General features: G+C 72.4%; 58 protein-coding genes and 1 other RNA gene (2 of these 59 only partly in view). 29 read left to right on the forward strand and 30 right to left on the reverse strand.

From position 1 onward, the window contains the following. Together GWK16_RS08070 and ccmI are read left to right on the forward strand one after the other, a co-directional pair. Window positions 1–221: the 3' portion of a cytochrome c-type biogenesis protein gene (locus GWK16_RS08070; RefSeq protein ID WP_248291215.1), read on the forward strand. 283 nt of this gene lie to the left of the window's left edge; only the last 221 of its 504 coding nucleotides appear in the window; its start codon lies off the left edge, out of view; it ends in the stop codon at window positions 219–221. A gap of 5 nt (window positions 222–226) precedes the next feature. Then, window positions 227–1,036, forward strand: coding sequence for a c-type cytochrome biogenesis protein CcmI (gene ccmI / locus GWK16_RS08075; protein WP_170053423.1), 810 nt, complete (start codon window positions 227–229; stop codon window positions 1,034–1,036). Here the strand turns inward: ccmI and GWK16_RS08080 are convergent. The 5 genes from GWK16_RS08080 to GWK16_RS08100 all read right to left on the reverse strand — a co-directional run bounded on the left by GWK16_RS08080 (window position 1,023) and on the right by GWK16_RS08100 (window position 4,943). Then, on the reverse strand, window positions 1,023–1,736 hold the full coding sequence (locus GWK16_RS08080) for a hypothetical protein (RefSeq protein WP_170053424.1): 714 nt from the start codon (window positions 1,734–1,736) through the stop codon (window positions 1,023–1,025). The two genes, ccmI and GWK16_RS08080, sit on opposite strands and share 14 nt — an antisense overlap. A gap of 64 nt (window positions 1,737–1,800) precedes the next feature. Next, complete coding sequence (locus GWK16_RS08085) at window positions 1,801–2,457, reverse strand: alpha/beta fold hydrolase family protein (RefSeq protein ID WP_170053425.1); 657 nt, start codon at window positions 2,455–2,457, stop codon at window positions 1,801–1,803. Between the two features lie 11 nt (window positions 2,458–2,468). Continuing rightward, entirely contained in the window at window positions 2,469–3,065 is a 597-nt protein-coding gene (locus GWK16_RS08090) for a protein-S-isoprenylcysteine O-methyltransferase (protein ID WP_170053426.1), read from the reverse strand. Beyond that, on the reverse strand, window positions 3,062–4,258 hold the full coding sequence (locus GWK16_RS08095) for a hypothetical protein (RefSeq protein ID WP_170053427.1): 1,197 nt from the start codon (window positions 4,256–4,258) through the stop codon (window positions 3,062–3,064). The genes GWK16_RS08090 and GWK16_RS08095 overlap by 4 nt, the downstream gene beginning before the upstream one ends. Window positions 4,259–4,358: 100 nt before the next feature. After that, a complete protein-coding gene (locus tag GWK16_RS08100; protein WP_338144430.1) occupies window positions 4,359–4,943 on the reverse strand; it encodes a TlpA family protein disulfide reductase in 585 nt (194 codons plus the stop codon). A 31-nt stretch (window positions 4,944–4,974) separates the two neighbouring features. On the opposite strand from GWK16_RS08100, the gene argH reads away from it, so the two are divergent. Together argH and GWK16_RS08110 are read left to right on the forward strand one after the other, a co-directional pair. Beyond that, complete coding sequence (gene argH, locus GWK16_RS08105; protein ID WP_338144431.1) at window positions 4,975–6,363, forward strand: argininosuccinate lyase; 1,389 nt, start codon at window positions 4,975–4,977, stop codon at window positions 6,361–6,363. Beyond that, window positions 6,360–6,572: a hypothetical protein gene (locus tag GWK16_RS08110; RefSeq protein ID WP_170052915.1), complete on the forward strand. Its 213-nt coding sequence runs from the start codon at window positions 6,360–6,362 to the stop codon at window positions 6,570–6,572. The genes argH and GWK16_RS08110 overlap by 4 nt, the downstream gene beginning before the upstream one ends. Window positions 6,573–6,591: 19 nt before the next feature. Here GWK16_RS08110 and GWK16_RS08115 read toward each other — a convergent pair whose 3' ends face one another. The 8 genes from GWK16_RS08115 to ffs all read right to left on the reverse strand — a co-directional run bounded on the left by GWK16_RS08115 (window position 6,592) and on the right by ffs (window position 15,536). Then, the gene (locus GWK16_RS08115; RefSeq protein WP_170053430.1) at window positions 6,592–7,818 is read right to left on the reverse strand and encodes a S8 family serine peptidase; all 1,227 of its coding nucleotides are present in this window, start codon (window positions 7,816–7,818) and stop codon (window positions 6,592–6,594) included. A 263-nt stretch (window positions 7,819–8,081) separates the two neighbouring features. Further along, window positions 8,082–8,987: a protein-L-isoaspartate O-methyltransferase family protein gene (locus tag GWK16_RS08120; RefSeq protein WP_170053431.1), complete on the reverse strand. Its 906-nt coding sequence runs from the start codon at window positions 8,985–8,987 to the stop codon at window positions 8,082–8,084. Further along, window positions 8,984–11,359: a spermidine synthase family protein gene (locus GWK16_RS08125; RefSeq protein WP_170053432.1), complete on the reverse strand. Its 2,376-nt coding sequence runs from the start codon at window positions 11,357–11,359 to the stop codon at window positions 8,984–8,986. Before GWK16_RS08125 ends, GWK16_RS08120 begins: the two co-directional genes overlap by 4 nt. Beyond that, window positions 11,359–12,234, reverse strand: coding sequence for an alpha/beta fold hydrolase (locus tag GWK16_RS08130; protein ID WP_170053433.1), 876 nt, complete (start codon window positions 12,232–12,234; stop codon window positions 11,359–11,361). Before GWK16_RS08130 ends, GWK16_RS08125 begins: the two co-directional genes overlap by 1 nt. A gap of 221 nt (window positions 12,235–12,455) precedes the next feature. After that, window positions 12,456–13,052: a recombination mediator RecR gene (gene recR, locus GWK16_RS08135; protein ID WP_170053434.1), complete on the reverse strand. Its 597-nt coding sequence runs from the start codon at window positions 13,050–13,052 to the stop codon at window positions 12,456–12,458. 64 nt (window positions 13,053–13,116) lie between these two features. Then, the gene (locus GWK16_RS08140; RefSeq protein ID WP_170053435.1) at window positions 13,117–13,440 is read right to left on the reverse strand and encodes a YbaB/EbfC family nucleoid-associated protein; all 324 of its coding nucleotides are present in this window, start codon (window positions 13,438–13,440) and stop codon (window positions 13,117–13,119) included. Window positions 13,441–13,459: 19 nt separating this feature from the next. Further along, a complete protein-coding gene (locus tag GWK16_RS08145) occupies window positions 13,460–15,394 on the reverse strand; it encodes a DNA polymerase III subunit gamma/tau (RefSeq protein ID WP_170053436.1) in 1,935 nt (644 codons plus the stop codon). Between the two features lie 49 nt (window positions 15,395–15,443). Then, an RNA gene (gene ffs, locus GWK16_RS08150) (signal recognition particle sRNA small type) lies at window positions 15,444–15,536 on the reverse strand. 97 nt (window positions 15,537–15,633) lie between these two features. Between ffs and GWK16_RS08155 the strand changes: the two genes are divergently transcribed. After that, window positions 15,634–16,101, forward strand: a complete 468-nt coding sequence (locus GWK16_RS08155; protein ID WP_170053437.1) for a YHS domain-containing (seleno)protein — start codon at window positions 15,634–15,636, stop codon at window positions 16,099–16,101. A gap of 3 nt (window positions 16,102–16,104) precedes the next feature. Here GWK16_RS08155 and GWK16_RS08160 read toward each other — a convergent pair whose 3' ends face one another. After that, on the reverse strand, window positions 16,105–16,551 hold the full coding sequence (locus tag GWK16_RS08160) for a MarR family winged helix-turn-helix transcriptional regulator (RefSeq protein WP_170053438.1): 447 nt from the start codon (window positions 16,549–16,551) through the stop codon (window positions 16,105–16,107). 54 nt (window positions 16,552–16,605) lie between these two features. Here GWK16_RS08160 and GWK16_RS08165 point away from each other — a divergent pair, with 54 nt between their 5' ends. After that, window positions 16,606–17,541, forward strand: coding sequence for a PLP-dependent cysteine synthase family protein (locus GWK16_RS08165; RefSeq protein WP_211187192.1), 936 nt, complete (start codon window positions 16,606–16,608; stop codon window positions 17,539–17,541). A gap of 9 nt (window positions 17,542–17,550) precedes the next feature. Here GWK16_RS08165 and GWK16_RS08170 read toward each other — a convergent pair whose 3' ends face one another. Next, window positions 17,551–18,120 (reverse strand): hypothetical protein, encoded by a 570-nt coding sequence (locus tag GWK16_RS08170; protein WP_170053439.1) that lies wholly within the window; start codon window positions 18,118–18,120, stop codon window positions 17,551–17,553. Between the two features lie 169 nt (window positions 18,121–18,289). Between GWK16_RS08170 and GWK16_RS08175 the strand changes: the two genes are divergently transcribed. Beyond that, window positions 18,290–19,246 carry a Bug family tripartite tricarboxylate transporter substrate binding protein gene (locus GWK16_RS08175; protein WP_170053440.1) on the forward strand — a complete coding sequence of 319 codons (957 nt, stop codon included), beginning with the start codon at window positions 18,290–18,292 and terminating at the stop codon, window positions 19,244–19,246. A 69-nt stretch (window positions 19,247–19,315) separates the two neighbouring features. On the opposite strand, the gene GWK16_RS08180 is transcribed toward GWK16_RS08175, so the two are convergent. Continuing rightward, the gene (locus tag GWK16_RS08180; protein WP_170053441.1) at window positions 19,316–20,551 is read right to left on the reverse strand and encodes an argininosuccinate synthase; all 1,236 of its coding nucleotides are present in this window, start codon (window positions 20,549–20,551) and stop codon (window positions 19,316–19,318) included. Window positions 20,552–20,661: 110 nt separating this feature from the next. Here GWK16_RS08180 and GWK16_RS08185 point away from each other — a divergent pair, with 110 nt between their 5' ends. Further along, on the forward strand, window positions 20,662–21,216 hold the full coding sequence (locus tag GWK16_RS08185) for an AAA family ATPase (RefSeq protein WP_170053442.1): 555 nt from the start codon (window positions 20,662–20,664) through the stop codon (window positions 21,214–21,216). 15 nt (window positions 21,217–21,231) lie between these two features. On the opposite strand, the gene GWK16_RS08190 is transcribed toward GWK16_RS08185, so the two are convergent. Together GWK16_RS08190 and GWK16_RS08195 are read right to left on the reverse strand one after the other, a co-directional pair. After that, window positions 21,232–21,954 (reverse strand): superoxide dismutase, encoded by a 723-nt coding sequence (locus GWK16_RS08190; RefSeq protein WP_170053443.1) that lies wholly within the window; start codon window positions 21,952–21,954, stop codon window positions 21,232–21,234. A 193-nt stretch (window positions 21,955–22,147) separates the two neighbouring features. Continuing rightward, on the reverse strand, window positions 22,148–22,474 hold the full coding sequence (locus tag GWK16_RS08195; RefSeq protein WP_170053444.1) for a TIGR02300 family protein: 327 nt from the start codon (window positions 22,472–22,474) through the stop codon (window positions 22,148–22,150). A 107-nt stretch (window positions 22,475–22,581) separates the two neighbouring features. Between GWK16_RS08195 and aroA the strand changes: the two genes are divergently transcribed. After that, a complete protein-coding gene (aroA, locus tag GWK16_RS08200) occupies window positions 22,582–23,928 on the forward strand; it encodes a 3-phosphoshikimate 1-carboxyvinyltransferase (RefSeq protein ID WP_170053445.1) in 1,347 nt (448 codons plus the stop codon). Then, window positions 23,925–24,554 carry a (d)CMP kinase gene (gene cmk, locus GWK16_RS08205; protein WP_170053446.1) on the forward strand — a complete coding sequence of 210 codons (630 nt, stop codon included), beginning with the start codon at window positions 23,925–23,927 and terminating at the stop codon, window positions 24,552–24,554. Before aroA ends, cmk begins: the two co-directional genes overlap by 4 nt. Window positions 24,555–24,680: 126 nt before the next feature. On the opposite strand, the gene GWK16_RS08210 is transcribed toward cmk, so the two are convergent. Beyond that, complete coding sequence (locus GWK16_RS08210; RefSeq protein ID WP_170053447.1) at window positions 24,681–25,922, reverse strand: class I SAM-dependent methyltransferase; 1,242 nt, start codon at window positions 25,920–25,922, stop codon at window positions 24,681–24,683. Window positions 25,923–26,008: 86 nt separating this feature from the next. Between GWK16_RS08210 and GWK16_RS08215 the strand changes: the two genes are divergently transcribed. Next, a complete protein-coding gene (locus tag GWK16_RS08215; RefSeq protein ID WP_170053448.1) occupies window positions 26,009–26,518 on the forward strand; it encodes an invasion associated locus B family protein in 510 nt (169 codons plus the stop codon). Continuing rightward, window positions 26,515–27,696 (forward strand): 23S rRNA (adenine(2503)-C(2))-methyltransferase RlmN, encoded by a 1,182-nt coding sequence (rlmN, locus tag GWK16_RS08220; protein WP_170053449.1) that lies wholly within the window; start codon window positions 26,515–26,517, stop codon window positions 27,694–27,696. The genes GWK16_RS08215 and rlmN overlap by 4 nt, the downstream gene beginning before the upstream one ends. Before the next feature lie 13 nt (window positions 27,697–27,709). On the opposite strand, the gene GWK16_RS08225 is transcribed toward rlmN, so the two are convergent. Next, window positions 27,710–28,729 (reverse strand): alpha/beta fold hydrolase, encoded by a 1,020-nt coding sequence (locus GWK16_RS08225; protein WP_170053450.1) that lies wholly within the window; start codon window positions 28,727–28,729, stop codon window positions 27,710–27,712. 118 nt (window positions 28,730–28,847) lie between these two features. After that, on the reverse strand, window positions 28,848–30,242 hold the full coding sequence (gene ahcY / locus GWK16_RS08230; RefSeq protein ID WP_170053451.1) for an adenosylhomocysteinase: 1,395 nt from the start codon (window positions 30,240–30,242) through the stop codon (window positions 28,848–28,850). Between the two features lie 152 nt (window positions 30,243–30,394). Here ahcY and addA point away from each other — a divergent pair, with 152 nt between their 5' ends. Beyond that, complete coding sequence (gene addA / locus GWK16_RS08235) at window positions 30,395–33,859, forward strand: double-strand break repair helicase AddA (protein WP_170053452.1); 3,465 nt, start codon at window positions 30,395–30,397, stop codon at window positions 33,857–33,859. Window positions 33,860–33,889: 30 nt separating this feature from the next. On the opposite strand, the gene GWK16_RS08240 is transcribed toward addA, so the two are convergent. After that, window positions 33,890–34,090, reverse strand: a complete 201-nt coding sequence (locus GWK16_RS08240) for a succinate dehydrogenase assembly factor 4 (RefSeq protein WP_408903906.1) — start codon at window positions 34,088–34,090, stop codon at window positions 33,890–33,892. Here GWK16_RS08240 and htpX point away from each other — a divergent pair. Continuing rightward, window positions 34,089–35,015, forward strand: a complete 927-nt coding sequence (gene htpX / locus GWK16_RS08245; RefSeq protein WP_170053453.1) for a zinc metalloprotease HtpX — start codon at window positions 34,089–34,091, stop codon at window positions 35,013–35,015. The two genes, GWK16_RS08240 and htpX, sit on opposite strands and share 2 nt — an antisense overlap. Window positions 35,016–35,084: 69 nt before the next feature. Here htpX and GWK16_RS08250 read toward each other — a convergent pair whose 3' ends face one another. Next, the gene (locus tag GWK16_RS08250; protein WP_170053454.1) at window positions 35,085–35,642 is read right to left on the reverse strand and encodes a histidine phosphatase family protein; all 558 of its coding nucleotides are present in this window, start codon (window positions 35,640–35,642) and stop codon (window positions 35,085–35,087) included. A 123-nt stretch (window positions 35,643–35,765) separates the two neighbouring features. Between GWK16_RS08250 and GWK16_RS08255 the strand changes: the two genes are divergently transcribed. From GWK16_RS08255 to GWK16_RS08300, 10 genes are all read left to right on the forward strand, one after another. After that, the gene (locus GWK16_RS08255) at window positions 35,766–36,422 is read left to right on the forward strand and encodes a Tim44/TimA family putative adaptor protein (RefSeq protein ID WP_170053455.1); all 657 of its coding nucleotides are present in this window, start codon (window positions 35,766–35,768) and stop codon (window positions 36,420–36,422) included. Window positions 36,423–36,501: 79 nt separating this feature from the next. Next, window positions 36,502–37,827 (forward strand): murein transglycosylase A, encoded by a 1,326-nt coding sequence (gene mltA, locus GWK16_RS08260; RefSeq protein ID WP_170053456.1) that lies wholly within the window; start codon window positions 36,502–36,504, stop codon window positions 37,825–37,827. A 61-nt stretch (window positions 37,828–37,888) separates the two neighbouring features. Continuing rightward, window positions 37,889–38,914, forward strand: a complete 1,026-nt coding sequence (locus GWK16_RS08265; protein WP_338144432.1) for an NAD-dependent epimerase/dehydratase family protein — start codon at window positions 37,889–37,891, stop codon at window positions 38,912–38,914. After that, the gene (locus GWK16_RS08270; protein WP_170053457.1) at window positions 38,914–39,549 is read left to right on the forward strand and encodes a TetR/AcrR family transcriptional regulator; all 636 of its coding nucleotides are present in this window, start codon (window positions 38,914–38,916) and stop codon (window positions 39,547–39,549) included. The genes GWK16_RS08265 and GWK16_RS08270 overlap by 1 nt, the downstream gene beginning before the upstream one ends. Before the next feature lie 54 nt (window positions 39,550–39,603). Then, window positions 39,604–40,662, forward strand: a complete 1,059-nt coding sequence (locus GWK16_RS08275) for a dihydrodipicolinate synthase family protein (RefSeq protein WP_170053458.1) — start codon at window positions 39,604–39,606, stop codon at window positions 40,660–40,662. 13 nt (window positions 40,663–40,675) lie between these two features. After that, window positions 40,676–41,830 carry a Gfo/Idh/MocA family protein gene (locus GWK16_RS08280; protein WP_170053459.1) on the forward strand — a complete coding sequence of 385 codons (1,155 nt, stop codon included), beginning with the start codon at window positions 40,676–40,678 and terminating at the stop codon, window positions 41,828–41,830. A gap of 5 nt (window positions 41,831–41,835) precedes the next feature. Next, window positions 41,836–42,993: a dihydrodipicolinate synthase family protein gene (locus tag GWK16_RS08285; RefSeq protein WP_170053460.1), complete on the forward strand. Its 1,158-nt coding sequence runs from the start codon at window positions 41,836–41,838 to the stop codon at window positions 42,991–42,993. After that, window positions 42,990–43,445: an SRPBCC domain-containing protein gene (locus GWK16_RS08290; protein WP_170053461.1), complete on the forward strand. Its 456-nt coding sequence runs from the start codon at window positions 42,990–42,992 to the stop codon at window positions 43,443–43,445. Before GWK16_RS08285 ends, GWK16_RS08290 begins: the two co-directional genes overlap by 4 nt. 7 nt (window positions 43,446–43,452) lie before the next feature. Continuing rightward, on the forward strand, window positions 43,453–44,259 hold the full coding sequence (locus GWK16_RS08295; RefSeq protein ID WP_170053462.1) for a sugar phosphate isomerase/epimerase family protein: 807 nt from the start codon (window positions 43,453–43,455) through the stop codon (window positions 44,257–44,259). A gap of 28 nt (window positions 44,260–44,287) precedes the next feature. Next, window positions 44,288–45,259, forward strand: a complete 972-nt coding sequence (locus GWK16_RS08300; RefSeq protein WP_170053463.1) for a Bug family tripartite tricarboxylate transporter substrate binding protein — start codon at window positions 44,288–44,290, stop codon at window positions 45,257–45,259. A 136-nt stretch (window positions 45,260–45,395) separates the two neighbouring features. On the opposite strand, the gene GWK16_RS08305 is transcribed toward GWK16_RS08300, so the two are convergent. From GWK16_RS08305 to GWK16_RS08320, 4 genes are all read right to left on the reverse strand, one after another. Beyond that, window positions 45,396–46,310, reverse strand: a complete 915-nt coding sequence (locus GWK16_RS08305) for an AEC family transporter (RefSeq protein WP_170053464.1) — start codon at window positions 46,308–46,310, stop codon at window positions 45,396–45,398. A gap of 62 nt (window positions 46,311–46,372) precedes the next feature. Beyond that, window positions 46,373–46,870 (reverse strand): hypothetical protein, encoded by a 498-nt coding sequence (locus GWK16_RS08310; protein ID WP_170053465.1) that lies wholly within the window; start codon window positions 46,868–46,870, stop codon window positions 46,373–46,375. Between the two features lie 39 nt (window positions 46,871–46,909). After that, window positions 46,910–47,569, reverse strand: a complete 660-nt coding sequence (locus GWK16_RS08315) for a bactofilin family protein (RefSeq protein ID WP_170053466.1) — start codon at window positions 47,567–47,569, stop codon at window positions 46,910–46,912. A gap of 107 nt (window positions 47,570–47,676) precedes the next feature. Then, on the reverse strand, window positions 47,677–48,333 hold the full coding sequence (locus GWK16_RS08320) for an EI24 domain-containing protein (protein ID WP_170053467.1): 657 nt from the start codon (window positions 48,331–48,333) through the stop codon (window positions 47,677–47,679). Between the two features lie 107 nt (window positions 48,334–48,440). Here GWK16_RS08320 and GWK16_RS08325 point away from each other — a divergent pair, with 107 nt between their 5' ends. The 5 genes from GWK16_RS08325 to GWK16_RS08345 all read left to right on the forward strand — a co-directional run bounded on the left by GWK16_RS08325 (window position 48,441) and on the right by GWK16_RS08345 (window position 50,881). Further along, window positions 48,441–49,418: a Bug family tripartite tricarboxylate transporter substrate binding protein gene (locus GWK16_RS08325; RefSeq protein WP_170053468.1), complete on the forward strand. Its 978-nt coding sequence runs from the start codon at window positions 48,441–48,443 to the stop codon at window positions 49,416–49,418. Between the two features lie 31 nt (window positions 49,419–49,449). Continuing rightward, on the forward strand, window positions 49,450–49,680 hold the full coding sequence (locus GWK16_RS08330) for a hypothetical protein (protein WP_170053469.1): 231 nt from the start codon (window positions 49,450–49,452) through the stop codon (window positions 49,678–49,680). Window positions 49,681–49,757: 77 nt separating this feature from the next. Next, window positions 49,758–50,129, forward strand: a complete 372-nt coding sequence (locus GWK16_RS08335; protein WP_170053470.1) for a hypothetical protein — start codon at window positions 49,758–49,760, stop codon at window positions 50,127–50,129. Window positions 50,130–50,225: 96 nt separating this feature from the next. Further along, window positions 50,226–50,489: a hypothetical protein gene (locus tag GWK16_RS08340; protein ID WP_170053471.1), complete on the forward strand. Its 264-nt coding sequence runs from the start codon at window positions 50,226–50,228 to the stop codon at window positions 50,487–50,489. Between the two features lie 71 nt (window positions 50,490–50,560). Then, window positions 50,561–50,881, forward strand: coding sequence for a hypothetical protein (locus GWK16_RS08345; protein WP_170053472.1), 321 nt, complete (start codon window positions 50,561–50,563; stop codon window positions 50,879–50,881). Window positions 50,882–50,925: 44 nt separating this feature from the next. Here the strand turns inward: GWK16_RS08345 and GWK16_RS08350 are convergent, their stop codons facing one another. From GWK16_RS08350 to GWK16_RS08360, 3 genes are all read right to left on the reverse strand, one after another. After that, window positions 50,926–51,366: a DUF488 domain-containing protein gene (locus GWK16_RS08350; RefSeq protein ID WP_211187195.1), complete on the reverse strand. Its 441-nt coding sequence runs from the start codon at window positions 51,364–51,366 to the stop codon at window positions 50,926–50,928. Next, a complete protein-coding gene (locus tag GWK16_RS08355) occupies window positions 51,363–53,663 on the reverse strand; it encodes an NADP-dependent malic enzyme (RefSeq protein ID WP_170053473.1) in 2,301 nt (766 codons plus the stop codon). The genes GWK16_RS08350 and GWK16_RS08355 overlap by 4 nt, the downstream gene beginning before the upstream one ends. Before the next feature lie 170 nt (window positions 53,664–53,833). Continuing rightward, a protein-coding gene (locus tag GWK16_RS08360; protein WP_170053474.1) for an ABC transporter substrate-binding protein crosses the window boundary here: on the reverse strand, window positions 53,834–53,840 show its 3' portion. The gene runs 1,571 nt beyond the window's last position; only the last 7 of its 1,578 coding nucleotides appear in the window; its start codon lies off the right edge, out of view; the stop codon is at window positions 53,834–53,836.

Consider the following 53,840-nt stretch of genomic DNA (forward strand, 5'->3'; position numbering starts at 1 on the left):
CGGTGATGCGCTTCGTCCATGACCGCTACGGCGACTTCGTGTTGTTGCGTCCGCCCTTCAATCCGGTGACGGCGTTGTTGTGGGCGATGCCGGTGATCGCCTTCGGGGGTGGGCTGGCGGTGATCCTGACGCGCCGGCGGCGGGCCGGTGCGGTGGAGCCGCCGCCGCTGACCGAGGCGGAGCGGCGGCGTCTCGCGGACCTGGATGGCGGCGGCGCCTGAGGCTCATGGAAGATTTCATCATCTGGATTCCGCTGGTCCTGCTCGCGCTCGCGGCCCTGCTGCCGCTGGCGGTCGCGTTGCTGCGTCCCCGGGCCGCGCGCGGCCGGCGGGAGGCCGACATCGCGCTTTATCGCGCCCAGCTGGCCGAACTCGACCGCGAGAATGAGGTCGGGCGCCTGGACGAGGCCGGGCATCGGGCAGCGACGCTGGAGGTGCAGCGCCGGCTGATCGCGGCCGCCGAGCAGACGGAAGGCGAGACCCGGTCGGCGCGCGGCGCGATGGCCGCGCTGGTGCTGCTGCCGCTGATCGTGGCGTCGGGGGTGGGGCTCTACCTGCTGCGCGGCGCGCCGGGGATGCCGTCCGCGACCTATGCGATGCGGGCCGAGGCGCAGCAGCGCGACGAACGGTTGCTCGCGACGCTGCGGGAGCGCCTCGCCGCGCTCGACCCGCGCAGCGAGCAGGCCTGGCAGGGCTATGTGCTGCTCGGCAATGCGGAGCGGGCGCGCGGGCGGCCGGATGCCGCCATCGCCGCCTGGCGCCGCGCCCTGGACGCGCGCTTCGACCCGGGCCTCGCCGGAGAGGTCGCGGAGACCGAGATCGAACGCAACGCGCCGGCTGCCGCGATGCCGTGGATCGAACGCGGGCTGCGCGAGGCGCCGAACGACCCGCGGCTGCGCTTCCTGTTCGGGTTGGCGGAACTGCAGGCCGGCCGGCCCGAGGCCGCGCGCACGGCCTGGCAGGCGCTGCTGGCCGATACGCCGGCGGATGCGCCCTGGCGGGCGATGCTGACGCAGCGGCTGTCTAGCTTGCCCTGACGCGGCCTGCCGGGGGGCGCGGCGGCAGGGGCAGGCGCGCCGGCCGCGCGAGCGGCGGCGGCGGGGCGGTGATCAGCGGCGTCACGACGGGGGGCGGCGCGGGTGCGGGGCGGATGCCCTCGATCATCGTCAGCACTTCCACATGCAGGCGCTGCGCCTTCTCGATCGACAGGTGGGATTCGCCTTCCACGAGCCGGTTCTCGATCACGCCGTCGAAGCCGGGGGCCGGTTCGACCCTCCGGCTCAGCGGGTCGCGTTCCTGGTAGAAGTTCACCACGCGCTTCGGTCCGGGCGGCGCGGTGCCGACCACCGTGGGATCGAAGGTGACGACGAGGTCGACGGGCACGGTCGCGGCGCCGAGCATCCCGCCCATGCGCAGCACTTCGTCCGCGCCGAAGGAATGCCCGATCAGCACCAGCGGCCGCGGCAGCGTGCCGGCATTGACCGCGGCCACCGTCTCCTCGACCAGGCGCCGTCCCTCGACGTGGTTGTGCACGCTGGCGTCGTAGTTCGCCTGGCGGAGCTCCGCCGTCATGGTGTTGAGCCCGGTCGAGAACATGTTCGCCAGCCCGCGGAGCAGGATCACCCGGCCCTTGGCCGGCCCGGCGAGCGGGGCGAGCCGCGTCGGTCCGCAGGCACCGAGGAGGAGCAATCCCGCCAGGACGGCCCGGCGGGGAGGGATCGGACAATCGTTGGTCATACGGATCGTAAAGCGGGCCAGGCCCATTGGTTGCCTGTCCGAGATGGCGGCATCGTGGCGGAATTCAGGAGATGGGGCGCCGCCGGCGCGCCGGTGCCAGGCCCATGCGGGCCCGCTGCGCCTCGAGCAGCGCCAGGACCTCGCGATGCAGGGTCGGGTCCTTGTCGATCGTGAAGTGGTTGTCGCCGGAGACGGCGCGGTTCTCGAGGACGCCGGTGAAGCCGGGTTCGGCCGTCAGGCCGCGGCCCCAGGCGCCGGACGTCTGGTAGTAGTTCCGCACGAAGCCCGGACCGGGCGGGACGGTCCCGACGAGGACCGGATCGAAGGTGACCAGCAGATCCGCCAGCCGCGCCGCCTGTCCCACCCGGGCGGCGAGGCGGATGCCGTCGTCGGCGCCGAGCGAATGGCCGACCACCGCGAAGGGCCGCGGGAGATCGCCGGCCTGGGCGCGGACCAGCGTCTCCTCCGCCGCATCCCGCCAATCGAGGTGATTGTGCACCGAGGCGTCGTAGCCGGCGGCGCGCAACTGTTCCCCGAGCGAGTCCATCCCGGTCGAGAAGACGTTGGCGAGACCCCGCAGCAACACCACGCGGCCGCGGGCCTGGCCCGCGAGGGGTTCGTCCTCGTCCCCCAGGGAGCACCCGCCGGCCGCGAGGCCTGCCAGGCCCGAGAGCAGGAGGCGCCGCGAGACAGGCCGGCGCTTGCCCATGACATGCCGCATGCCGGCGTCCTTCAGCCCCGTCCCGGTCGGGTAAGCGGCACGACGCGGGGTGTCCGTGCGGCATAGGCGTCCCAATCGGCACCGAAGGTGGCCCGCATCAACGCCTCCTCCCGCCCGACGCGGAACAGATAGAGCGTGCCGAAGCCGATGATCCCGGCGAAGCCCGCCAGCCAGTTCTGCAACGTCAGCGCCTGTGCGATCGCCCACATCCAGAAGGCCGTGTACATGGGGTGGCGCACGAAGCGGTAGACGCCCTGCGTCACCAGCGCGTGCTCCTCCCGCACCTTCAGCGTCACCGACCAGTTGCGCCCGAGCGCCTTGTGCGTCGCGTAGAACAGCGCGAGCGCGGCGACGAAGAGCGCCAGGCCGAACACAGCGCGGAGCGGCGAGAAATCCTGGTTCAGCGAACGCGGGAAGCCGGTCGCGATGTAGATGAACGGGATCACGCCAAGCCCGGCGAAGGAGACGGCGAGCAGCAGCTTCTCGCGGATGTCCATCGCGTCGTGAGAGATGACGTTGCGCTGCGTCTTGCGCTCGAAGGGCCGGCGGATCACCCACCAGGCGACCATGCACAGGCCGTGCAGCAGCTTGGCGGCAAGCGGCGTCACGCTACGGTGGCCCCGATGGCGGCGGTGGCGAGGGCCCCGTCGGCGCCGAGCAGCCGGTCCGGCGCGGTATCGCGCCCCACCGCACCCGGCCCGCAGGCGATCATGCCCCAGTCGTAGAAATAGCGTCGCATGTTTCCCGTCACATAGATGCGGTGCGCGCGCAGCATGGACCGCCGCACGCGGCGCCAGGTGCCGCTGTCGAGCATGGCGCGCGGATGGATGCGTTCCATGTGGGGCCCGCGTCCGGCGAGGCCGAGGACGGCCACCGGGTCCGCGCGGTGGAAGGACACGAGGTCGCGCCGCGAGGTGTACTCCAGCCAGGCGAGGCCCGGGGCCGCGGCGATGCGCGCGACGGCGGCGCGCAGCCGGGTCGCCTCCGGCATCAGCGCGATCTTGAGCAGGGAGGAGCCGAGCCCGACGAGGGCGAGCCGCGGTGCGGGGCGGGGCGGTGCAGGCTCCGCCTCGAGCGAGGCGGCCAGCGCCTCGGCGAGCAGCACCATGCCCAGGCTGTGGCCGCTCAGGACCACTTCCTCGGCATCCCGGCGGTGGCGGGCGGCGGTGATCTCCGCGGCGAAGCGGCGGACCCGCGCGGCGATCTCGGGACGCGTCCCGCGCGCCAGGTCGCGGGCGAAGACCCAGTCCGCTAGCAGGTGTCCCAGATGGGCGCGCCGGTCGGCCAGCATCACCAGCCCGGCCGCGACCGCCGTCCCGGCCACCACGCCCGCCCAGCCGCCGACCAGCCGGCCCGCGACGACGCCCCCCAGCACGGCGCCGAGCAGCAGCGCGACCGGCAGCGCGACGAACATCAGATAACGCCAGTGCGCCCGGCCGTAGCGTCCCAGCGTCCCGTCCGCCAGCAGGGCCCACAGCGCGGCCAGCCCGCCGCCGATCCGCGACCAGAGCGGCACGGCGAGGTCCCGCGCGATCAGATCATGCCAGTCGAGGATGCGGATCTCGGCCTCGGTGTCCCAGTCCGGGCCCACCAGACGGGCGGGAAAGGCGAGCACCGCCCCGTCCTCCGAGGCCGTGGCCGGCCCGGTGACGCCGCGCAGCCCCCAGCAGGTGGCGGTACGCCCGACGGTCCGCGCCAGCCGCCGCGCCTGGGCGGCGGCGTCGAGCGGTTCGTAGCCCGGGACGTGCAGCACGATGCGCCGGCGCACGGGCACGGGAGGGGTTGGGGGCGCGCTGGTCATCCTGGTGCGCCCCGATTTCGCGACCGGCTTCGTCCTGTCAACGGATTTCGCACGGCCCGCCGGCGGAAGCGGGCCTCCGATGCGCGCGCCCGGGGCGTCCTCAGGCGCCGCGCAGGGGCTCGGCCGACCCGCGCGCCGTCAACCGGCGGATGAGGGCGAGGAATTCCGGCGCGTCCCATGCCGCATCGCCTTCCAGCCGTGCGCGTTCCCGCCCGCCGCGGTCCACGATCACGGTCGTGGGAAGTCCCCGCGCCCCCAGCGCCCGTGCCGCCGCCCCGCGGGGGTCGAGCCAGACGCCGAGATTCCTGACCTGGGTCCGCTGGTAGAAGGACTGTACCACCGGCGCACCGCCGCGATCCGAGGAGAGCGGCAGGATGTCGATGTTCTCCCGTGCCAGCGCGGCGGCCAGCCGGTCCAGCGCCGGCATCTCCGCCACGCAGGGCGGGCACCAGGTCGCCCAGAGGTTGATGACCACGCCCCGGCCGGCGAAATCGGCCATGGTCCTGGACCGCCCCTCGGCATCGGTGAAGGTGAGGTCGGGCAGCGCGGCCTCGGTCTCCCGCAGGCGGTTCATCCCGTGCGGGGCGGCGATGGCTGGACGGGCCGGAAGCCCCGCCTGTATCAGGGTCGCCGCCGCCAGCGCCGGGGCGGCCTTGAGGACGGAACGGCGCGTCGGAACCAGCACGAAAGACACCCCCCAAGGTGAGCACAAGCACGTGAGCAGCAACGCCAATCGGCAATGGGGCGGACGCTTCGCGGAAGGCCCCTCCGCCATCATGGAAGCGATCAATGCCTCGATCGGCTTCGACCGCAAGATGTGGCGCCAGGACATCCGCGGCTCGCTCGCCCATGCCGCGATGCTGAAGCATGTGGGGATCATCTCCGCCGATGACGAGGAGGCGATCCGCCGGGGGCTCGGCCAGATCTCCGACCGCATCGAGAGGGGGGACTTCCCCTGGGACGAGGCGCTCGAGGACATCCACATGAACGTGGAGGCCCGGCTGTCCGCCGCGATCGGCGACGCCGGCAAGCGCCTGCACACCGGGCGGTCGCGCAACGACCAGGTCGCGCTCGACGTGCGGCTGTGGGTGCGGGACGCGATCGACGGGCTGTCGGGGCAGATCGAGGACGTGATGCGCGCCCTCGTCGCGCGCGCGGAGGAACACGCCGGCACGGTCATGCCGGGCTTCACCCATCTGCAGCCGGCCCAGCCGGTCACGCTGGGCCATCACTTCCTCGCCTATGTCGAGATGCTCTCGCGCGACCTGTCGCGGCTGCGCGATTGCCGCGCGCGCATGAACGAATGCCCGCTGGGCGCGGCCGCCCTGGCCGGTACGGGCTTCCCGATCGACCGGCACATGACGGCGAAGGCGCTCGGCTTCGACGGGCCGACGCGGAACAGCCTCGATTCCGTGGCGTCGCGCGATTTCGCGGCCGAGTTCCTCTTTGCCTGCTCGATGTGCGCGACGCACATGTCGCGCCTGGCCGAGGAGATCGTGATCTGGACGAACCCCTATTTCGGGTTCGTGAAGCTGTCGGATTCCTTCACCACCGGCAGTTCGATCATGCCGCAGAAGCGCAACCCGGATGCGGCGGAGCTGGTGCGCGGCAAGACCGGGCGCGTGGTCGGCGCGCTGGTCGGGCTGCTGACGGTGATGAAGGGCCTCGCGCTGACCTATTTCAAGGACATGCAGGAGGACAAGGAAGGCGTCTTCGACGCCGCCGAGACCATGACGCTGGTGCTCGCCGCCGTCGCCGGCATGGTGCGCGACCTGAAGCCCGATGTCGGGCGGCTCGCCGCCGCGGCGGGCGCGGGCTTCTCGACGGCGACCGACCTTGCCGACTGGCTGGTGCGCGAACTGAAGATGCCCTTCCGCGATGCGCACCACGTCACCGGCGCGCTGGTGGCGAAGGCCGAGGGCCTCGGCGTCGACCTCGCGGGCCTCACCATCGAGGAGATGCGCGAGGCCGAGCCGCGCATCCATGAAGGCGTCTACGACGTGCTGTCGGTCGCGGCCTCGGTGCGGTCGCGCACCTCCTATGGCGGCACGGCGCCGGCCAATGTCGCGGCCATGGCGGCCGAGTGGAAGGCGAAGCTCGCATGAGCCGCGCCGCGCTCGCCGTGCTGGGCCTTGTGCTGCTGGCGGCCGCCTGCGGCAAGGTCGGCCCGGTGCGCGCGCCCGGGCCGCAGGAGGCCATCACCTATCCGCGCCAGTATCCGGCGCCCGAACGCCGCCCCGACGGCACCGTGGCGCCGGCGACGACGCCGACCACCGGCCCGACTGCGATGCCGACCATGGTGACCCCGCGCTGAGGCGGGATGCCGCCGCGACCTAGTTCGGGGTCGCGGCGCCGCCGCGCGGCAGGGCGACGCGCCCCGGGCCGTCGCGCCGCGGCGGCGTGACGGGCAACGCCACGGGCCGCGCCTGGCGCCGGAGCACGCAGGCATCGAGCTCGACCACGCCGAAGCCGTAGACCGGGTCCCGCCCGGGTTCTCCGGAATCGCGCGCGCGCCGCGCCAGGCGATCGACCTGCGCAGCGTGGTCCCGGGCCGGCCCGGCGGCCGCGAGCATCGCCGTGACGACCGGCGTCGCGAAGGACGTGCCGGAGCCGAGGCGTTCCTGCCCGCCGGTTCCCCCCGGCAGCGGCACCTGCACGCCGGGCGCGGCGAAAGCGATGTGCGGCCCGGCCGCGGCCCGGGCCCAGGGCTCGCCCGCCTGGTCCACGGCGGTCACAGCCACGGCCCAGGCATAGGCGGCCGGGTAGAGCGGCGCCGCCTCGGGCCCGTCATTCCCGGCGGCGGCGACGAACAGGACGCCCCGCGCGGCGGCCTCGGCGCCGGCCCGATCGACGACCGCATTGGCCGGCCCGACGGCCGAGACATTGGCGATCGCCGCGCCGATCTCCGCCGCGCGGGCGAGCGCCGCGGCGAGGTCGAAGGCGTCCGTCACCTCGTCGCGCCGGTCGCGGTGGAACACGTCCAGCACCGCAAGCCGCGCATCCGGCAGCGCCGCGACCAGGCGCGCCGCGACCGCCGTGCCATGTTCGGTCCGCGCGGCGGTCCGGCCGGGCCCGCGCAGGGTTTCCCGATGCTCGACGGCCGCCGCCACCGCCGCGTGGCGCAGATCGACGCCGGTATCGACCAGGGCGATCAGCGGTGCGGCATCCGGCGCGCAGGCCGGTTCGGGTGCGGCACCGTCACCGGCACCGGGCTGTTCCTCCCCGGTGGCGAGCCGGTAGCGGTGGTTCCGGTCGGCGACCGCCGCCGGCGCGATGTCCTTGAGCTGCGCCAGGGCGTCGGCCTCCGCCAATCCGGGTGGGCCTTGCAGCCGGGCGAGGCCGCCGGGGTACTCCCCCGTCACGGCGAAGCGCGCGGCCCGGAGGCGTTCCAGCTCCTCCGGCCCGACGCCGAGGGCGACCAGATCCGCCCGCGTGGCCGGGGCGCGCCGGACCGGCGCCGCGGCGCGGCCCGCACTCGGCGGACGGGCGTCGCGTGATGCCGGGCGCGCCGGCCGGACGCCGAAGAAGGTCTCGATCCGCCGCTGCAGCGCCGGGGACATGGGGATATGGCCCGGATTTGGGCCCAGGTCGGGACCGCCGCGGCGAAGGTCTTCGCCGGAGGCGGGCGCCAGGACGGCGGACCACCCCCACAGGGCGGCGCATCCGAGGAGCATCCGCACCTTGCAACGCCTGCCGCCATTGCCCGTGGCCATGCCGGACTCATAGGGGATGACGCCGCCACGGCGCCACGACCCGGGCCATCACGGAAGCGCCAGGGGGCGCCCCGTGCACAAATTTCCACAGAGCCCGCCGGCGGCGGGCGTCAGTTCGAGGCCGCGGGCGTCCTCGCTTCGGCCGCCGGTTCCGGCGCCCCGGCCGGCCGCGGCCGGTTCATCATCGCCCCGGTCATCGGGATGAAGTAGACGCCGACATCCTTCCGGCTGCGCACCCGCCCGTCCTCGTCCTTCGTGTAGATGTAGAGGAACTGGCCGCGCCGGAACGGCTGCCCGATCGGGATCACCAGCCGCCCGCCGGGCTTGAGCTGCTGGATCAGCGCCGGCGGCACGTATTGCGCGGCGCAGGTCACGATGATGGTGTCGAAGCCGCCCTGCACCTCGGGCCAGCCGAAGAAGCCGTCGCCGACGCGCGTCTCGACATTGCTGTAGCCGAGAGGGGCGAAGATCCGCTGCACGGCCGTGCCGAGCGGGTTGATGATCTCGATCGAGTACTGCTTCGCGACGATGCGCGACAGCAGCGCGGACTGATAGCCCGACCCGGTGCCGATCTCGAGCACCACATGCTCGGGCTTCGGCGCGCAGGCCTGGGTCATGTAGGCTTGGCCCAGGTAGTCCGACAGCGCCGAGCCGTAGCCGAGGCCCCAGGGCTTCGGATCGGCCTCATAGGCGTTGGAGGCGCCGTTGGCGCGGCCTTCGTAGTTCCAGTGGAAGTATTCGCGCGGCAGCTGGTCGAAGGCGCGCAGCACGGCGGGGTCGGCTTCGCCGTTGAAGCGGGCCTTGAGGTAGGATTCGATCCGCCGCATCGCCGCCGACTTGCGCGCCTGGATGGCGGCGAAGTTCTGCTCGGAGATGGTGGTCTCGCGGCCCGAGGCGCGCATCGCGGCCAGGTAGGCCTCGCGCGTCCAGGCGGTGTTCCCCTGCGCGCGCACGATCGGCGGTGCCGCCAGCGCGCCGAGCGCGCCAAGCAGCAGGGGACGGCGGGAGAGCGTCATGGGCGTTCCTTGGGCCAGGCGATTCCGGCGCCAAGGTAACAAACGATTGCGGCCGCCAACAGCCAGGACAGGCCCGCCCCGTGACCTAACAGATTCGCGAGCGGCGTCGCGACGACCGAGAAGGCCCCGTTCAGCGCCCAGGCCCAGGGCAGCAGCCCCGCCCCTTCCTTCTGGAAGCGATCGAGGCCGAGCGGGAAGGGGAAGCCGAGCGCCAGCGAGATCGGCGCCAGCGCGACGACCAGCAGCGCCGCGCGGACCGCCCAGGGCCAGTCGAGCGCGGCCAGCACCGCCCCGCGCACCCCGAACAGCGCCAGCAGCGCGCAGCCGACCGAGACCAGCACGGCGATGCGCAGCGCCCGCCCATGCGCTGCGACGCGCCCGGCCCACATCGCCCCGATGCCCGAGAAGACCAGCATCGTCGTCAGCACCAGCGCGAAGCCCGAGGTGCGGTCGCCGAGCAGCAGCGCGGCGTGTTCGATGAAGGCGATCTCGATCAGCAGGAAGCCCAGGCCAAGCGCCGGGAAATAGACCAGCGCGCGGCCGAGGACCGGCAGCGGCACGCGCAGCGCCCCGCGTGCGAGGAGCGGCAGCAGCGAGACCACGAGCGCGAGAATGATCGCCTGCGCCAGCACCGCAACATTCACCAGCAGGCCGATCTCCTGCTGCGGCAGGATCTCGATCCGCGCCAGCGCCGCGCCGAGCGAGGGCAGCCGCACCAACGGCGACAGCCAGGGCCGGTCGGCGGTGACGGGGGAACGGTCGAAGGCATCCTCGGGCGGCGTGCCGGCGAGGACCAGCGCGGCTTCCCGCGCGACGGCGTCCTGCGCGTCGCCGCCCTGCTCCACCGTGTTCGATTCCAGCGACACCGGCGGCAAATCGTTCCAGACCTCCCGCCCTTCCGTGGGCAGGCCCGGCGCGTAGGAAAGGTCGAAGGAGCGTTCCGCCGCGAAGGCGGACAGGCGCTCGACCCGCGCCGCGTCGAAGGGTTCGCGCGCGATCAGCACGCGCAAATTCCACGCGCTGCGGATCACCGCGACATGCTGCGCGGGCTCCGCCACGCCGGCGATCCGCAGCGCCTCCCGCGCCGTCGACAGCACGCGCACCGCATAGACCGGCAATTCGCGGATGCCGACGGGCACCGAGATCATCCCGCCCGGCTCGAGCCGCGCGAGGAAGCCCGCCAGCGCCTCGGCCGTGTAGACGTTGCGGTTCTGCTCGTCGGCGCCGAGGAAATCCCCCGCCACGTCCACGAGGTCGTAGCGCCCCGTCGCGGTCAGCGGATGCGCCGCGGAGACCGTCACGCGTGCATCCGCCGCGAGCGGCTGCACCGGGCCGAGGCCCTGCGTCAGCGCCTGGCGCAACAGCGGCTCGGGCTCGATCACCGTGACATGCGCGGCGCCGAGCTGCAGCGCCTCCGCCGCGCGGAAGCCGCCCGCACCGCCGAGCACCAGCACGCGCGGCCCGTCGATCAGCGCATAGGGCGCGGCATCGAGCGCAGCCGGCGCGTGCCCGGCTTCCGGCGCGCCCATCGGCAGCGCCGCGATGCGCGACCCGTCGCGATACAGCCCGAAGGACCGCGGCGGCGCCGGCACGCCCATCGTGCCCGCATTGTTCGAGACATCGACATCCAGCCGCTCGGTGAAGTTGTCGAGCAGCCGGTAGACGCCGCGCGGCGAGAGCACCTCCGCCACCACGCGGCTCTCCGGCACGTTCAACGGCGCGTAGATCGGCTTGAACTCGTTCACCCGCGGCGCGGCGAAGCCAAGCACCGCCGCCTCGGTCCCCGCCAGCACCACCAGCGCCGCGATGCGCCAGCGCGTCCCGCCCGAGATCATCGCGGCCACCGCCAGCAGCGGCAGCATCGCCGGCACCAGCGCGAAGGGATGCAGCACGAACATCAGCACCAGCGCGAGCACCGCCCCCGTGCCCGCGCCGAGCAGGTCATAGCCATAGACCCGCCCGACCTCCCCCGCATGCACGACGAAGTTCAGCGACACCGCCAGGCCCGCGAGGAAGAAGAACGGAAACAGCGCCGCGTAATACAGCGCGATGTTCACCAGCTGCCCCTCGGCCGTCGCCGGGTTCTGCAATTCGAGCGGATTGAACCCGTTCAGCGTCGCGCCGATCCAGCCCGCCCCACCCACGGCCAGCATCGCCACCGGCAAGCCCGGCAGCAGCCAGCGCGCATGGCGCAGGAAGGCCTCCCGCCCCAGCACCATCACCACGCCCGAGACGGCGAAGCCCGTCATCGCGATCGAGATGACCCAGTAGCCATACTCGGACCAACTCGCGACGGCGAAGAAACGGGTGAGCGCGATCTCCACGCCGACGGCCGCGCCGGCGATCAGGAACAGCGGAAACAAGGATTGCATCAGGCCCAGGCCGCCTTGCGCGCGAGGAAGTCTTCCATGGACGCATTGAAGCGCGCCGCCTCGTCCACGAACAGCGCATGGCCCGCGCCGTCGAAGACCTCGACCGTCGGCTGCGGATGCCGCTGCGCCACGAGCTCCGCCTGGTTCCGCAATCGCGGCGTCACCGCGTAGTAGACCGGCCGTCGCACCGCATAGAGGCTGTCGCGCCAGAACTCCCGCGGCCGCGGATAGGACAGCAGCCGGATCGAAGCCTCCACAGGCATGCGCTGCGCCTGGCGCGAGATCTCATCGAGATACGCCTCGTCCTGCGGCGTCCTGTACATCGCCCGCACGAAGCCCCGCACCGTCTGGTCCCGCCGCTGCCGCAGGTTGGTGAAGAAGGTCGACGGCCGCGTGCGCGCCGGCGGCGGCGTGCCCTCACCCACAGAATTGTCGATCAGCACCAGCCCCGCGAGCCGCCCATCCCCCGCCATATCGACATAGGACAGCGCATCCAGCACCCCGAGCGACCACCCGGCGAGCACGACACGCCCCCCGCCCAGATGCGCCAGCAGGTCCCGGATGTCCTGCCCCCGCCGCGTCGGCTCATACCCCCCGCGCGGCACCTCGCTCTGCCCCTGCCCGCGCGGGTCGAGCGACACCACCCGCCACCGCCGCGACAGAACCTCGATCTGCGGCTCAAAAATCCGCGCCGGCATGCACCACCCCGGCACGAACACCACCATCCGCCCCGACCCGGCCTCCAGATACCGCAACCGCACCCCGTCACTCGTCGTGAACCAGCGCGCGAGCTCGGCGGCGCACACGGCGGGCGCGGCGAGGGCACAGGCGGCGGCGATCAGGGCGAGGCGGCGCGGGATGGGGGAGGTCGGCACGCGGGAGGGCTCTGCCCTCCCGCACCCACCCGCCAAAGGCCTAAGGGCCTCTGGACACCATGAGTTGGGCGGTTGGAGGGAGGGGCTCCGCGGCACCGCCGGGCCAAGCGGTCGCTCCGAGCCCCTCCCTCCAACCGCCCAAGTATCGGGTTCCAAGGGCCTTTCGGCCCTTGGCAGGGGGTGCAGGGGGGCGGCGCCCCCCTGCGGCGCACCCTTCCCCATCACAGCGGCCGCCGTGCCTTGAACGCTGCCGCCAGCGTGCCGTCGTCGAGCACGTCGAGGGCGCCGCCGATGGGCACGCCCTGGGCCAGGCGGGTGACGGTGGTGCCGGTCGGTTTCAGGCGGTCGGTCAGGTAGTGGGCGGTGGTGGCGCCGTCGACGGTGGCGGGCAGGGCGAGGATCACTTCCTCGATGTGTTCGGCTTCGATGCGGCGGAGGAGGGGGGTGACGGAGAGGTCGTCGGGGCCGGTCCCGCCGAGGGCCGAGAGCAGGCCGCCGAGCACGTGGTAGGTGCCGCGGTGCGCGTGTGCGCGTTCGAGGGCCCAGAGGTCCGCCACGCCTTCGACGACGCAGACGAGTTTGCGGTCGCGGTGGCGGTCCGAGCAGATCGCGCAGGGGGAGTGGGCGTCGAGGTTGCCGCAGGTCTCGCAGGGGCGGACGGCGGCGGCGGCGGCGGTCAGCGCGTCCGCGAGCGGCAGCATGCGTTCGGCGGGGTCCATCAGCATCCGCAGCACGGCGCGGCGCGCGCTGCGCCGGCCGAGGCCGGGCAGGCGGGACAGCAGCGTGATCAGATGCTCGATGGGGTCGTTCGGGATCATCGCGGTTGCGCGCTCGGGTCGCGCTCGCCGCGCGCAGGCGGGGGTTGCCTGCGCGCGGCGGAAATCAGAACGGCAGCTTCATGCCAGGCGGCAGGGAGAGGCCGGCGGTGGCCTTCTGCATCTCCTCGGCCATGGTGGCTTCGACCTTCTGCTTCGCGTCGGCGTGGGCGGCGACCAGCAGGTCTTCCAGCACCTCGCGTTCGTCGGCGTTCATCAGGGAGGGGTCGATCGAGACGCGGCGCAGGTCGCCCTTGCCGGTCAGGCGCACCTTGACCATGCCGCCGCCGGAGGCGCCCTCGACCTCGGTCGATTCGAGCTTCGCCTGCATTTCCTGCATGCGGGACTGCATCTGCTGCGCCTGCTTGAGCATGTTGCCGAGATTCTTCATCGGGTCGTCAGCCTCGTGGTCAGTCGTCGGAAGGGGGGTCGTCGGGATCCCAGGCGGATTCCGCCTCGGGCGGGGCGAAGTCGCGGCCGTCGTCGCCGTCGTCCGGTTCCGCGGTCGCGGCGGCGGGGGTGAGCGGCAGGCCGTAATCGTCGGCGGTGGCGTCGCGGACCGCTTCGATCGTCGCGCCCGGGAAGGCGGCGAGGATGGCCTGCACCAGCGGATGGGACTGCGCGGCGGCGCGGCGGTCGCTCTCGGCGCTGCGGCCCTGCTCGGCGAGCGTCGATTCGCCGCCCTCGTTGCTGATGGTCACGGTCCAGCGCGCGCCGGTGCGCTCGATGAGCAGCGCGGTGAGCTGCGCGGCGAGGTCGCGCGGTGCCGAGGGGCGCGGGCGGATCTCGACGCGGCCCGGGGCGACGCGGATGGGGTGCACATCGTGCAGCAGGTGGGCGTGGAGCAGCGGCTTCACGCCGGAGGCCAGCGCCACGACCTCGCGCCATTCGCGTGGCTGCGGCAGGGCGGGTTCGGCGACGGGCGCGACCGCCGCGACGGCGCCCCCGCCGGCCATCGCACGCAGCGCGGGACCGCCGCCACCGCCGCCGGGATTGGGCCGCGGCGCGGCGTCGGTGCCGCCTTCGGCCATCAGCCGCTTCACGATCTCGCCCGGCGTCGGCAGGTCGGAGACGTGGGCGAGGCGGATCAGCACCATCTCGGCCGCGGCGCGGCGGTCCACGCCTTCCTGCTGCACCTCGGCGATGCCCTTGAGCAGCATCTGCCAGGCGCGGCCGAGCGTCGGCACCGACAGACGCATCGCGAGCGCCGAGCCGCGCGTGCGCTCCGCCTCGGGCAGGGAGAGGTCGTCCTTCAGCGCCGGCGCGGCGCGGAAGCGCGTCAGCAGATGCGTGAGTTCCGCGAGGTCCTGCAGCACCGCGAGCGGATCGGCGCCCACCTCATGCGTGCGGTCGAGGATGCCGATGGCGGTGGCGATGTCCCCGCCCATCACCGCTTCCATCAGGTCGAAGACCATGAAGCGGTCGGCGAGGCCGAGCATGTCGCGCACGCCCTCGGCCGTGACCTTGCCGCCGCCGGCAAGCCCGATCGCCTGGTCGAGCAGCGAGAGCCCGTCGCGCACCGACCCGTCCGCCGCGCGCGCGACCATGCCGAGCGCCTCGCCCTCGGCCTCGACCGCTTCCTTTTCGGCGATGCGGCCGAAATGGTCGCGCAGCATGTCGACGGGCACGCGGCGCAGGGAGAAGGTCTGGCAGCGGCTGCGGATGGTGACCGGCACCTTCCGCAGCTCCGTCGTCGCCAGGATGAAGGTGACCGACGGCGGCGGTTCCTCGAGCGACTTCAGCAGCGCGTTGAAGGCCTGGTCGGTCAGCATGTGGACCTCGTCCAGGATGAACACCTTCTGGCGTCCCTGGGCGGGGCGGAAGCGCAGCGCTTCGCGCAGTTCGCGCACGTCGTCGATGCCGCGGTTGGATGCGGCGTCCATCTCGACCACGTCGGGGTGGCGGTCCTTCAGGATCGCCTGGCATTCGGGGCAGACGCCGCAGGGGTCCGCGGTCGGGCCGCCCTTGCCGTCCGGGCCGATGCAGTTCAGCGCGCGAGCGATGATGCGCGCGGTGGTGGTCTTGCCGACGCCGCGCACGCCGGTCAGCAGGAAGGCATGGTGCACGCGCCCCTGCGCGAAGGCGTTGCGCAGGGTGCGGACCAGGGCTTCCTGGCCGATCAGGTCGTCGAAATTGGTCGGGCGGTATTTGCGCGCCAGCACGCGATAGGGGCCGGTCGCCGCTGCGGCGACGGGCTTCGGCGCGGGGGCGGGTGGCGGGGCGGCGGCCGGGGCTGGGTCGCCGAACAGGCCCGGGCCTTCGGGGGCCGGGGGCTCCGGCAGGCCTTCCTCGGCTGCCGCGTCGCTGTCATTCGATGCGGGAAAGCCGAGGAGATCGGAGGCCATTCTGTCCCTGGGGCGGCGCGGCCGCTCCGGGCCGGGGTGGCTGAAGGGTGGAAGGCCGGCAAGCGACCCGGGCGAGAACCCGTTACGGCTGCTTCCTTCCGGACCTGACCGGGTTGGCGGGGAGCCCGTCCGCCGCCGACCTTCCGAGGGCACCATATCATGCCGGGGTGCCATCGCGCCAATGGGGTGCCGTAACCGTGTCCGCGCCGGGAACGAAACCGGGATCGAAGGAGATCCCCATGGCCCTCAGCCGCCGCACGATGCTCTGGATGGTCCCCGGCGCCACGCTCGCGGTGCCGATCGGCACCCGGTTGATGGCGCAGGCGCCCGCCCCCGCCGTGAATGCGGAGGACGGCGTCGCGGTGCGCGGCACCGATGTCGTCGCGTATTTTGCCGAGGGCCGCGCCGTCGCGGGTAGTCCCGCCTTCACCCATGCCTGGCGCGGAGCGATCTGGCGCTTTGCCTCGGCGGCGAATCGGGACCTGTTCGCTGCCGATCCGGGTCGCTACGCCCCGGCCTATGGCGGCTTCTGCGCCTTCGCGGTCAGCGAGGGCTACACCGCCCCGATCGACCCCCAGGCCTGGCGGATCGTCGATGGGCGGCTGTTCCTGAACTACGACCAGGCGATCAAGCGCCGCTGGGAACGCGACATCCCCGGCCGCGTGGCGCGCGCCGACGCCAACTGGCCGCGGCTGTCGGTGCAATAGCCCCTACTCCGCGAGGCTCGCGGTCGCCGCCGCGAGCCTCTGCGCAAGGCCCGGGTCGACCTGCGCGGCCAGCGCCGCCTGCGCCCGTCGCCAGGCCGGCAGCGCGGCCTCGAGTCGTCGCAGCCCGGTCTCGGTCAGCCAGACGGCCCGGCGGCGCAGGTCGGATTCGGCGGTCACGATCTCGACCAGCCCGTCGCGTTCCAGCGTGCGCAGGTTGCGCGACAGCGTGGACTGGTCGAGCCCGCAGCGGCGCGCCAGTGCGCCGAGCGTGTCGTCCGCCGCCACCGCCACCTGCGCCATCAGGCCGACCTGGGCGGCCGTCAGCCCGCACCCCGCCATCTCCCGATCCATTGCCTGGCTGATCCGTCGCGCCGCAAGCCGGCTGTTCCAGCCCGGGCAGACGGCCAGCAGCGCCGCGGCATCGGGACGGAGGGTGGATTTCGGTTGCATCGCGGCCTCCTGCGTCCTATGCAGATACAATCTTTGCATATGCAAATAAAAGCCATGCCAGCCACCATCCTCGACACCATCGGCGGCACGCCGCTGATCCCGCTGCGCCGCATCGCGCCCGCGACCGGCGCGCGCATCCTGCTCAAGGTCGAGAGCGCCAACCCGACCGGCAGCATGAAGGACCGCATGGCGCTCGCCATGATCGGGGCCGCGGAGGCCGATGGCCGCCTGCCCCCCGGCGGCGCGGTCGTCGAATACACCGGCGGCAGCACCGGCGTGTCGCTGGCGCTGGTCTGCGCCGTGAAGGGCCATCCGCTGCACATCGTGACGTCGGACGCCTTCGCGCGGGAGAAGCTCGACCACATGCGCATCCTGGGCGCGCGGCTCGACGTCATCCCGAGCGAGTCCGGCCGCATGACGGAAAAACTGACGCGCGACATGATCGCCGCCGCCGGTGGAATCGCCGGCCGCATCGGCGCCTTCGCCACCGACCAGATGCGCAACACCGACCAGCTGGCGGCCTACCGTCGCATGGCGGCGGAGATCGACGCGCAGGCCGGCGGACCCGTCGCCGCCTTCGTCCAGGCCGTCGGCACGGCGGCGAGCCTGCGCGGCATCGGCGCGGCGTTGCGCGCGACCCAGCCCGGCATCCGCATCGTCGCGGTGGAGCCGGCGGAATCCGCCGTGCTCTCCGGCGGCCCGACCGGCGCGCACCGCATCGACGGCATCGGCGCGGGTTATGTCGTCCCGCTGTGGCACCCGGACATCGCCGACGCGATCGAGCCCGTGGCGACGCCCGAGGCCCAGGCCATGGCGCTGCGCCTGGCGCGGGAGGAAGGGCTGTTCGCCGGCAGCTCGACCGGGGCGAACGTCGTCGCGGCGCTGCGCGTCGCCGCGCGGCTGGGTCCCGCCGCCACCGTCGTGACGGTCATGTGCGACACCGGGATGAAGTATCTCGGCACGCTCGGGCCGCTTGCCGCGGCGGCCTGAGCGCCCGGATCAGAAGGGCCGGCCGGCCAGCGGCTGGCCGATCCAGGGAGCGACCGCATTGGCCAGGTGGGCGAACAATGCGGCGTCGTCCGTGCCGTGCCGCTCGCAGGACAGCACCGCGGTCCACACCACGCGGTTCGAGGACCGGTCGCGCAGTTCGACCACGCCGCTGACGCGCAGCGTCGGGACCCGGCGCCCGCCGGCGCGCGGCACGCTCTGCGCCCACGAGATGTCGTCCCCGTCGCGGAAGGTGCGGTCCTGCATCGTATCGCCGAAGCCGAGCTCGGTGCCGCCTTCCTGCGAGATGCCGCCGCGCCAGGACAGGATGTAGGGCGCATCGGCGCTGACCTGCCGGCCGTTCGACCGCAGCGCGGCGAGGACCGAATCGCGCAGCCGCCGCTCATTTTCCGTGCCGGCGCGGTCGGGGACGGCGATGGCCGCGTTGCGTGCCACCGGCGCGAAGGAATTGGCGGACAGCCGCCCGGGGCAGACGCCCTGCGCGCCGGCCGGTACGGCGGCCACGACGCCCGCCAGGGCCAGCACGCCAAGGGTGAGCGAACGGAGGGTCGTGGCGGCCATGGCTTTCCTCGTCATGCGTTGCGCCGACAGTAGAACAACTTCCGATGCGCCGGAATCGGCGCCGTCGGACCGGCATGTCACCGTCGTCGCGGCGGATGCGGGCCGCACGGCGGCGCTTGACCGCGCCGGCCGCGCCGCAGAATGCTCCGCGCCGTTCGGGAGGTCCGCCATGATCCGTCGCAATATCCTGCTCGGCGCCGCCGCGCTGCTGGCCGCGCCGCGCCTTGCCGCTGCCCAGTCGCGGCCGATCCGCGTCGTCGTGCCCTTCGCCCCGGGCGGGCAATCCGACACGGTGATGCGGCTGCTGCAGCCGAAGATGGCGGAATTCCTCGGCACCACCATCGTGGTCGAGAACCGACCCGGCGCCGGCGGCGCGATCGGCGCCGGCGTGGTCGCGGCATCGCCGCCGGACGGCACGACGCTCTATTTCGACAGCTTCGGCTTCGTGGTGCAGCCGCTGATCCAGCGCGGCCTGCCCTTCGACTACGCCACCGCCTTCGCCCCGGTCGCGCAGGTGGTCGCGGCACCCTACGTGCTGGTGGTCAAGCGCGACTTCCCCGCGACGGACCTCGCCGGCGTCATCGCCGAGGCGAAGCGGCGTTCGGGCATTCCCTATGGCTCGCCGGGCATCGGCACGGTGGGGCACCTGGCGGGCGCGCTGCTCGCGCACCGCGCGGGCATCACCCTCGAACACCTGCCCTATCGCGGCGGGGCGGATGCGGCGCGCGACCTCGCGGGGGGCAACATCGACGCGGTGATCAGCACGGCGAACAGCCTGCGGCCGCTGGTGGTCGACAACCGGGCGCGCGGCATCGCACTGACCTCGGCCGAACGGCGCGGCACGATGGCCGACCTGCCGACGATCGCCGAGAGCGGCTTCCCCGGCTTCGACCTGACCTCGTGGAACGGCCTGTTCGCCCCGGCGGCGACCCCGCGCGACGTGATCGCGCGCTTCGAGGCCGCGGCGGCGCATGCGACCAACGACCCGACGACGCGCGAACGCCTGGCCGCGAGCGGCAACGACCCGATCACCGGCAACGGGGAGGCCTTCGCCGCGGTGCTGCGCCGCGACGCGGAGATGGTGCGCCGCCTGGTGCAGGAAACCGGCATCCGCCTGGACGGCTAGGATGCCGCTGGGTTCGGGGAGGCCGTCGCCTCCCCGGCGAGGGTGCGGGGGCGGCGCCCCCGCGACGCCCTACAGCGCGCCGCCGCGGCGGCCCGCCATCGCGCCGAGGCGCAGCCGCAGCGCGTTCAGCTTGATGAAGCCCTGGGCGTCGAACTGGTCGTAGGCGCCCTGGTCGTCCTCGAAGGTCACGTGCTTCATCGAATACAGGCTGTTCGGCGACTGCCGGCCCGTCACGATGGTGTTGCCCTTGTAGAGCTTCAGCCGGACCGTGCCGGTGACGCTCTTCTGGCTCTCGTCGATCAGCGCCTGCATCATCCGGCGCTCGGGGGCGAACCAGAAGCCGTTGTAGATGATCTCGGCGTAGCGCGGCATCAGCGAGTCCTTCAGGTGCGCGGCCTCGCGGTCGAGCGTGATGGACTCCATCGCGCGATGCGCGACGTACAGGATCGTGCCGCCGGGCGTCTCGTAGCAGCCGCGGGACTTCATGCCGACGAAGCGGTTCTCGACCAGATCGAGCCGGCCGATGCCGTTCTCCTTGCCGAGCGCATTCAGCCGCGTCAGCAGCGTGGCCGGGGACAGGCGCTCACCGTTGATGCCGACCGCGTCGCCGCGCTCGAACTCGATGGTGATCTCGGTGACCGAGTCCTTCGCATCCATCGGGCTGATGGTGCGCTGCCAGACCATCTCGTCCGGCGCGTCCCACGGTTCCTCGAGGATCTTGCCTTCGGAGGAGGAGTGCAGGAGGTTCGCGTCGACGCTGAACGGCGCCTCGCCGCGCTTGTCCTTCGCGATGGGGATCTGGTGTTCCTCGGCGAACTGGATCAGCCGGGTGCGGCTGGTCAGGTCCCATTCGCGCCAGGGCGCGATCACCTTCACGTCGGGCTTCAGCGCGTAGTAGCTCAGCTCGAAGCGCACCTGGTCGTTGCCCTTGCCGGTGGCGCCATGGGCGACGGCATCGGCGCCGACCTGCTCGGCGATCTCGATCTGGCGCTGGGCGATCAGCGGACGGGCGATGGACGTCCCGAGGAGATACATCCCCTCGTAAAGCGCGTTGGCGCGGAACATCGGGAAGACGAAGTCCTTCACGAAGGTCTCGCGCAGGTCGTCCATGAAGATGTTCTCGGGCTTGATGCCGAGCAGCAGCGCCTTGTCGCGCGCCGGGCCGAGCTCCTCGCCCTGACCGAGGTCGGCGGTGAAGGTCACCACCTCCGCGCGGTAGGCGGTCTGCAGCCACTTCAGGATCACGCTGGTGTCGAGCCCGCCGGAATAGGCAAGCACGACCTTCTTCACGTCCTTCACGCGCATCGGGCGCTCTCCAGGCTTACGAAAACCGGGCGGGTATGGCCCCCGATGCGGCGCGAGGCAAGGCCGGGCGGTGCCCGGACGCGAACTCCCCCCACGGCAGAGGACCGATCATGGCGGACCCCGAGCGCGACTTCATCGTCTTCACCGGCGGACCCGGCGCGGGGAAGACCACGTTGGTCGAGCATCTGGCGCGGGAAGGCCTCGCCTGCTGCCCGGAAGCGGGGCGCGGCATCATCAGGGCCCAGGCCGCGATCGACGGCCCGGCCCTGCCATGGCGGGACCAAGCACTGTTCGGCGAGCTGATGCTGGGGTGGGAGATGCGCTCCCACGAGGCGGCGCGGCTGCGGCCCCGGCCGGTGCTGTTCGACCGCGGCGTCCCGGACGTCATCGGCTACCTGCGGCTCGAGGGGCTGCCGGTCCCCGGCCACCTGCTGCGTGCGGCCGAACGGCTGCGCTATCGCCGCCAGGTCTTCGTCGCGCCGCCCTGGCCCGAGATCTACCGACAGGACATGGAACGGCGGCAGGACGCCGACACGGCGCGGCGGACCTGCGATGCCATGCGCGAGACCTATGGCAGCCTCGGCTACGACCTCATCGACCTGCCGCTCGCCCCGGTCGAGGAGCGGGCGGCCTTCGTGCGGGATGCGCTCGGGCTGTCGCCCTGACGCGTCCCCCAAGGGTCAGATGCGGAGGGTGCCGTTCTTCGCCGCGTCGTACCGCGCCGCGATCTTCTCCCAGCTCAGCACGTTCCACCACGCGGTCAGGTAGTCCGCCCGGCGGTTCTGGTAGCGCAGGTAATAGGCGTGTTCCCACACGTCGTTGCCCATCAGCACCCGCCCGCCATCCATCAGCGGCGTGTCCTGGTTGGGCTTCGACACCAGGGACAGGTTGCCCGCCGGCGTCACCGCCACGAACACCCAGCCAGACCCGAAGACGCGCGTGCCGGCCGTGTTGAAGTCAGTCCTGAACTTCTCCATCCCGCCGAGGTCGCGATCGATCGCGGCCTTGAGGTCGCCGGTCGGCTCGCCGCCCTCGCCGCCCATGATCTCCCAGAACATGGAATGGTTCGCGTGGCCGCCGCCGTTGTTACGGATGGCGGTGCGCACGGCCTCGGGCACCTGGGACAGGCGCATCAGGATCTCGTCCACCGGCATCTGCGCCAGCGCCGAGTGATCCTTCACCGCCGCATTGAGGTTCGCGACATAGGCCGCGTGGTGCCGGCCGTGATGGATTTCCATCGTCATGGCGTCGATGGCGCGTTCGTTCGCGTTGGGCGCATAGGGCAGGGCCGGCAGGGTGAAGGGGCCGGACGGCGCCTGGGCGGAGGCGGGGCGGCGGGTGGCCGCCATCGCGGCGAGGCCGGCGGCCCCGAACAGAAGACCGCGGCGGTGCATCGTCGTCATTGTCATTCCCCGTGAAGCTGGGCCACGGACAATGGAGCTTGGGCCGGGCTGCGGCAACCGCGGTCTGCCTCCGCCACGACCCCCGAAACGCGACCGGCCCGCAGGCCCGGCCGGAGGCCCGCGAGGGCGTGTCCGGCCGGGCCTGCGGGCCGGCAGCGGCGGCGGGACCGCGACGCGGCCCCGCGAGGCTGGTTCAGCCTTCCTCGTCGCGGTCGGCTTCGACCTCGATGTCCTCGCCCAGGCTCTCGGCGTCGTCCTCGAGCTCCTCGGCGTCCTCGATCGCCTCGTCGCCCTCGACGTCCTCCACCTCCAGGTCCTCGGTCTCGGCCTCCGGACCCGCGGCGCGCTTCTTCAGCTTCTCGTCGGGGATCGGGGCGGCCGGGGCGCGGCGCAGGCGCGGCTGCTCGGCCGGCTGCTCGGTGCCGCACTTGGGGCAGACCGCTGGGGTGCGGGTCAGGTCGTAGAAACGCGTGCCGCACGCGACGCAGGTGCGCTTCAGGCCGAGTTCGGGCTTCGCCATGGGTTCTGTCCGTCTCGCGCGCAGGGCCCCAAAGGGTCCACGCGCCGTCTGCAAAGGGTCGGGCGCATTGCCACGCGATGCCGGGCCATGTCAAACGCGGCCCCGCCATGTCGCATCCCGATCCCCGGCCGCTCCGCGCCTCCGCACCCTCCGCCCCGCTCGCCGGCCGGCTCGGCGTGCCGGGGGACAAGTCGATCAGCCACCGCGCCCTGATGTTCGGCGCCGTCGCGGTCGGCACCACCGAAATCACCGGCCTGCTCGAGGGCGAGGACGTGCTGCGCACCGCGGCCGCGATGCGCGCGCTCGGCGCGACGGTGGACAACACCGGCCCCGGCGCCTGGCGCGTGTCGGGCCGCGGCGTGGGCGGCCTGGTGGAACCGGCCGATGTGCTGGACATGGGCAATTCCGGCACCGCTGCGCGGCTGCTGCTCGGGCTGATCTCGGGCCACCCGCTCTTCGCCGTGATGACCGGCGATGCCTCCCTGCGCCGCCGCCCGATGAAGCGCGTGACCGACCCCCTGTCCGCCACCGGCGCGCAGTTCTGGACGCGGGAAGGCGGGCGCCTGCCGCTCGCCGTGCGCGGTGCGGCCGACCCGCTGCCGATCGACTACGTGCTGCCTGTCGCCTCGGCCCAGGTGAAGTCGGCCTGTCTGCTCGCCGGCCTCTGCGCCCCGGGGACCACCCGCGTGGTGGAGAAGGAGCCGACCCGCGACCACACCGAGAACATGCTGCGTCACTTCGGCGCGACCGTCTCGGTGGAGGACACGGCTGAAGGCCGGGTCATTCGCCTCGAAGGCCAGCCCGAGCTGGTCGCGGCGCCGGTGCTGGTCCCGGGCGATCCGTCCTCCGCCGCCTTCCCGGTCGTGGCGGCGCTGCTGGTGCCCGGATCGCGCGTCGTGGTCGAGAATGTCGGCCTGAACCCGTTGCGCACCGGTCTGTTCACCACGCTGCGCGAGATGGGCGCGGCGCTCCGCATCGAGAACGAACGGATCGCCGGCGGCGAGCCGGTGGGCGACATCGTCGCCGAGTACACCGAGCTGTCCGGCGTGACCGTTCCGCCGCACCGCGCGCCGTCGATGATCGACGAATACCCGGTCCTCGCGGTCGCAGCGGCCGCCGCGCGCGGGGTGACGCGCATGAAGGGCCTGGCGGAGCTCCGGGTGAAGGAAAGCGACCGCCTGGCCGCCACCGCCGCGCTGCTCGCGGTCAACGGCATCAAGGCGGAAATCGAGGGCGACGACCTGATCGTCCACGGCACCGGCGGCGCCATCCCCGGCGGCGGCACGGTCGAGACCCACATGGACCATCGCATCGCCATGTCCGCCCTGGTCATGGGCCTCGCGGCCCGGAGCCCCGTGACGGCGGACGACGCGGCCTTCATCGACACCTCCTTCCCGGGCTTCGCCACGCTGATGAACGGTCTGACCGCCGGCGCGCCGCTCGCCGCGCCGTGACGGGCATCGTCGTCGCCGTCGACGGCCCCGCCGCGGCGGGCAAGGGCACCCTGGCCCGCCGCCTCGCCGCCGCGCTGAACCTGCCCTACCTGGACACCGGACTGCTCTATCGTGCCGTCGGTCGCCGCGTGCTCGATGCGGGCGCCGACCCGCGGGACGCCGCCCTCGCCGAGGCGGCCGCACGTGCCCTGACGCCTGCCGACCTCGACCGCACCGACCTGCGCGGGCCGATGGCCGACATGGCTGCCAGCGCGGTCGCCGCGATCCCAGCCGTGCGCGCCGCGCTGCTCGATTTCCAGCGGAGCTTCGGCCGCGCGCGCGGCGCCGTCCTGGACGGGCGGGACATCGGCACCGTCGTCTTCCCCGAGGCGCGGGTGAAGCTCTACGTGACCGCCAGCGTCGAGGAACGCGCGCGCCGCCGGTTCCTCGAACTCCAGGGCCGCGGCGTCGCCGCCGACCTCAGCCAGGTCGAAGCCGAAATCCGCGGCCGCGACGCCCAGGACGCCAGCCGGCCTGTCGCCCCGCTGAAACCCGCCGCCGACGCGATCCTGCTCGACACGACGAACCTCGACGCGGAAGCGGCCTTCGCGGCCGCGCTGCACCTGGTGCGCGGCCGGCTCGGCTGACGCAAGGCGGCGGAGAGCGCTGCCCTCGCCCGGACCCCTACCCGCCAGAGGCCGAAAGGCCTCTGGACACCAGGACTTGATCGCGGATTTCGGGGAGGGGCAAAGCCCCTCTCCGCGACCACCCCGTCACCGCGCCTTCAGCAGCATCCGGTTCACCCGTTCCAGCGCGGCGGCGGTCGCCGCGTAGTCGCGGGCGAAGGCGTCGGGGGCGATGCCGAGTTCGGTCAGTTCGTCGCGGATGTCGCCCATGGTGCGGGTGCCGTCGATGCGCGCGACGATGGCGCTGCCGAGGCGCGGCAGGGTGATGGGCACGGTCAGGCCGTCGGCCGACACGCGCAGCACGCCGTCGCGCGGGATCTGGGCGGCGAGTTTCGGGCCTTCGAGTTCCCGCAGGATGGGAATGCTGTCGGGGTCGTCCCAGGCGGGCGGGGGCGGGGCCTCGCCCTTGCGGACGCAGTACGCGACATGGATGCCCATGTTGCCGGCGGCCGCTTCGGCGAGGGCCGCACGTTCGATGAAGGACAGGCGGGCGGTACGTTCGCGCAGCCGGGGGTCCGAGAGGAAGCTGTCGGGATCGTAGCGGAAGGGTTCCACCAGGCAGCGGATCTCGAGCCCGGCGGCGTCGATCAGGGCGGCGAGGGCGGGAACGGTGAAGGCGACGTCGCGAGGGTTCAGCAGCAGGTCGTAGATGCCGGCGTCGCCCCCCTTCACGTGATCGGTGATCCAGGGGTTGCGGCGCAGCCAGGCGGTTTCCGGCATCTGGCGCCACAGGCGCTTGGCGATGTCGACCCGCTGGGGCGGCGCTTCGCCGGGTGGGGCGAGCAGCCGCAGCGCGTCCTGCATCATGTAGACCCCGGTCCGCCCGTGCGGGGCATAGACCATCAGGCCGAGGCCGCCACCGGGCGCGAGGACGGAAACGAGGGCGCGCAGGCCGTCCAGCGGGTCGGGCAGGTGATGCAGCACCCCGCAGCAGTCGATGTAGTCGAAAGGCCCCAGGCCCGATCCGGGGAGGTCGAGGATCGAGGCTTCGCGGAAGATCACGTTGCCGAGGTTGCGCGCCGCGACGCGGGCTTCCGCGATTTTTCGTGCGGAACCGGAGCGATCGAGCCAGGTCACGTCCCCCGCCCGTCCCGCCGTCGTCATCTGCTGGGCCAGCATCACGGTCGCGTCACCGGACCCGCCCCCGGCCACCAGGGCCCGCAGCGGCGCCACGGCCGGCCGGCGGCCGGCGAAGATCCAGTGGTCGACCTCCCGCAGATGGCTGGGGCTGCCCACGATCAGGCGCCGGGCTTCGTCCCGTGGATCCCGCTGGGGATAAGGGTAGGATTCGTACTGTTCGGCCAGGGCGGCGTCGGCGGCGTCCGTCATGGGGGCCTCTCTACCGCCGGGATGGGGGACAGGACCAGCAGCCCCGCGGTTGCCCCGGCGGCCCCGGCTTCGTATCTAAGGATGCCATGCGAGCCGTATTCCTCACCGCCGCCCTGGCGGCCCTCGTCGCCGTGCCGGCCATCGCGCAGCAGCGCGCCCAGCAGGGCCCGCAGCGGCTCGGGGATTTCCAGGACTGGACCGCCGCGGTCCACCATGAGGGTGGCCAGAAGGTCTGCTACGCCTTCACCCGGGCGTCGCGCACCGATCCGCAACGGGAAGGCGTGATCCTGACGGTCACGCATCGGGCGCAAAGCCGCGACCAGGTGGCCCTGTCGGCCCGGTATTCCTATCCGCGGAACGCCGCGGTGGTCCTGGCCGTGGGGCAAACCCAGCTGCAGTTCTACACCAACGCCGATTCGGCCTTCGCGCGGGATGGCCGGGCCGCGGTCGCGGCCTTCCGCAGCGGCGCGAACGCGACCGCCCGCGGGCCGCGCGCCGGCGGCCGCGGCACGGCGACCGACACCTTCAGCCTGTCCGGCTTCTCCTCCGCATACGACGCCATCAGCCGCGAGTGCCCGGCCCCCGGCCGCCGATGAGCGAGGCGGCCACCACCGACGGGCTGGCCGAGGCGGAACGCGCACGAATCCTCGCCAAGGCGGCGATCTTCGCGCCGCCGCCGGCGACGCTGGCCGATGGACGCCGCGACCTGGTGGGCCTGTCGCGCGAGGAACTCGCCGCCGAGATGGCCGCGATCGGGGAGAAGCCCTTCCGCGCCAAGCAGCTCTGGCACTGGATCTACCACCAGGGCGAGACCGACTTCGCGAAGATGACGACCATCGCGAAGCCGATGCAGGCGAAGCTCGCCGAACGCTTCGTGGTCGGTCGGCCGGGTGTGGCGACGCAGCAGGACAGCGCGGATTCGACCCGGAAATGGGTCTTCGCCTTCCGCGACGACCAGCGGGTGGAGACGGTCTACATCCCCTCGGCCGACGAGGACCGCGGCGCGGTCTGCATCTCGACCCAGGTCGGTTGCACGCTGTCCTGCCGGTTCTGCCATACCGGCACGCAGAAGCTGGTGCGCAACCTGGGCGCGGCGGAGATCGTCGGCCAGTTCATGGCGGCGCGGGATTCCTACGGCGAATGGCCGTCCCCCAAGGACGGCACGGCGCGCCACCTGTCCAACATCGTCGTGATGGGCATGGGCGAGCCGCTCTACAATTACGAGAACGTCGCCAAGGCCCTGAAGATCGTGATGGACCACGAGGGCATCGGGCTCTCGCGCCGCCGCATCACGCTGTCCACCTCGGGCGTCGTGCCGATGATGGACCGCTGCGGGGCGGAGCTCGGCGTGGGCCTTGCGGTGTCGCTGCACGCGGTGACGAACGAGCTGCGCGACGAGATCGTGCCGCTGAACCGCAAGTATCCGATCGAGGAGCTGATGGCGGCCTGCCGGCGCTATCCCGGCGCGTCCAACGCGCGGCGCATCACCTTCGAATACGTCATGCTGCGCGGGGTGAACGACAGCGAGGCCGAGGCGCGCGAGCTGGTGCGCCTGATCAAGGGCTTGCCGGCCAAGGTGAACCTGATCCCGTTCAACCCCTGGCCGGGCAGCCCGTACAAGACGTCCACGAGCGAGGCGATCCAGCGCTTCGCGCAGATCGTGAACGACGCCGGCTATGCGAGCCCGATCCGCCGGCCGCGCGGGCGGGACATCCTCGCGGCCTGCGGGCAGCTCAAGACCGAGAGCGAGCGGAAGAAGCGCGACGCGGCGTGAGGCAGGGCGGCGGTCAGCGCCACAGGCCCCGCGCCTCGAGCCAGTCCTGCACCAGCGCCGCCACCGCATCCGAATTGCGGTCCATCATTACCATGTGGCTGTTGCCGCGGATGCCGCGGGCGGGAAGGTCGACATCCTCGACGCTTCCGCCGGCGGCGCGCACCGCGTCGGAGAAGGCGCGCGCGTTGCGGCGGATCACCGACCAGCGGGGGTCGGCGTCCACGTAGTCGCCATAGACCAGCAGGGTCGGGACCTCCCGCAGCTTCGCGGCCTCCGCGGTGAGGCCGGTGCCGGCGGGCTCGACGAGGACCAGCGCGCGGAACAGGTCGGGCCGCCGCTGCGCCACCTGCCAGGCGAAGGCGCCGCCCTGGGAATGGGCGATCACCACCGAGGGCCCGACGCGCTCGAGCAGCGCGACATACGCCGCGATCACGTCGTCATCGGTGCCGAGGTAGCGCGCCACAACCTGGCGCATGAAGGCGAGATACGGCTCGCGCTCGGCGGGGAACTGGTTGCCCGGCAGCACCGACCCCCGCGCGAAGGAACCTGGGCCGTCGCCGATGCGGAAGCGCTCCCAGGGGTTCACGGTCGGCAGGTGGATGGCCTGGCCGTAGATCTCGGGTGACATCGCCGCACCGCTGCGGCCGCGCTCGACGGCGTCGGTGACGTAGGTCGCCCACCCGCGGCGGAGGAAGAAGTGCTCCCAGCCCTCGCGCCCGTCCGGCGTCGTCTCCCAGGTCACGCCGGTCAGGTAGGCGCCGTGCCAGAGCATCAACGGCGCCGCCCCGCGCTGCGGCGAGGGCACCATGAAGCGGGCATACATCTGCCCGACCATGTAGGTGCCGTTGGGATCGATGCGCAGCGGCGCGCCGCCGACGGTCGGCGTGTATTCGACGATGGGCTTGCCCGTGACCTCGACAAGCCGGCCGCCGACATGGAACGAGCCGAACCGTTCGATCGTCAGGGGCTGGGCGGCAGCCAGGCCAGCCCAGAGCGCGGCGACGAACCCCGCGATGACGTGGCGCAGGCGCATGTTTCCGTCCCTGGTTCCTTGCCGGAGAGCGTGGCGCCGGTGGTGCGCCCTGGCAAGGTCCCAAAGGACAGGCTTATGGCCTATGGGGGCGGGGCGGCGCGCGGCCGCCCCGCGCCGGTCAGTAGCGGTACTGCTCCGCCTTGAACGGCCCCTGCGGCGAGACGCCGATGTAGTCCGCCTGCGCCTTGGACATCTTGGTCAGCGTCGCGCCGACCTTCGCGAGGTGCAGCGAGGCCACCTTCTCGTCGAGGTGCTTCGGCAGCACGTAGACCTTCTTCTCGTACTTGCCCGGGTTCGTCCAAAGCTCGATCTGCGCAAGCGTCTGGTTGGTGAAGGACGCCGACATCACGAAGGACGGATGCCCCGTCGCGTTGCCGAGGTTCACCAGGCGCCCTTCGGAGAGCAGGATGATGCGCTTGCCGTCGGGGAACTCGACCTCGTCCACCTGCGGCTTCACGTTGTCCCACTTGAAGTTGCGCAGGCCGGCGACCTGGATCTCGGAATCGAAGTGGCCGATGTTGCACACGATCGCGCGGTGCTTCATCGCGCGCATGTGGTCCACGGTGATGACGTCGACATTGCCGGTGGCGGTGACGAAGATGTCCGCGGCGGGCGCGGCCTGTTCCATCGTCACGACCTGGTAGCCTTCCATCGCCGCCTGCAGGGCGCAGATCGGGTCGACCTCGCTGACCATGACGCGGCAGCCGGCTTGGCGCAGCGAGGCGGCGGACCCCTTGCCCACGTCGCCGAAGCCGCAGACCATCGCGACCTTGCCGGCCATCATCACGTCGGTACCGCGGCGGATCGCGTCCACCAGCGATTCACGGCAGCCATAGAGGTTGTCGAACTTCGACTTGGTGACGCTGTCGTTCACGTTGATGGCGGGGAAGAGCAGCTTGCCCTCCTTCGCCATGTTGTACAGGCGGTGGACGCCCGTCGTCGTCTCCTCGGACACGCCGACGATGTTCTTCGCCAGCGTCGCGAACCAGCCCGGCTTGGTCTTCAGGCAGTCCTTGATCAGCGCGAAGAAGACTTCCTCTTCCTCGTTCGTCGGCTTGTCGAGGAAGGCGGTGTCGCCGTTCTCGGCGCGCAGGCCGTAATGGACCAGCAGCGTCATGTCGCCGCCGTCGTCGAGCAGCACGTTCGGCGTGCCGCCATCGCCCCATTCCAGCGTGCGCTTCACGTACTGCCAGTATTCGGGAAGCGTCTCGCCCTTCACGGCGAAGACCGGCGTGCCGGTCGCCGCGATGGCGGCCGCGGCGTGGTCCTGGGTCGAGAAGATGTTGCACGACGACCAGCGAACATCGGCGCCGAGGGCCTTCAGCGTCTCGATCAGCACGGCGGTCTGGATGGTCATGTGCAGGCAGCCGGCGATGCGCGCGCCCTTGAGCGGCTGCTGCTTGCCGTATTCGGCGCGGGTCGCCATCAGGCCGGGCATCTCGTCCTCGGCCATCAAGATCTCCTTGCGGCCCCAATCGGCCAGGGAGAGGTCCTTCACGACATAGTCGGCCATGCGCGCTGTCTCGCTTCTTCGGTCTTCGGGTGTGGCGGGCCGGTAGCACGCCCGGATCAGCGAGGCCAGAGCGGACCATCACTCATAAGGATATCTTTATGCGATCACCGGCCATGCCTCCGACTCCGAGGCCGAGGTAGGATGGGGCGCCGATGACCGAGACCCCCCGCCAGCGCGCCGAACACGCCCAGTCCCGCGCCTCCGATCCCGCCGCCTCGGCCTGGGTGGAGGCCTCGGCCGGGTCGGGAAAGACCAAGCTGCTGACCGACCGCGTGCTGCGCCTGCTGCTGGCGGGCGTGGAGCCGGGGCGGATCCTGTGCCTGACCTTCACCAAGGCCGCGGCGGCGGAGATGGCGACGCGGCTTGCCAAGGCGCTCGGCGCCTGGGCGACGGCGGAGGATGCGGTGCTGGCGGCGACGCTCGCGGGCCTGACCGGCCGGGCGCCGGGGCCGGAGGAACTGCGCGCCGCGCGGGCGCTGTTCGTCCGGGTGCTCGAGCAGCCGGGCGGGATGCGGATCTCGACCATCCATGCCTTCGCGCAGTCCCTGCTGCGCGCCTTCCCGCTGGAAGCCGGCCTCGCCCCGCAGTTCGCGGTGGTCGAGGACCAGGAGGCCAAGGCGATGCTGGCGCGCGAGCGCGAGGCGGTGCTGGCCGGCACGCCGGACCGGGAGGCGCTGACGCAACTCGCCCGCCTCACCCCGCCGGCGCGCTTCGCCGAGACGCTCGGCACGCTGTCCCATGCACGCACGCGGCTGCTTGCGGCGGTGGATGCGCGGCAGGGCCTGGCGGGGTTCGAGCGCGCCCTGGCGCGGGTTCTCGGCCTGCCGCCGGGGGTCGCGAGCGAGGGCGCGGTCCTGCGCGACGCCTGCGACTTCGACGCGACCGAGGTCGTGCGCGCGGCCGCCGGGCTGCGCGGGTCGGGCAATGCGAACGACCAGGAGCGCGGCACGGCCATCGCCGCTTGGCTCGCCCTCGACACCGACGCCCGCGTCGCACGCTGGGAGGAGTGGCGCTCGATCCTGCTGACCGACAAGAACGAGGTCCGCAAGCGCTTCGCCACCAAGCAGGCCGGCGCGAACGCCGCCTTCATCCAGGACACGCTGACCGCCGAAGGCGATCGCGTGCTGGACGCCGAAAACACCCGCTGCGCCGCGCGCGTCCTCGCCGCGACCATGGCGCTGCTCGCCATCGGCACGCCCGTGCTGCGCCGCTACGAGGCCGCGAAGGCGCGGGCGGGGATGCTCGACTATGACGACCTCATCGCCGGCGCCGAGCGCCTGCTGGACGACCCGGGCAGCGCGTGGGTGCTGTTCAAGCTCGATGGCGGCCTGGATCACGTCCTGCTGGACGAGGCGCAGGATTCCAACCCCGACCAATGGGGCATCGTCCGCGCCCTGACATCCGAGTTCTTCGCCGGCGAGGGCGCGCGCGAGAAGGGCCGCACCATTTTCGCCGTCGGCGACGTGAAGCAGTCGATCTACGGCTTCCAGGGCGCGGACGCCGCGGGCTTCGTCCGCGAACGCGCCCATTACGGCCAGGCGGTGCGCGAGGCGCAGCTCGACTTCCGCCCCGTCCCGCTCGACGTCTCCTTCCGCTCGACCGCGCCGGTCCTCGCCCTGGTCGACGCGGTCTTTGAGGCCGGCGCGGCGCGCGACGGCGTGGTGCCGGAAGGGGCCACGCTGCGTCACTACGCCGATCGCGCCGGTCAGGCCGGCAGCGTGGAGCTCTGGCCCCTGCTGCAGGTCGCGGAAGCCGAGGCCCCGCCCGCCTGGGCCCCGCCCGACCGGCCGGTGGATGGCGAGGGCGCGGCCCAGCGCCTCGCGACGCTGATCGCCGCGCGCATCCGCCACATGCTCGACCACGCGACGCTGCCCGCGCGCGTCGAGAAGGGCCGCGACCAGCCGAACGGCCGCCCGGTCCGCCCCGGCGACATCCTGGTGCTGGTCCGCGCCCGCGCCCGCGGCGGCTTCGTGGCATCCCTGGTGCGCGCGCTGAAGGACCTGCGGATCCCGGTCGGCGGCGTCGACCGCATGGTGCTCGCCGAGCAGATCGCGGTGCAGGATCTGCTGGCGCTCGCCGATGCGCTGCTGCTGCCCGATGACGATCTCTCGCTCGCTACGCTGCTGAAGTCGCCGCTGGTCGGGCTCGACGAGGAGGAACTCTTCGCTCTCGCCCATGCGCGGGAAGGATCGCTCTGGTCGGCGCTTGCCGCGCATCGCGGCGCGGACAGCCGCTTCGGGCGCGTCGCGGACTGGCTCGCGCGGCTGATGGCCCAGGCCGACTACGCGACGCCGCATGCGCTGTACGCTGCCGTACTCGGCGCGCCCGGGCCGCTCGATCCGCGCGCGGGGCGGGCACGGATGCTCGCGCGCCTCGGCCCCGATGCGGCCGACCCGATGGACGAATTCCTCGCCGCGGCGCTCGAGCATGAGCGTCGTCACCCGCCCTCGCTCCAGGCCTTCATCCACGGGCTGCGCCAGGGCGGCGCCGAGGTGAAGCGCGAGGCCGAAGGCGCGGGCGACGCCGTGCGCATCATGACCGTGCATGGCGCCAAGGGCCTGCAGGCGCCGATCGTCATCCTGCCCGACACCACCGGCGCGCCGCCCGACCGCACCACGCTGCGCTGGCTGGATGGCGACCTGCCGGCCTGGGCGCCGAAGCAGGAGGGCTTCGCCGCGCCGCCGCTGACCGCCCAGCGCCAGGCCGACCAGGCGCGGGAGGCGGCCGAGCAGCACCGCCTGCTCTACGTCGCCCTGACCCGCGCCGAGGACCGGCTGATCGTCTGCGGCTGGCAGGGCAAGCGCGCCGCGCCCGAGGGCTGCTGGTACCGCCTGGTCGAGGAAGGCTTCACCCGCCTGCCGGGCGTGGAGGACCTCCCCTTCGACGGCCCGCGCGAGCCCTTCGGCGAGGAGGCCCGCATCCGGCGCCTCGCCGCCCCGCAGACCGCCGAACCCAAGGCCGAGGACCCGCCGCGCGCACCCGGCACCGCCACGGCGCTGCCCGCCTGGGCCCGCATCCCGGCGCCGCAGGAAGCGCCCGAGGGCGCCGTCGCCCCGTCCGCCCTGCCAGGGGAGGAGGAGACGCCCTCCGCCCCGCCACGGCCGACCGACGATCCGCGCGGGCTGCGCTTCCGCCGCGGCCGGCTGGTGCATGCGCTGCTGCAGCATCTGCCCGACCACGATCCCGCGACGCGCGAGGATGTGGCGCGCCGCTTCCTCGCGCGTCCCGGCCACGGCCTCGATGCGGCGGAGCAGGAGGCGGTGCTCGCGGAAGTGCTGGCGCTGCTCGCCCAGCCCCTGGTCGCCGCGGCCCTCGGCCCCGGAAGTCTCGCCGAGGCGCCGCTCGCCGGCCGCGTGAACGGCCGCCTGATTGCCGGCCAGGTCGACCGGCTGCTGGTCGAACCCGGCCGCGTGCTGGTGCTCGACTACAAGACCAACCGCCCGCCACCGGCCGAGGCCGCGCAGGTCGCGCCGCTCTACCTGCGGCAGATGGCCGCCTATCGCGCGCTGCTCCGGGCGGCCTTCCCCGGGCGCCAGGTCGATTGCGCGCTGGTGTGGACCTACGGCGCGCGGGTCATGGCGCTGCCCGACGCGATGCTGGACCGCCACGCACCGTGACCGTCGGCCGGCCAGGGTTCCGGCGTCACCTCAGAAATCGCTGACGCGGCCCTTGCGTTCCCAATCACCGAACCGTGTCGGCTCGGGACCGGTGGGGCCGCCGATTTCCTTGGGCTTGGGCGGCGCTGCCGGCTTCGGTTCGGGTGCGACCTCGGCGGCGGGCACGGGATCGGGCTTCGTGGTATCGGTCATGGCACCGGAGATGTAGGCGCTCCGGCGGAGGATGCACATGGGCGGCTATCTGCGCACGGTCGTGCTGCTCGCGGCGATGACGGCGCTCTTCGGCGGGCTCGGCCTCGCCATCGCGGGGCAGCAGGGGATGATCCTCGCGCTGCTCTTCGCGGGGGCGATGAACCTGTTCGCCTGGTGGAACAGCGACCGGATCGTCCTGCGCATGCAGAACGCGCAGCCGATCGGGCCGCACGACGCGCCGCGGCTGTACCAGATGACGGCGGAGCTGGCGCAACGCGCGGACCTGCCGATGCCCGCGCTCTACGTGATCCACGAGGAACAGCCCAACGCCTTCGCCACCGGCCGCAGCCCGTCCAGCGCGGCGGTGGCGGTGAATACGGGCCTGCTGGACCTGATGCCGGAACGGGAGGTCGCGGGCGTCATCGCCCATGAGCTCGCCCACATCCGCAACCGCGACACGCTCATCATGACGGTCACGGCGACGGTCGCGGGCGCCATCTCGATGCTCGCGAATTTCGGCATGATCTTCGGCGGCGCCAATCGCGACCGGAACCAGAGCCCCTTCGGCCCGATCGCGCTGATCCTGATGCTGATCCTCGCCCCGCTCGCCGCCGCCGTGGTGCAGATGGCGATCAGCCGGTCGCGCGAATACGAGGCCGATCGCGTGGGTGCGGAGATCTCCGGCGACCCGCTCGCGCTCGCCTCGGCGCTCGAGCACCTCGAGGGCTATGCCCACCGGATCCAGAACTACGGCGCCGAGGCGAACCCCGCCGCGGCGCACATGTTCATCGTCAACCCGCTGTCGGGCGCGCGGATGGACAACCTCTTCTCGACGCATCCGCGCACCGAGAACCGCGTCGCGGCGCTGCGGCAGCTCGCTGCCAGCATGGGCGCGCCCGCCGCTCCGTCCGCCGCGCCCGGTCCCTGGGGCGCCGGCGGCACCCGCAAGAACCCCTGGGGGTGACGGGTTCCGAGGGCCTTCCGGCGGGGTGGCCTGGAGGTGCGGCGCCCCTCGGACCGCACGTTCGCCCGCTCAGTGATGCTTCCACGGCACTGTCTCCGGCGCCGGTCCGTTCGGATCGACCCGCAGGATCTGGCCGTTCGCCACGCTCAGCCCCGTGAGCGCCATGATGAACCCCCAATGGGTCACCACCAGCGTGTGCGCCCAGTCGTCGAGGGCGGCCATCTCGGCGCGGAACAGCGCGGCGCGGCCTTCGACATGGGCGGCGGGTTCCTCCTCGGGCGGCCACCAGACCTCCTCGAGATGCGTGAAGTCCACCTCGGGGAAGTGCCGCGCCAGGTTGGTCCGGGCGCTGCCGATGTCGCAGGTGAAGGCGTAGCGCTCCCGCACCACCGGGGTGACGGTCAGCGGCAGGCCCAGCCGCTTCGCCGTCGGCAGGGCGGTCTGGATCGCCCGGCGGTAAGGGGAGACGAGGATGCGCCGGATGCCTTCCCGCGCCAGCGCCTCGGCCGCTTCCTCGGCCTGCTGGTGGCCCAGCGGGGTCAGGACCGGGTCGATGATGCCCGGATCCTGGCGCAACTGGCTGAAGAGCAGGTTGAACTCGCTCTGTCCGTGGCGGAGCAGGATCATGGCGCAGGGTTCCTTGGCACCTCGCCGGGGTAGCGGGCGCCGCGTCGCGCGGCAACATGTCCCCCGCTTCATGTTGCGGGCGCGCCCGCGCCCCCCTAAGTGAGGAGGCCTGAGGAGAGTGAGATGAGCAGCGGCCTGCCGATCGACCTGATCCTGTTCGCGATGGTGGCGGCCTTCCTGGTGCTGCGGCTGCGCAGCGTGCTGGGCCGCCGCACCGGCTTCGAGAGGCCGCCGCAGGGCGAGCCGGCCGCAGGCGCCGGTCCCGCGCCGCGGGAGGCCGTCGCGCCCCCGCCGGCGGCGGTGGCCACGCGCGGCGTGCCCGATCCCCGTTCGCCCGCCGGCCAGGGGCTCGGCCGCATCCGGCTGGCCGATTCCACCTTCGACCCGGGGGCCTTCCTGGGCGGGGCGGAGGGCGCCTTCCGGATGATCGTGCAGGCCTTCGCGTCGGGCGACCGCAACACGCTGCGCGACCTGCTGGCCCCGGACGCCTTCGCCGGCTTCGACCAGGCCATCACCGCCAGGGAGACGGCCGGCGCCACCCAGCGCACCGAGATCCGTGCCATCCATGAGATGGCGATCGAGGCGGCCGAGCTGCGGGGCACCGTGGCCGACATCACCGTGCGGATCGTGTCCGACCAGGTGAACGTGACCACCGCGGCGGACGGATCCATCAGCGCCGGCGCCGAGGCTGTGACCGAGATCACCGACCTGTGGACCTTCCAGCGCGATCTTTCGGTTTCCGATCCCACCTGGAAACTCGTGGGAACCCGTCCCGCCTAAGCCCCGGGCCGGGGCGCCCGATCCTCCAGCAGCCCCCGGAGGGTCGCGGCGCCGGCGGGGCTGAGGTATATCGCCACCCATGTCGAGGGTCCTGGCCTTCGGCCGCGCGGTCATCGCGGCGGCCCTTGCCGTGTCCTGCGCGGCCGCGATGCGGCCGGCCGCGGCTCAGCACGGCGGCCCGTCCCCCGATCCCGAACCGGCGCCCCAGGAACAGGCCGGCCCGCCCGCACCGCCGCCGCTGCGTCCCGTTTCCTTCGAGGACCTCCCTGGCTGGCCGTCGGACGCCCACGCCGAGATCCTGCCGGTGCTCCAGGCAAGCTGTGCCGCCCTGCGCCCGATGCGCCCCGAGGCGCCGCTGGGCGGTGCGGGGGAAGCCGCGCTCAGGGCCGGTACCGCCGCTGCCTGGACCAACGCCTGCAGCGAGTTGCGGCTGCTGGAGCGCGCGTTGCCGCGGCCGCCCCGCCAGGGCCAGGGCCGCGCCCATGAACGGCGCGTGGCGGCCTGGCTCGCGGCCAGGAACCTTGCGGTGCGCGACTTCATCGAGGCGCGGTTCGAGGCCTTCTCGACCGGCCCGGGGATCATGACCGGCTACTACGAGCCGATCCTCCGTGGGGCGCTCGAGCCGGACGAGGTCTTCCGCACCCCGCTGCACGCCCGCCCGCCCGAGCTGATCGAGGCGCCGGTGAACGGCAACCCGCTGCGGCGTCGCTACGGCGTGCTGCGCGACGGGCGGATGGAGCCCTTCTTCGACCGCGCGGCGATCGACGGCGGCGCGCTGGCGGGACGCGGGCTCGAACTGGTCTGGGTGGACGACCCGACCGATGCCTTCTTCCTGCACATCCAGGGCTCGGGGCGCGTCATCCTGCCGAACGGGGAGATGCTGCGCGTCGGCTATGCCGGGCAGAACGGGCGGTCCTATGTCTCGATCGGGCGGGTGCTGATCGACCGCGGCGACATCGCGCGCGACCAGATGTCGATGCAGTCGCTGCGCGCCTGGCTCGGCATGGCGGGCTACGACCGCGCGATCGAGGTGTTCCGCGCCAACCCGTCCTACATCTTCTTCCGCTTCGTGGACGGGCTCACGCCGGACCAGGGGCCGATCGGCGCCATGGGCGTCCCGCTGACGCCGCAACGCAGCGTCGCGGTGGACCGCGCCTTCATCCCGCTCGGCCTGCCGATGTGGGTGCAGGTGCGGGATCCGGGCGCGCGGCGGGACACGCCGCCGGAAGGGCGGCTGGTGGTCGCGCAGGACACCGGGGGTGCGATCCGCGGCCCCGCGCGGACCGACTTCTTCTGGGGCTGGGGCCAGGAGGCGGGCGAGCGCGCCGGCCGGATGCGCGAGGAGAACGAGGTCTTCCTGCTGCTGCCCCGCACCGCGCCGGTCAGCACGGCCGAGGCGCGGTGACCGGCCCCTGATGGACAGCCCCCGGCCCGGGGGGCGAACATGCGCCGCGGGAGGAACCGCCGTGCCGCATCTGCCGTCAAACATCACCGACGAGGAAGCACTCGAGGAGGTGCTGTCGCGCCCCGATCCCGCGCTGGTCGCGGACCTCGCTGCCGCGCCGGGGGACATCCTGGTGCTCGGCGCGGCGGGGAAGATGGGCCCGACGCTGTGCCGCCAGGCGAAGCGCGCCGATCCGTCCCGCCGCGTCATCGCGGTGGCCCGCTGGTCCGAGGAAGGGCTGCGCGCGCGGATGGAATCCTGGGGCATCGAGTGCCTGGCGGCGGACCTCACCGACCGCGCCGCGCTCGCCGCCCTGCCGGATGCGCCCAATGTCGTCTTCATGGCCGCGCGCAAGTTCGGGTCCACCGGCAACGAGCCGCTGACCTGGGCGATGAACGTGCTGCTGCCGGCGATGGTCGCCGAACGCTGGGCGGGGTCGCGCATCGTCTTCTTCTCGACCGGCAACGTGCTGCCGCTGGTCCCGGTCCTCTCGGGCGGCGCGTCCGAGGACACCGCACCGGCGCCGGTCGGCGACTATGCAGCGTCCTGCCTCGGCCGCGAGCGGGTGTTCCAGCACGCGGCGGCCACGCGCGGGACGCCCTGCTTCGGCATCCGGCTGAACTATGCGATCGACCTGCGCTACGGCGTGCTGCACGACGTCGCCAGCAAGGTGCTGGGCGGCACGCCGGTGCCGGTCGCGATGGGACATGCCAACGTGATCTGGCAGGGCGACGCCAATGCCTGGACGCTCCGCGCCCTCGCCCGCGCGAATGCCTCCTGCCCGATCCTCAACGTGACGGGACCGGAGACCGTCTCGATCCGTTGGGTCGCGCAGGAATTCGCCCGCCGCTTCGGCAAGGAGGTCGCCTTCACGGGCACCGAGGCGCCGGACGCGCTGCTGTCCAACGCGGCGCGCGCCTTCGCGACCTTCGGCTACCCGTCCGTGTCGCTGGCCTGGATGCTCGACCGGGTGGCGGAATGGGTGGCGCAGGGTGGGCGGTCGCTCGGCAAGGCGACCAAGTTCGAAGTGCGGGACGGCAGGTTCTGATGGAGGGCTCGCGCCCGCTCTCGCCCCGCGCGGCCGCGACGCGCCAGCGCATCCTGGATGCAGCGTTGGCGGAATTCGCCATGAACGGCCTGGCCGGCGCGCGGGTGGATGAGATCGCGGCGCGGTCGGGTGCCAACAAGCGCATGCTCTATGCGCATTTCGGCTCGAAGGAGGAGCTCTGGCTGATCGTGCTGGAGCGCGCCTATGCCGCCAAGCGCGCGGAGGAACACGCGCTCGAGGTCGAGCATCTGCCGCCGGCGGAGGCGATGGCGCGGCTTGCGCGCTTCAACCTGCGCTACACGGCGGCGCATCCCGAGTTCGTCGCGCTGCTGAACCAGGAGAACATCCACCGCGCGGCCTACCTCAAGCGCAGCGCGGAGGTGCCGGCGCTGTATTCCCCGCTGCTCGACAGCCTGCGCGCGGTGCTGAAGCGCGGGGAGGAGGCGGGGGTGTTCCGCCGCGACGTCGATCCGCTGCAACTCTACGTGACCATGCTCGGGCTGGGGCATTTCTGGGTCGCGAACCGGCACACGCTGTCCACCATCTTCGGCGAGGACCTGGGCACCGAGGCCGCGCTCGAGGCGCGGGAGCGGCATGTGGTCGAGGTGGTGCTGGGCTATCTGCGCCCGGCTTGACCGCGGCGACCCACCCCCTTAAGTAACCAGGCAGTTACCGCAAGGGAGGGAAGCGTGGGGCTGCGCTGGCAGGACTGGCCGGAAGGGCTTGCGTCGCGGCTGCGCGCGGGTTGCGTGATTCCCGCGCATCCCCTGGCGCTGAATCCCAGGCGCGAGATGGATCCGCGCCGTCAGAAGGCGCTGTCGCGCTACTACCTCGAGGCCGGCTCGGGCGGGCTCGCCGTCGGCGTCCACACCACGCAGTTCCAGATCCGCGACCGGGGCCTGTATGAGCCGGTGCTGCGCATCGCCGCGGAAGCGGCCGCCGAACGCGCCGAAGCCCCGATCCTGGTCGCCGGCGCGATCGGGAAGACCGCGCAGGCGGTGAAGGAAGCGCAGGTCGCGCGGTCGCTCGGCTATCACGCGGTGCTGCTCTCGCTGGCCGCCTGGAAGGGCGCGTCCGAGGACGAGATCGTCGCGCATTGCGAGGCCGTCGCCGCCGAGATGCCGCTGTTCGGCTTCTACCTGCAGCCCGCGGTGGGCGGGGTGCGGCTGCCGTCATCCTTCTGGAAGCGCTTCGCTTCCATCCCCAACGTCGTCGCGATCAAGATCGCGCCCTTCAACCGCTACGCGACGCTCGACGTGCTGCGCGGCGTGCTGGAAGCGGGCGCGCAGGATCGCGTCACGCTCTACACGGGCAATGACGACCACATCGTCGCCGACCTGCTGACGCCCTTCCGCCTGGCGCATGACGGGCGGTCCGTCACGATGCGCATCGCGGGCGGGCTGCTCGGGCATTGGTCCGTCTGGACGCGCGCCGCGGTGCAACTGCAGGCACGCTGTGCGGAAGCCGCGCGCGAGAACCGCGTGCCGACCGACCTGCTCGCGCTCGATGCCGCAGTGACCGAGATGAACGCCGCGGTCTTCGACGTGGCGAACGACTTCCACGGCGTCATCGCCGGCTGCCACGAGGTGCTGCGCCGCCAGGGCCTGTTGGAAGGCACCTGGTGCCTCGACGAACACGAGACGCTCTCGCCGGGACAGGCGGAGCTGCTGACCGCCGTCGCGGAACGCTACCCGCTGCTGACGGATGACGGCTTCGTCGCGGCCAATCTCCATCGCTGGCTTTCGTAAGGGACCAAGACACATGGCGGAACGCCGCATCGGCCTCATCATGAACGGCGTCACCGGCCGGATGGGGATGAACCAGCACCTGATCCGTTCCATCGCCGCGATCCGCGCCGATGGCGGCGTGAAGCTCGCGAACGGCGACACCATCATGCCGGACCCGGTGATCGTCGGGCGCAACCGCGCGAAGCTCGAGGCGCTGGCGAAGGCGCATGGCATCTCGCGCGTGTCCACCGACCTCGACGCCTGCCTCGCGGACCCGAAGGACGAGGTGTTCTTCGACGCCGCGACGACGCAGATGCGCGCCGGCCTGCTGACCAAGGCGATCAACGCCGGCAAGCACATCTATTGCGAGAAGCCGACCGCCGACACGCTGGCCGATGCGCTCGCCGTCGCGAAGCTGGCCAAGGAGAAGGGGATCAAGAACGGCGTCGTGCAGGACAAGCTGTTCCTGCCCGGCCTGCGCAAGCTGAAGATGGTGATCGACAGCGGCTTCCTCGGGCGCATCTGCTCGGTGAAGGGCGAGTTCGGCTACTGGGTCTTCGAAGGCGATTTGCAGCCCGCGCAGCGCCCGTCCTGGAACTACAAGAAGGCCGAGGGCGGGGGCATCATCCTCGATATGCTCTGCCACTGGCGCTACGTGCTGGACAACCTGTTCGGCAATGTCGAGGCGGTCTCCTGCCTCGGCGCCGTGCACATCCCCGAACGCATCGGCGAGGACGGCAAGCCCTACAAGGCGGATGCCGATGACGCGGCCTATGCGACCTTCCAGCTGGAAGGCGGGGCCATCGCGCACATCAATTCCTCCTGGGTCACGCGCGTGCGCCGCGACGACCTGGTGACCTTCCAGGTCGACGGCACGCATGGGTCTGCCATCTGCGGCCTGCACAAATGCTGGACGCAGTCGCGCGTCGCCACGCCGAAGCCGGTGTGGAACCCCGACCAGCCGCAGACGATCGACTTCTTTGCCGGCTGGCAGGAAGTGCCGACGACGCAGGACTTCCCCAACGGCTTCCGCGTGCAGTGGGAGGAATTCCTCAAGCACGTGGCGGGCGAGCGTCCCGATTATCCCTGGAACTTGCTGGCGGGTGCCAAGGGGGTGCAGCTTGCCGAAGCCGGCCTGAAGTCCTGGGCCGAGCGCCGCTGGATCGACCTGCCGAAGCTGGAGGCGTGAACCGCATGCCCACCATCAACCTGCCGAACGGCGCCCGCGTCGAACCCTTCACCACCAGCCCCGCGCGCGACTTCGCGAAGGCGACGCCGCCCTTCCCGCGCGTCGCGCTGGCTGCCGCGCATGTCGTGGCGGATCCGCTGGCGGAACAGGACCCCTGGCTCGACGTGAAGATCGACTGGGACCGCACCATCGCCTTCCGCAAGCATCTCTGGTCGCTCGGCCTCGGTGTCGCGGAAGCCATGGACACGGCGCAGCGCGGCATGGGGCTCGACTGGGTGGGCGCGCAGGAACTGATCCGACGGTCGCTCGATGCGATGAAGGACCATCCGGGCGCGGTGATGGCCTCCGGCGCCGGCACCGACCACCTGGCCCCCGGGCCGGACGTGACGGTGGACGACGTCATCCGCGCCTATGAGGAACAGTGCGAAGCCGTCGAGGCGATGGGCGGGCGCATCATCCTCATGGCCTCCCGCGCGCTGGCGAAGGCCGCCAAGTCGCCGGCGGACTACGAGCGCGTCTATGCCCGCATCCTCTCGCAGGTGAAGCAGCCGGTGATCATCCACTGGCTCGGCGAGATGTTCGACCCGGCGCTGGAAGGCTACTGGGGCAACCACGACCACATGGCGGCGATGGACACGGCGCTCGCCGTCATCCACGCCCATGCCGACAAGGTCGACGGCGTGAAGGTCTCGCTGCTGGACGACAAGAAGGAGATCTCGATGCGCCGCCGCCTGCCGCGCGGCGTGCGCATGTACACCGGCGACGACTTCAACTACGCCGAGCTGATCGCGGGCGACGCGCAGGGCTATTCCGACGCGCTGCTCGGCATCTTCGATCCGATCGCCCCGGCGGTGGGTGGCGCACTCGCCGCGCTGTCGAAGAACGACCTCAGCACCTTCCACGACATCCTGGCGCCGACGGTCCCGCTGTCGCGCCACATCTTCAAGGCGCCGACCCGCTTCTACAAGACGGGCGTCGTCTTCATGGCCTGGCTGAACGGCCACCAGGACCATTTCGTCATGGTGGGCGGGCAGCAGTCGACGCGGTCCATCCAGCACTTCTCGGAACTCTTCCGCCTCGCCGACAAGGCCGGGCTGCTGCGCGACCCGGAGATGGCGGTGGCGCGGATGCGCGCGCTGCTTGCGCTGCACGGCGTCGCATGACGCCGCTCGTCGCCCGCGCATCCATGATGATCGCGGCGCAGCCGGAGCGCATCTTCGACGCCTTCGTCGAGCCGGAAGCCCTCCGTGCCTTCTGGCTCGCCGAGGCCAGCGCGCCGCTGCGTCTCGGCCAGCCGGCCCATTGGACGTTCCTGGTCCCGGGCGCGGCGGCGGAGGCGACGGCCACCACGCTCGACCGCCCGCATCGTCTGGCCTGGGACTGGTCCGACGGCACGAAGGTCGAGATCACGATCGAACCCGAAGGCGGGGAGACGGCGGTTTCCGTCGCCTGTTCCGGCTTCGACGGATCCGCGGAGACCCAGGTCGCCACGGCGCTCGCGACGACGGAGGGCTTCTCCATCGTGCTGTCCGACCTGAAGACATGGCTTGAAAGCGGCCGCTCGGCCGGGCTGACGGCCGCCAAGGCGCGGCTCATCATCGCACGGGGTTGCTGAGCACAGTATGACGACCGAACTCTCCCTCAACACCATCACCACGAAGGCGTGGACCCTCGGGCAGTGCATCGAGGCCTGCGCCCGTCACGGCATCCCCGGCATCTCGCCCTGGCGCGACGTGCTGCAGGCGATGGGCGTCCAGGCCGCGGCGAAGCACATCCGCGATGCGGGCCTCAAGGTCACCGGCCTGTGCCGCGGCGGCATGTTCCCCGCGGCGGACGCCGCCGGCCGCGCCGCCGCGATCGAGGACAACCGTCGTGCCATCGCCGAGGCCCATGCCATCGGCGCCGCCTGCCTGGTGGTGCTCGGCGGCGGCCTGCCGAAAGGATCGAAGGACCTGCCCGGCGCGCGGGAGATGATGCGCGAGGGCCTGCACGCCATCCTGCCCGATGCGCGCGCCGCCGGCGTGACGCTCGCGCTCGAGCCGCTGCATCCGATGACCTGCGCGGACCGCTCGGTGCTCTCGACGCTCGGCCAGGCGTTGGATCTCTGCGAGGAACTCGGTGCGGGCACCGGCGTCGCCGTCGATGTCTATCATGTCTGGTGGGACCCGGACCTCGCGCGGCAGATGGCGCGTGCCAAGGGGCGCATCGCCGGCTTCCATGTGTGCGACTGGAAGGTGCCGACGACGGACCTCGTCTTTGACCGTGGCCTGCCCGGCGAAGGCGTGATCGACATCCCCGCGATCCGCGCCATGGCCGAGGCGTCCGGCTGGACAGGCGGCGTCGAGGTCGAGATCCTGTCCAATCACTGGTGGGCCCAGGACCCCGAGACGGTGATCCGGGAGGTCAAGGCCCGCCGCGCCTATTGCTGAACAACAACCAAGACCGGGACAACGTTCGATGAAGACGACACGACGCGCGGCGATCGCCGCGACGCTGCTCGCGCCTGCGCTCGCCCGTGCCCAGGGGGCCTGGCAGCCCACGCGCCCCATCCGCTTCGTCGTGCCCTTCCCCGCGGGCGGCGCGACCGACGTGGTGGCGCGCGTGCTCGGCGAACGCCTGCAGGAGACGTTGGGCCAGCCCGTGGTGGTCGAGAACCGGACCGGCGCCGGCGGCAACATCGGCGTCGAGAACGTCGTCCGCAGCGCGCCCGACGGCACGACGCTGCTGATGGGCACGACCGGGACGCTCACGGTCAATCCGCATCTCTACAGCAGTCTCGGCTTCGATCCGCTGCGCGACCTCACGCCGGTCTCCATGGCCTTCACGACGGACCACGTGCTGATCGTGAACCCGAACGTGCAGGCGCAGACGGCGCAGGAGTTCCTCGCGCTGGTACGCCAGCAACCCGGCCGGCTGTCCTACGGCTCGGCCGGATCCGGGTCGTCCACGCATACGGTGCCGGAGCTGTTCAAGCTCGCGGCCCGCGTCGACATCGCCCACGTCCCGTATCGCGGCAGTGCGCCGGCGCTGAACGACGTGGTCGCGGGCAACGTGCAGGTGATGCTGGACCAGATCCCCTCCGCGATCGGGCAGATCCAGGGCGGGCGCGTGCGGGCGCTGGCGGTCACCGGCGCGCGGCGCTCCCCGCTGCTGCCCAACGTGCCGACGGTGGCGGAGATCGGCCTGCCCGACGCGCAGGCGACGTCCTGGGGCGCGGTAATGGCGCCGGGCGGCTCACCCGCGCCGATCGTCGCGCGCTTCAACGCCGCGATCCGCGAGGCGCTGGCCCAGCAGGCGGTGAAGGACCGGCTCGCCGCGGCCGGGGCGGAGGCGGTGTCCTCGACGCCGGAGGAACTCGCGACCTATCTGCGGGCGGAATCGGAGAAGTGGGCGCGGGTGGTGCGCGAGGCGCGGATCACGGTGAACTGAGGGCGGGGGGAGAAGGGAACTTCTCCCCCCGGAACCCCCCTCAACCTTCTTTGGGACATGGGAACTGACCGCCGAAGTCAGTCTCCAGAATACAAAGAAGGTTGGGGGGCACGGGGGGAAGTTCCCTTCCCCCCGCCTACGGCGCCACCAGCATCACCCACAGCGGCAAGGTCACGATCGACGCGATGTGCTCCGTCGTCGTGATCGCCGCCATCAGCGGCGCATCCCCGCCCAGTGCGCGCGCCATGACGTAGGACGTCGCCGCCGTCGGCAGCGCCATGAAGATCACCGCGACCGCGGTCGCGAGCGGCGGCACGCCGAACAGCGTGCACAGCGCCCAGGTGACGAGCGGCATCACCGTCAGCTTCAGCACGCCCGTCGCCGCCTGCACGCCCACGCGGTCGGAGAAGGAGTCGACCGACAGCGCCGCGCCGACGCACAGCAGGCCCAGCGCCACCGATGCGCGCCCCAGCGTCTGCACCGTCGGCGCGATGCCCGGCGGCAGGCCGCCCAGCGCCGCGACGCCGAAGCCGATCGCCACCGCCAGCAGCAGCGGGTTCAGCAGCAATTGCCGCGCGATCATCGCCGGGCGCGGCGGCCCGCGCTGCCCGTCCAGCGCGAAGGCGAGCGTCGTCACCACCTGCACGAAAGGCACGATGATCCCCGTCGCGACCGCGCCGAAGCCGGTGCCCGGCGCGCCGAACAGCGCGCCGACGATGGCGAAGCCCATCAGGTTGTTGAAGCGGATGCCGCCCTGCAGCACCGAGGTCATCGCCGGATGCGCCAGCCCGAGCGCGCGCGCCAGGAGCACGGAAATCCCCGTGCCCAGCGCCAGCGCCGTCCAGATCGCCGCCGCGATGCGCCCCAGCGGCAGATCCGCCAAGTTCAGCGGCGCGAGCGCCGCGACGATGAGGGAGGGCAGCAGCACCCAGTAGATCAGCCGCTCCATGCCCGCCCAGACGGCGTCGTCCTTCAGCAGGCGACGCTTGAGCAGCGCACCCAGCGCGAGCAGCGCAAAGGCCGGAACGAAGGCGTCGAACCAGGCGCTCACGCGCACCCCGCAGAATGGATCACGGCCCCGGTCTTAGCGCGCCACGGCGCGCTGCCAAGCCATCAGGTCCTGCGCGCCGCGCCGGGGTAGGTCGCGATGGAAGCAAGGCAGGCTGCTTCCGTGACCGCGGCCCCCCCCTGCGCACGGGCCGCGGCATGCGCGACGACCATGGCGCCGCGCTCCGGATAGAGCACGACATCGAGCCGGCAATCGGCGCCCTCGTACAGCCAGATCTCGGCCTCGCCCTCCGGCCGCCGGAGCGAAGGCTCGCCGAGCATGCGGCGCATGTCCTCCGCGCGGGCGCCGAGCAGCGCGGCCGCCGCCGCGGGTGCGCCCGCGCCGCGCAGCCGCGGGGCGGCGTGCTGAGTCACCGGCAGGTTGGGGACGACGGGCGGCGGGGGCGCCGCGGCGGGGGAAGGCGCGGACGGGGGCACGGCCGCGATGCTGGCGCGCGCCGTCGAAAAGGCCTGGTGCATCGCCGCAACGGCTTCCTCGTCCGGCCCTTCGGCGCAGGCGAGAACGAGGAAGGGCAGGAGCAGTGCGGCGCGCGCTGCAACCATCGGGCAAGCCGCCCCGGCGTTGGACCGGGGCGCCGGACATCAGGCGTCGGCCGGTTCCGTGCTGCGCGCCGGCGCCATGCGCGGCGTGCTGGCGGACGCCGCCGGCGTGTCGGAGATCATCTCCATCTTGCCGGAGAGCTGGCCGCCATCCTCGACCGACAGGCGGCGCGAGCGCGCCGTGCCGATGACCCGGCCGGTGGCGCGGATCGTCAGGCTGCCGGTGGCGTTCAGCACGCCGTCGAAGGTGCCGGCGATCTCGGCGTCCTCGACCTGGGCTTCGCCCTTGAAGACGCCGGAATGGCCGATGACGAGCTCATTCGCCTGCAGCAGCTGGCTTTCCATCGTGCCTTCGATGACGAGCCGCTCGGCCTCGCTCACCGTGCCCTGCAGGCTGATGCCCTTGCCCACCACGAGGGTGCGGCGCTCGGCGGCCTCGACGCGGCCGGTCGGACGGCTCGGGCCCGTGGGCGCGGTCGGCGCGTTGGCCTGGGCGCTCGGCACGCGGGCGACCCCGGCCGAGGCAGGCGGGGAATTCGGCTTCGGCGCGGCCGGGCCGGTGGAGGCCGGCAGCGTCACGCCCGAAGGGCGGAAGGGCGGCACGGCCAGGTCCGGATCGCGGGCCGGGACGACGGTGGCCGGCGTGGCCTCGGCCCCGGTGGCGGCGGCACCCGGTTCATCCTTGCGGCGGAAGAGCGACATGGTGGAGCCCCCTTTGGCGTCGTCGGGTTGCATGACGCCTCGGGGCTAGCATGTGGACTCGGCCGGCCACAACGCCGCGCCCGGGCTTATCCCCAGGATTTACGCGATCACGATGATGTGGACCGCTGCAGGAGGTGCACGGCGGCAGCGGTGCCGATCACAGGCACCAGGAGGTTGAGAAACGGCACCAGTGCCATGCCGGCCAGAATCAGCCCCAGTCCCCAGCCGGACCAGCGGCGCGACCGCCAAGTGGCCTGCGCCATGCGCGTGTCCATGCGCAGCATGGCCGTCTGCACCACCATTCCCGCGCCGAGCGCATAGGCCGAGATCATCAGGGCGATCGCGAAACCCAGCCCCGGAATGAAGAACAGCGGCAGCAGGACGACCTGCAGGAACAGCAGCTTCAGCCCGAATCCGAGCCCGTAGGCGACCTGTGCCGCGATCGAGGCGCCCTTCGCCGGCGGCAGCCCGGGATAATGCCGCCGTTCGACCGCCGTCGCGACGGGTTCGACGAGCTGCGCGGCGATCGCCGCGGCCACCGGCAGGAACAGCCACCAGGCCAGCACCAGGCCCGCGATGCCGCCGCCGATCTCGGCCAGCCAGGCGAGCCAGCCCTGGCCGCCCGCGGCCCAGGCGGCGGCGGCGACGGCCCCCCAGGTCAGCAGGCCGAGAGCGATGGCGGCGCCGAGCACGCCGAGGATGAGGGGCCGGCGGAAGGCCGGATCGCCGATCTGGCCGAAGGCCAGCAGAACCGCAGCAATCATCGGACCGCTTTAGCAGGCCGATCATGCCGGGACAGGTCCCGCTTTCGAGAGGCGAGAAGGCCTCGACCCTTGGCGCGGCACGACCCCGGGCGCACATTCCGCCCGCCATGCCCGCGATCATCCCGCCCCTCGGCCGCCGCGCCGCTCTCGGCCTCGGCCTTGCCGCCGCCTCCGCCCCGGCCCTTGCCCAGACCTGGCCCGACCGTCCGCTGCGCCTGATCGTCGGCTATCCCGCCGGCGGCCCGTCGGACGTCTTCGCGCGGCTGGTGGCGGGCCAGATGGGCCCGCGGCTCGGCCAGACCTTCGTGGTCGAGAACCGCCCCGGCGGCGGCGCCGTGCTGGCGAGCGAAACCGCCGCCCGCGCCCCGGCCGATGGGCTGACGCTGCTGCACGTCGACAACGGCATCCTGGTCTACAACCCCGCGCTCTACGCCCGCCTGCCCTACGATCCCGACAAGGACCTGACGGGGGTCGGATTCATCGGGCGCTTCCCGCTCTACATCGTCTGTCGCGCCGACGCGCCCTACCAGGATTTCGAGGCGCTGCTCGCCGCCTCCCGCCGGCGGGCGCCGACCTATGGCAGCCCGGCGGTGGCGTCGCCGCACCACCTCGCGATGGAACTGGTCAAGCGGCGATCCGGCCTCGCGGCGGAGCACGTGCCCTATCGCGGCGGCCAGGCGGCGATGCAGGACCTGCTCGGCGGCAATGTCGACCTGGTGATGATCGACACCGCGACGGGCCTGCCCTTCATCCGCGACGGGCGGGTCCGCGCCCTCGCCGTGCTGACCGAGACCCGCACGGCCGAGGCGCCCGCGGTGCCGACCATGCGCGAACTCGGCCACGACGCGGTGGCCTTCGGCTGGCAGGGTCTGAGCGTGCCGAAGGGCGTGCCCGCGCCGATGATCCAGCGGCTGAATGCCGAACTGGTCCGGGCGATGGCGTCGGAGGAGCTGCAGGCGCGCACCCGGGGCCTCGGCATCCAGACGACGGACTGGGCGCCCGCCGCCTTCGATGCCTTCGTGGCGGAGGAGAACACCGTCTGGCGCCCGCTGATCCGTGAACTCGGGATCAGGCTCGATTCTTGACCCGGCGGGCTCGGGAGGCAATCTAGGTCGCATGACACGGCGAGCCTGGATCCTTGGCCTGATGGCCTCGGCCGCAGCCCTGCCGGCTTCGGCCTCGGAAGGCGCGGTGCAACGCGCGGGACGCGCGGTGGAACGCGGCGCCAAGCGCACCGGCGAAGCGGTCGAACGCGGCGCGCAGCGCACCGGGTCGGCCCTGGAACGGGCGGCGAACTGGACCGGGGAGCGGCTGCGCCGCGCCGGCCGCTGGGCCTTCGGCGACTGACCGGACCTGCCCCGTTGTCGCCACCGGGCCGCGGCATCATCTCGATCAGGAACCGCCCCCGAGAGCCGGAGCCTTCGATGCGCCTCCTCCCCGCCGCCGTGATCCTCGCCTTGTCCGCCGCGCCGGCCCTGGCCCAGCAGGCCGGCAGCCTGCCCCCGCCCGTGCCGCGCCCCGCGGAGCCTGCGAGCCCCGGCGCGCCGGCCGCCCCCGGCACCGCCGCGCGGCAACCGGGCGTGGGCGAGCGGGCCGGTGCGGCCGTCGACCGCGCGGCCGAGAATACCGGGCAGGCGCTGGAGCGGGCTGCGGACAGCACCGGCAATGCCCTGGGTCGCGCCATGCGCTGGACCGGGGAGCAGATGCAGGGCGCGGGGGAATGGACCGCGCGGCAGGGCGAACGCATGACGGGCCAGCCGGCACAGCCGGCGCAACCTGCCCAGCCGTCGCGCTGATCCCGCAGGGCCGCCGTTGCATTTCGCAACCGACCGGACATCGTTCTGAATCATCGTGGCGCGAGTCTGTCCCTGCTGCCGGGCAGGAGAACCACGATGATCGATCACCGCCGCCTCGCCCTGCTCTGCCTCGCCGCCGCCGGGGCGATGGCTATCGCAACCCCGCCCGCCCAGGCCTCCCGACGCGACCAGACCGTGTGGAACCAGATTCTGGGCGGCAGCACGCCCGCGGCGCCGCCAACCGCGGTGACGGTCGGCGGCGGCACCCAGAACGGTGCTTTCTCCAACCGCGTCGGCCAGATGGGCGCCAATCGCCACAACCGTGCCGTGAGCACCCCCGGCGACGCCCAGCCGCAATAAGTCTTGCGCGGAGCGACGGCGCATTGCCGCCGTCGCTCGATGCGCCCCCGCGACCAGCACCGGACGACGCGATGCCTTCCGGCCGCACGGCACTGCTGACCTTCGCCGCCCTGGTCGCCCTCGCCCCCGCCGCGGCCTCGGCGCGTGAGCGCAGCCGGTTCTGGACCGCTGCCGGCGCGGGCGGGCGCATCGCCAGTGGCGGCATGACGCGGTCGTATGACCGGTCGTCCGGCGCCTATGCCCGGCAGGCGTCGCAGACCGGGCCGAACGGCCGCACGCGCAGTGCGACAGGGTCCGGCACGGCGCAGGACGGAACCTATGCGGGGACCCGCAGCGTCACCGCGCCGAACGGCACCACGCGGACGACGGATATCGAGCTGTCGCGCAACTGACCGCGCGGCGCGCCCGCCGCGATCCGCCCCAGGCCGGGATCCCTCTAGCCGGGGTGCAGATGCGTCGTCGGCAGCCCGACCGCCTCGGCCACCAGCGTGCGGTGGCAGTGGCGCGGGTCGTCCTCGAGGCAGAGCAGGCAGACCCTCTCCCGTCGCGCCAGATCCGACAGGTTGGCCAGCGCGGCCTGCGCCTCGGTCCCCGCGAGATGCGCGGCGAAGATGCGCCGCATCACCTCGGGGTGGCCGGACCGCACCGCCTGCCGCCCCTCCGCCGGGGTGCCCAGAGCGCGCAGATGGAGGTAGCCGATCCCGGCTTCCTCCAGCGCGGCGGACAGGGCGCCCTTGGCGAAGCCCGGCTTGCGGCTGTTGGCGAGCGCCCGGACATCGACCAGGCGCTGAACGCCGTTCGCCTTCAGCGCGGCCATGAGCGTGGCGGGCGTGCCGCGCTCGTAGCCGATCGTCAGGACCTCGCCGGCGCCGCTCACTTGATGGTCGATGCGTGGGCGGCGAGGCAGGCGACGTCGAGGATCTGGTTCACCCCCGCCTGCATCGGCACGATCTGCGCGGAATGCGTCAGGCCCGTCAGCAGCGGGCCGATCACCGTCGCGCTCGTCAGTCGCGGCACCGACCGCGTCAGGATGTGCGCGGCGTGCAGCCCCGGCATGATCAGGATGTTCGCCGGCCCGGTGAGGCGCGAGAAGGGATAGAGCGACGCCCGCAGCCCCGGATCGAGCGCGACGTCCGCCGCCATCTCCCCGTCGAACTCGAAATCCGCGCCCTTTTCCGTCAGCAGCTTCACCGCGTCGCGGATGGATCCCGGGATGGTCCCGCGCGGATCGCCGAAGGTCGAGAAGGAGAGGAAGGCGACGCGCGGTTCGAGCCCAAGGCGCCGCGCCGCCGCGGCCGATCCGCGCGCGATGCCCGCGAGCGTCTCCGCATCCGGGCGCTCGTGCACCGCCGTGTCGGCCACCAGCACCGTGCCGGCGCGGCGGGAGACGATGATCGACAGCCCGAAGACGACGCGCCCCGGCACCGGGTCGATCGCCATGGAGATGCCCTCCATCGCCACCGAGAAGGACCGCGTGGACCCCGTCACGATCGCATCCGCGTCGCCGTTCGCGACCATGCAGGCGGCGAAGACGTTGCGGTCCTGGTTCACCAGCCGCTGGCAGTCGCGCAGCAGGAAGCCGTCCCGCTGGCGCTTGCCGTACAGGTATTCGGCATAGCGGCGGTTGGAATCCGACAGCCGCGCATTGTGGATCTCGATCCCCGCCGGCAGCGGGATGCCGAGCGCGGCGGTGATGGCGTTGATGCGGTCCTCGCGCCCGACCAGCACCGGCGTGCCGTAACCGGCGTTGCGGAAGGCGATGGCGGCGCGGATCACCTTCTCCTCCTCGCCTTCGGCGAAGACGACGCGGCGGGGGTTGTTGCGCACGGATTCCGCAATGGCCTCGAGCGCGCCGACCGTGGCGTCGAGCCGGTTCGCAAGGTCCCGCGCGTAGCGTTGCAGGTCGATGATCGGCCGGCGCGCCACGCCGCTGTCCATCGCCGCCTTGGCGACGGCGGGCGAGACGCGGGAGATCAGGCGGGGGTCGAAGGCGTTGGGGATGATGTATTCGGGGCCGAAGCGGAGCGCCTTGCCCGCGCCGGCGCCGGCCACTTCCTCCGGCACGTCCTCGCGCGCCAGCATCGCGAGTGCCTCGGCCGCCGCGATCTTCATCGTATCGTTGATGGTCGAGGCGCGCACGTCGAGCGCGCCGCGGAAGATGAACGGGAAGCCGAGGACGTTGTTGACCTGGTTCGGGTAGTCCGACCGGCCCGTCGCGATGATGCAGTCCGGACGCGCGGCGCGCGCCTCGTCCGGCGTGATCTCGGGGTCCGGGTTCGCCATGGCGAAGATGATCGGCTTCGGCGCCATCGCGCGGACCATGTCGGGCGTCAGCGCGCCCTTCACCGACAGGCCGAAGAAGACGTCGGCGCCGTCCAGCGCCTGGGCCAGGGTGCGCGCCGTGGTGGTCACCGCATGGGCGGACTTCCACTGGTTCATGCCCTCGGTGCGGCCGCGATAGATCACGCCCTTGGTGTCGCAGAGCATGACGTTCTCGGGCCGCATGCCCATCGCCTTCACCAGCTCGGCGCAGGCGATCGAGGCCGCGCCGGCGCCGTTGATGACAAGGCGCGTGGCGGCGATGTCGCGCCCGGTCAGGTGGATGGCGTTGATCAGGCCGGCGGCGGCGACGATGGCGGTCCCGTGCTGGTCGTCGTGGAAGACCGGGATGTCCATCAGCTCGCGCAGGCGCTGCTCGATGACGAAGCATTCCGGCGCCTTGATGTCCTCGAGGTTGATGCCCCCGAAGGAGGGCCCGAGGTAGCGCACCGAGTTGACGAAGGCGTCCACGTCCTCGGTGTCGACGCAGAGATCGAACGAATCCACATCGGCGAAGCGCTTGAACAGCGCCGCCTTGCCTTCCATCACCGGCTTCGACGCCAGCGCGCCGAGATTCCCGAGGCCGAGCACCGCCGTGCCGTTGGAGATGACGGCGACGAAATTGCCCTTCGCCGTGTAGTCGTAGGCGAGCTTGGGGTCGCGGTGGATGTGCAGGCAGGGCTCGGCGACCCCCGGCGAATAGGCCAGCGACAGGTCGCGCGCGGTGATCAGCGGCTTGGTCAGCCGGATCTCGAGCTTGCCGGGCCGGCCTTCGGCATGCAGGGCGAGCGCCTCCTCGGCCGTGACGCGGGTGGTGCGCGTGTCTTCGGCGGGCGGATGCTTGACGTCGTCCATGGTGCGGTTCGTTCCAGGTGATCGGCGATGGAAAGCACGCATTGTGCCGTCCCTCGAATGGCGCGGCGACCCCCTGGCTTCGCAGGCGCGGTAGGGCTTTGCGCGGCTAAGTGGATGCCCGGCCGCCATCGATCCTGGTGATGGCGGCGCGGGACCCGGCCGCCGCGCCGTCAGGCC

The sequence above is a fragment of the Neoroseomonas marina genome (assembly GCF_012927745.1).
Classification (GTDB): domain Bacteria; phylum Pseudomonadota; class Alphaproteobacteria; order Acetobacterales; family Acetobacteraceae; genus Neoroseomonas; species Neoroseomonas marina.

What these genes read in the sequence shown, in the direction of transcription:
- ccmI (WP_170053423.1), top strand. Translation starts at nt 227, where the DNA reads ATGGAAGATTTCATCATCTGGATTCCGCTGGTCCTGCTCGCGCTCGCG.
- GWK16_RS08080 (WP_170053424.1), bottom strand. Translation starts at nt 1,736, where the DNA reads ATGACCAACGATTGTCCGATCCCTCCCCGCCGGGCCGTCCTGGCGGGA.
- GWK16_RS08085 (WP_170053425.1), bottom strand. Translation starts at nt 2,457, where the DNA reads ATGCGGCATGTCATGGGCAAGCGCCGGCCTGTCTCGCGGCGCCTCCTG.
- GWK16_RS08095 (WP_170053427.1), bottom strand. Translation starts at nt 4,258, where the DNA reads ATGACCAGCGCGCCCCCAACCCCTCCCGTGCCCGTGCGCCGGCGCATC.
- GWK16_RS08110 (WP_170052915.1), top strand. Translation starts at nt 6,360, where the DNA reads ATGAGCCGCGCCGCGCTCGCCGTGCTGGGCCTTGTGCTGCTGGCGGCC.
- GWK16_RS08115 (WP_170053430.1), bottom strand. Translation starts at nt 7,818, where the DNA reads ATGTCCCCGGCGCTGCAGCGGCGGATCGAGACCTTCTTCGGCGTCCGG.
- GWK16_RS08120 (WP_170053431.1), bottom strand. Translation starts at nt 8,987, where the DNA reads ATGACGCTCTCCCGCCGTCCCCTGCTGCTTGGCGCGCTCGGCGCGCTG.
- GWK16_RS08125 (WP_170053432.1), bottom strand. Translation starts at nt 11,359, where the DNA reads ATGCAATCCTTGTTTCCGCTGTTCCTGATCGCCGGCGCGGCCGTCGGC.
- recR (WP_170053434.1), bottom strand. Translation starts at nt 13,052, where the DNA reads ATGATCCCGAACGACCCCATCGAGCATCTGATCACGCTGCTGTCCCGC.
- GWK16_RS08140 (WP_170053435.1), bottom strand. Translation starts at nt 13,440, where the DNA reads ATGAAGAATCTCGGCAACATGCTCAAGCAGGCGCAGCAGATGCAGTCC.
- GWK16_RS08145 (WP_170053436.1), bottom strand. Translation starts at nt 15,394, where the DNA reads ATGGCCTCCGATCTCCTCGGCTTTCCCGCATCGAATGACAGCGACGCG.
- GWK16_RS08155 (WP_170053437.1), top strand. Translation starts at nt 15,634, where the DNA reads ATGGCCCTCAGCCGCCGCACGATGCTCTGGATGGTCCCCGGCGCCACG.
- GWK16_RS08160 (WP_170053438.1), bottom strand. Translation starts at nt 16,551, where the DNA reads ATGCAACCGAAATCCACCCTCCGTCCCGATGCCGCGGCGCTGCTGGCC.
- GWK16_RS08165 (WP_211187192.1), top strand. Translation starts at nt 16,606, where the DNA reads ATGCCAGCCACCATCCTCGACACCATCGGCGGCACGCCGCTGATCCCG.
- GWK16_RS08170 (WP_170053439.1), bottom strand. Translation starts at nt 18,120, where the DNA reads ATGGCCGCCACGACCCTCCGTTCGCTCACCCTTGGCGTGCTGGCCCTG.
- GWK16_RS08175 (WP_170053440.1), top strand. Translation starts at nt 18,290, where the DNA reads ATGATCCGTCGCAATATCCTGCTCGGCGCCGCCGCGCTGCTGGCCGCG.
- GWK16_RS08180 (WP_170053441.1), bottom strand. Translation starts at nt 20,551, where the DNA reads ATGCGCGTGAAGGACGTGAAGAAGGTCGTGCTTGCCTATTCCGGCGGG.
- GWK16_RS08185 (WP_170053442.1), top strand. Translation starts at nt 20,662, where the DNA reads ATGGCGGACCCCGAGCGCGACTTCATCGTCTTCACCGGCGGACCCGGC.
- GWK16_RS08190 (WP_170053443.1), bottom strand. Translation starts at nt 21,954, where the DNA reads ATGACGACGATGCACCGCCGCGGTCTTCTGTTCGGGGCCGCCGGCCTC.
- GWK16_RS08195 (WP_170053444.1), bottom strand. Translation starts at nt 22,474, where the DNA reads ATGGCGAAGCCCGAACTCGGCCTGAAGCGCACCTGCGTCGCGTGCGGC.
- aroA (WP_170053445.1), top strand. Translation starts at nt 22,582, where the DNA reads ATGTCGCATCCCGATCCCCGGCCGCTCCGCGCCTCCGCACCCTCCGCC.
- GWK16_RS08210 (WP_170053447.1), bottom strand. Translation starts at nt 25,922, where the DNA reads ATGACGGACGCCGCCGACGCCGCCCTGGCCGAACAGTACGAATCCTAC.
- GWK16_RS08215 (WP_170053448.1), top strand. Translation starts at nt 26,009, where the DNA reads ATGCGAGCCGTATTCCTCACCGCCGCCCTGGCGGCCCTCGTCGCCGTG.
- rlmN (WP_170053449.1), top strand. Translation starts at nt 26,515, where the DNA reads ATGAGCGAGGCGGCCACCACCGACGGGCTGGCCGAGGCGGAACGCGCA.
- GWK16_RS08225 (WP_170053450.1), bottom strand. Translation starts at nt 28,729, where the DNA reads ATGCGCCTGCGCCACGTCATCGCGGGGTTCGTCGCCGCGCTCTGGGCT.
- ahcY (WP_170053451.1), bottom strand. Translation starts at nt 30,242, where the DNA reads ATGGCCGACTATGTCGTGAAGGACCTCTCCCTGGCCGATTGGGGCCGC.
- addA (WP_170053452.1), top strand. Translation starts at nt 30,395, where the DNA reads ATGACCGAGACCCCCCGCCAGCGCGCCGAACACGCCCAGTCCCGCGCC.
- htpX (WP_170053453.1), top strand. Translation starts at nt 34,089, where the DNA reads ATGGGCGGCTATCTGCGCACGGTCGTGCTGCTCGCGGCGATGACGGCG.
- GWK16_RS08240 (WP_408903906.1), bottom strand. Translation starts at nt 34,090, where the DNA reads ATGTGCATCCTCCGCCGGAGCGCCTACATCTCCGGTGCCATGACCGAT.
- GWK16_RS08250 (WP_170053454.1), bottom strand. Translation starts at nt 35,642, where the DNA reads ATGATCCTGCTCCGCCACGGACAGAGCGAGTTCAACCTGCTCTTCAGC.
- GWK16_RS08255 (WP_170053455.1), top strand. Translation starts at nt 35,766, where the DNA reads ATGAGCAGCGGCCTGCCGATCGACCTGATCCTGTTCGCGATGGTGGCG.
- mltA (WP_170053456.1), top strand. Translation starts at nt 36,502, where the DNA reads ATGTCGAGGGTCCTGGCCTTCGGCCGCGCGGTCATCGCGGCGGCCCTT.
- GWK16_RS08270 (WP_170053457.1), top strand. Translation starts at nt 38,914, where the DNA reads ATGGAGGGCTCGCGCCCGCTCTCGCCCCGCGCGGCCGCGACGCGCCAG.
- GWK16_RS08280 (WP_170053459.1), top strand. Translation starts at nt 40,676, where the DNA reads ATGGCGGAACGCCGCATCGGCCTCATCATGAACGGCGTCACCGGCCGG.
- GWK16_RS08285 (WP_170053460.1), top strand. Translation starts at nt 41,836, where the DNA reads ATGCCCACCATCAACCTGCCGAACGGCGCCCGCGTCGAACCCTTCACC.
- GWK16_RS08290 (WP_170053461.1), top strand. Translation starts at nt 42,990, where the DNA reads ATGACGCCGCTCGTCGCCCGCGCATCCATGATGATCGCGGCGCAGCCG.
- GWK16_RS08295 (WP_170053462.1), top strand. Translation starts at nt 43,453, where the DNA reads ATGACGACCGAACTCTCCCTCAACACCATCACCACGAAGGCGTGGACC.
- GWK16_RS08300 (WP_170053463.1), top strand. Translation starts at nt 44,288, where the DNA reads ATGAAGACGACACGACGCGCGGCGATCGCCGCGACGCTGCTCGCGCCT.
- GWK16_RS08310 (WP_170053465.1), bottom strand. Translation starts at nt 46,870, where the DNA reads ATGGTTGCAGCGCGCGCCGCACTGCTCCTGCCCTTCCTCGTTCTCGCC.
- GWK16_RS08315 (WP_170053466.1), bottom strand. Translation starts at nt 47,569, where the DNA reads ATGTCGCTCTTCCGCCGCAAGGATGAACCGGGTGCCGCCGCCACCGGG.
- GWK16_RS08320 (WP_170053467.1), bottom strand. Translation starts at nt 48,333, where the DNA reads ATGATTGCTGCGGTTCTGCTGGCCTTCGGCCAGATCGGCGATCCGGCC.
- GWK16_RS08325 (WP_170053468.1), top strand. Translation starts at nt 48,441, where the DNA reads ATGCCCGCGATCATCCCGCCCCTCGGCCGCCGCGCCGCTCTCGGCCTC.
- GWK16_RS08330 (WP_170053469.1), top strand. Translation starts at nt 49,450, where the DNA reads ATGACACGGCGAGCCTGGATCCTTGGCCTGATGGCCTCGGCCGCAGCC.
- GWK16_RS08335 (WP_170053470.1), top strand. Translation starts at nt 49,758, where the DNA reads ATGCGCCTCCTCCCCGCCGCCGTGATCCTCGCCTTGTCCGCCGCGCCG.
- GWK16_RS08340 (WP_170053471.1), top strand. Translation starts at nt 50,226, where the DNA reads ATGATCGATCACCGCCGCCTCGCCCTGCTCTGCCTCGCCGCCGCCGGG.
- GWK16_RS08345 (WP_170053472.1), top strand. Translation starts at nt 50,561, where the DNA reads ATGCCTTCCGGCCGCACGGCACTGCTGACCTTCGCCGCCCTGGTCGCC.
- GWK16_RS08355 (WP_170053473.1), bottom strand. Translation starts at nt 53,663, where the DNA reads ATGGACGACGTCAAGCATCCGCCCGCCGAAGACACGCGCACCACCCGC.